Source organism: Phycisphaerae bacterium (genome assembly GCA_024102815.1).
GTDB lineage: Bacteria > Planctomycetota > Phycisphaerae > UBA1845 > UBA1845 > JAGFJJ01.
In genome coordinates, this window is the sequence record JAGFJJ010000005.1 from 173,015 (window position 1) to 230,685 (window position 57,671).

Annotated in this window: 44 protein-coding genes and 1 tRNA gene (2 of these 45 running past the window's edge); 23 read left to right on the top strand and 22 right to left on the bottom strand. The window is 62.5% G+C overall.

Annotation, left to right across the window (positions count from 1 at the left end):
* Positions 1–353, bottom strand: partial view of a M20/M25/M40 family metallo-hydrolase gene (locus tag J5J06_01075; protein MCO6435662.1) — the 5' portion only. It extends 778 nt beyond the left edge of the window; 353 of the gene's 1,131 nt are visible here — the first part of the coding sequence; its start codon is at positions 351–353; its stop codon lies beyond the left edge, outside the window.
* A 47-nt stretch (positions 354–400) separates the two neighbouring features.
* Entirely contained in the window at positions 401–763 is a 363-nt protein-coding gene (locus tag J5J06_01080; protein ID MCO6435663.1) for a hypothetical protein, read from the bottom strand.
* Between the two features lie 185 nt (positions 764–948).
* Between J5J06_01080 and J5J06_01085 the strand changes: the two genes are divergently transcribed.
* Positions 949–2,325 carry an MFS transporter gene (locus J5J06_01085; GenBank protein MCO6435664.1) on the top strand — a complete coding sequence of 459 codons (1,377 nt, stop codon included), beginning with the start codon at positions 949–951 and terminating at the stop codon, positions 2,323–2,325.
* A 152-nt stretch (positions 2,326–2,477) separates the two neighbouring features.
* On the opposite strand, the gene J5J06_01090 is transcribed toward J5J06_01085, so the two are convergent.
* From J5J06_01090 to J5J06_01100, 3 genes are all read right to left on the bottom strand, one after another.
* Entirely contained in the window at positions 2,478–3,473 is a 996-nt protein-coding gene (locus J5J06_01090) for a hypothetical protein (GenBank protein ID MCO6435665.1), read from the bottom strand.
* 638 nt (positions 3,474–4,111) lie between these two features.
* Positions 4,112–4,672, bottom strand: coding sequence for a sigma-70 family RNA polymerase sigma factor (locus J5J06_01095; GenBank protein MCO6435666.1), 561 nt, complete (start codon positions 4,670–4,672; stop codon positions 4,112–4,114).
* 136 nt (positions 4,673–4,808) lie between these two features.
* The gene (locus tag J5J06_01100) at positions 4,809–5,321 is read right to left on the bottom strand and encodes a phosphatidylglycerophosphatase A (GenBank protein MCO6435667.1); all 513 of its coding nucleotides are present in this window, start codon (positions 5,319–5,321) and stop codon (positions 4,809–4,811) included.
* 349 nt (positions 5,322–5,670) lie between these two features.
* Between J5J06_01100 and J5J06_01105 the strand changes: the two genes are divergently transcribed.
* Positions 5,671–8,865 carry a redoxin domain-containing protein gene (locus J5J06_01105; GenBank protein MCO6435668.1) on the top strand — a complete coding sequence of 1,065 codons (3,195 nt, stop codon included), beginning with the start codon at positions 5,671–5,673 and terminating at the stop codon, positions 8,863–8,865.
* A gap of 262 nt (positions 8,866–9,127) precedes the next feature.
* Positions 9,128–10,465, top strand: coding sequence for a serine--tRNA ligase (gene serS / locus J5J06_01110; GenBank protein MCO6435669.1), 1,338 nt, complete (start codon positions 9,128–9,130; stop codon positions 10,463–10,465).
* A gap of 69 nt (positions 10,466–10,534) precedes the next feature.
* Here the strand turns inward: serS and J5J06_01115 are convergent, their stop codons facing one another.
* The 4 genes from J5J06_01115 to lpxD form a co-directional block, all read right to left on the bottom strand.
* The gene (locus tag J5J06_01115) at positions 10,535–12,940 is read right to left on the bottom strand and encodes a glycosyltransferase family 1 protein (GenBank protein ID MCO6435670.1); all 2,406 of its coding nucleotides are present in this window, start codon (positions 12,938–12,940) and stop codon (positions 10,535–10,537) included.
* Positions 12,941–13,089: 149 nt separating this feature from the next.
* Positions 13,090–13,779: a chromophore lyase CpcT/CpeT gene (locus J5J06_01120; GenBank protein MCO6435671.1), complete on the bottom strand. Its 690-nt coding sequence runs from the start codon at positions 13,777–13,779 to the stop codon at positions 13,090–13,092.
* Entirely contained in the window at positions 13,776–14,675 is a 900-nt protein-coding gene (gene lpxI, locus J5J06_01125) for a UDP-2,3-diacylglucosamine diphosphatase LpxI (protein MCO6435672.1), read from the bottom strand. Before lpxI ends, J5J06_01120 begins: the two co-directional genes overlap by 4 nt.
* Positions 14,672–15,727 (bottom strand): UDP-3-O-(3-hydroxymyristoyl)glucosamine N-acyltransferase, encoded by a 1,056-nt coding sequence (gene lpxD, locus J5J06_01130; protein ID MCO6435673.1) that lies wholly within the window; start codon positions 15,725–15,727, stop codon positions 14,672–14,674. The genes lpxI and lpxD overlap by 4 nt, the downstream gene beginning before the upstream one ends.
* Before the next feature lie 174 nt (positions 15,728–15,901).
* On the opposite strand from lpxD, the gene hemL reads away from it, so the two are divergent.
* From hemL to J5J06_01150, 4 genes are all read left to right on the top strand, one after another.
* A complete protein-coding gene (gene hemL / locus J5J06_01135) occupies positions 15,902–17,209 on the top strand; it encodes a glutamate-1-semialdehyde 2,1-aminomutase (GenBank protein MCO6435674.1) in 1,308 nt (435 codons plus the stop codon).
* Positions 17,206–18,087 carry a hydroxymethylbilane synthase gene (hemC, locus tag J5J06_01140; GenBank protein MCO6435675.1) on the top strand — a complete coding sequence of 294 codons (882 nt, stop codon included), beginning with the start codon at positions 17,206–17,208 and terminating at the stop codon, positions 18,085–18,087. Before hemL ends, hemC begins: the two co-directional genes overlap by 4 nt.
* 66 nt (positions 18,088–18,153) lie before the next feature.
* Positions 18,154–18,813: a uroporphyrinogen-III synthase gene (locus J5J06_01145; GenBank protein ID MCO6435676.1), complete on the top strand. Its 660-nt coding sequence runs from the start codon at positions 18,154–18,156 to the stop codon at positions 18,811–18,813.
* 96 nt (positions 18,814–18,909) lie between these two features.
* Positions 18,910–19,866 carry a DUF4274 domain-containing protein gene (locus J5J06_01150; GenBank protein ID MCO6435677.1) on the top strand — a complete coding sequence of 319 codons (957 nt, stop codon included), beginning with the start codon at positions 18,910–18,912 and terminating at the stop codon, positions 19,864–19,866.
* 79 nt (positions 19,867–19,945) lie between these two features.
* Here the strand turns inward: J5J06_01150 and J5J06_01155 are convergent, their stop codons facing one another.
* The 4 genes from J5J06_01155 to J5J06_01170 all read right to left on the bottom strand — a co-directional run bounded on the left by J5J06_01155 (position 19,946) and on the right by J5J06_01170 (position 24,313).
* On the bottom strand, positions 19,946–20,134 hold the full coding sequence (locus J5J06_01155) for a hypothetical protein (GenBank protein ID MCO6435678.1): 189 nt from the start codon (positions 20,132–20,134) through the stop codon (positions 19,946–19,948).
* An 82-nt stretch (positions 20,135–20,216) separates the two neighbouring features.
* Entirely contained in the window at positions 20,217–21,314 is a 1,098-nt protein-coding gene (arsB, locus tag J5J06_01160) for an ACR3 family arsenite efflux transporter (protein ID MCO6435679.1), read from the bottom strand.
* Between the two features lie 211 nt (positions 21,315–21,525).
* Positions 21,526–22,689 carry an ADP-forming succinate--CoA ligase subunit beta gene (sucC, locus tag J5J06_01165; GenBank protein ID MCO6435680.1) on the bottom strand — a complete coding sequence of 388 codons (1,164 nt, stop codon included), beginning with the start codon at positions 22,687–22,689 and terminating at the stop codon, positions 21,526–21,528.
* Between the two features lie 85 nt (positions 22,690–22,774).
* Positions 22,775–24,313 (bottom strand): peptide MFS transporter, encoded by a 1,539-nt coding sequence (locus J5J06_01170; GenBank protein ID MCO6435681.1) that lies wholly within the window; start codon positions 24,311–24,313, stop codon positions 22,775–22,777.
* 286 nt (positions 24,314–24,599) lie between these two features.
* On the opposite strand from J5J06_01170, the gene mutM reads away from it, so the two are divergent.
* Complete coding sequence (gene mutM / locus J5J06_01175; protein ID MCO6435682.1) at positions 24,600–25,520, top strand: bifunctional DNA-formamidopyrimidine glycosylase/DNA-(apurinic or apyrimidinic site) lyase; 921 nt, start codon at positions 24,600–24,602, stop codon at positions 25,518–25,520.
* Here the strand turns inward: mutM and mgtE are convergent.
* The 5 genes from mgtE to rsmA form a co-directional block, all read right to left on the bottom strand.
* Positions 25,517–26,845, bottom strand: coding sequence for a magnesium transporter (gene mgtE, locus J5J06_01180; GenBank protein MCO6435683.1), 1,329 nt, complete (start codon positions 26,843–26,845; stop codon positions 25,517–25,519). The two genes, mutM and mgtE, sit on opposite strands and share 4 nt — an antisense overlap.
* A gap of 191 nt (positions 26,846–27,036) precedes the next feature.
* A complete protein-coding gene (locus J5J06_01185) occupies positions 27,037–31,332 on the bottom strand; it encodes a PQQ-binding-like beta-propeller repeat protein (protein ID MCO6435684.1) in 4,296 nt (1,431 codons plus the stop codon).
* A gap of 259 nt (positions 31,333–31,591) precedes the next feature.
* On the bottom strand, positions 31,592–32,584 hold the full coding sequence (locus tag J5J06_01190; protein MCO6435685.1) for an aldo/keto reductase: 993 nt from the start codon (positions 32,582–32,584) through the stop codon (positions 31,592–31,594).
* Positions 32,585–32,737: 153 nt separating this feature from the next.
* On the bottom strand, positions 32,738–33,877 hold the full coding sequence (locus J5J06_01195; protein MCO6435686.1) for an aminotransferase class V-fold PLP-dependent enzyme: 1,140 nt from the start codon (positions 33,875–33,877) through the stop codon (positions 32,738–32,740).
* Positions 33,878–33,931: 54 nt separating this feature from the next.
* On the bottom strand, positions 33,932–34,849 hold the full coding sequence (rsmA, locus tag J5J06_01200) for a ribosomal RNA small subunit methyltransferase A (GenBank protein ID MCO6435687.1): 918 nt from the start codon (positions 34,847–34,849) through the stop codon (positions 33,932–33,934).
* Positions 34,850–34,971: 122 nt separating this feature from the next.
* Here rsmA and J5J06_01205 point away from each other — a divergent pair, with 122 nt between their 5' ends.
* The 12 genes from J5J06_01205 (at position 34,972) to hemB (ending at position 53,938) form a co-directional block, all read left to right on the top strand.
* The gene (locus J5J06_01205; GenBank protein ID MCO6435688.1) at positions 34,972–35,451 is read left to right on the top strand and encodes a helix-turn-helix domain-containing protein; all 480 of its coding nucleotides are present in this window, start codon (positions 34,972–34,974) and stop codon (positions 35,449–35,451) included.
* A 111-nt stretch (positions 35,452–35,562) separates the two neighbouring features.
* Positions 35,563–37,608, top strand: a complete 2,046-nt coding sequence (locus tag J5J06_01210; protein ID MCO6435689.1) for a hypothetical protein — start codon at positions 35,563–35,565, stop codon at positions 37,606–37,608.
* A 282-nt stretch (positions 37,609–37,890) separates the two neighbouring features.
* Positions 37,891–39,906 (top strand): hypothetical protein, encoded by a 2,016-nt coding sequence (locus J5J06_01215; GenBank protein ID MCO6435690.1) that lies wholly within the window; start codon positions 37,891–37,893, stop codon positions 39,904–39,906.
* A gap of 140 nt (positions 39,907–40,046) precedes the next feature.
* Positions 40,047–41,450: an oligosaccharide flippase family protein gene (locus tag J5J06_01220; protein ID MCO6435691.1), complete on the top strand. Its 1,404-nt coding sequence runs from the start codon at positions 40,047–40,049 to the stop codon at positions 41,448–41,450.
* Positions 41,451–41,877: 427 nt separating this feature from the next.
* A complete protein-coding gene (locus J5J06_01225; GenBank protein ID MCO6435692.1) occupies positions 41,878–43,812 on the top strand; it encodes a cytochrome c biogenesis protein ResB in 1,935 nt (644 codons plus the stop codon).
* Between the two features lie 29 nt (positions 43,813–43,841).
* A complete protein-coding gene (gene ccsA, locus J5J06_01230) occupies positions 43,842–45,638 on the top strand; it encodes a cytochrome c biogenesis protein CcsA (GenBank protein ID MCO6435693.1) in 1,797 nt (598 codons plus the stop codon).
* A gap of 207 nt (positions 45,639–45,845) precedes the next feature.
* A complete protein-coding gene (locus J5J06_01235) occupies positions 45,846–46,397 on the top strand; it encodes a hypothetical protein (GenBank protein MCO6435694.1) in 552 nt (183 codons plus the stop codon).
* A 160-nt stretch (positions 46,398–46,557) separates the two neighbouring features.
* Positions 46,558–48,924 (top strand): ferrochelatase, encoded by a 2,367-nt coding sequence (gene hemH / locus J5J06_01240; protein MCO6435695.1) that lies wholly within the window; start codon positions 46,558–46,560, stop codon positions 48,922–48,924.
* On the top strand, positions 48,921–50,345 hold the full coding sequence (gene hemN / locus J5J06_01245; GenBank protein ID MCO6435696.1) for an oxygen-independent coproporphyrinogen III oxidase: 1,425 nt from the start codon (positions 48,921–48,923) through the stop codon (positions 50,343–50,345). Before hemH ends, hemN begins: the two co-directional genes overlap by 4 nt.
* A gap of 20 nt (positions 50,346–50,365) precedes the next feature.
* Positions 50,366–51,421, top strand: coding sequence for a uroporphyrinogen decarboxylase (hemE, locus tag J5J06_01250; protein MCO6435697.1), 1,056 nt, complete (start codon positions 50,366–50,368; stop codon positions 51,419–51,421).
* Positions 51,422–51,427: 6 nt separating this feature from the next.
* Positions 51,428–52,882, top strand: a complete 1,455-nt coding sequence (gene hemG / locus J5J06_01255) for a protoporphyrinogen oxidase (protein ID MCO6435698.1) — start codon at positions 51,428–51,430, stop codon at positions 52,880–52,882.
* Between the two features lie 30 nt (positions 52,883–52,912).
* Positions 52,913–53,938 (top strand): porphobilinogen synthase, encoded by a 1,026-nt coding sequence (hemB, locus tag J5J06_01260; protein ID MCO6435699.1) that lies wholly within the window; start codon positions 52,913–52,915, stop codon positions 53,936–53,938.
* A gap of 13 nt (positions 53,939–53,951) precedes the next feature.
* Here the strand turns inward: hemB and deoC are convergent, their stop codons facing one another.
* Genes deoC through J5J06_01275 form a run of 3 tightly spaced genes read right to left on the bottom strand, consistent with a single transcriptional unit; the run spans position 53,952 to position 56,162 of the window.
* On the bottom strand, positions 53,952–54,656 hold the full coding sequence (gene deoC, locus J5J06_01265; GenBank protein MCO6435700.1) for a deoxyribose-phosphate aldolase: 705 nt from the start codon (positions 54,654–54,656) through the stop codon (positions 53,952–53,954).
* On the bottom strand, positions 54,653–55,987 hold the full coding sequence (locus J5J06_01270) for a YkgJ family cysteine cluster protein (GenBank protein MCO6435701.1): 1,335 nt from the start codon (positions 55,985–55,987) through the stop codon (positions 54,653–54,655). The genes deoC and J5J06_01270 overlap by 4 nt, the downstream gene beginning before the upstream one ends.
* Entirely contained in the window at positions 55,950–56,162 is a 213-nt protein-coding gene (locus tag J5J06_01275) for a hypothetical protein (protein MCO6435702.1), read from the bottom strand. The genes J5J06_01270 and J5J06_01275 overlap by 38 nt, the downstream gene beginning before the upstream one ends.
* Between J5J06_01275 and J5J06_01280 the strand changes: the two genes are divergently transcribed.
* The 3 genes from J5J06_01280 to J5J06_01290 all read left to right on the top strand — a co-directional run bounded on the left by J5J06_01280 (position 56,159) and on the right by J5J06_01290 (position 57,487).
* Positions 56,159–56,231: transfer RNA gene (locus tag J5J06_01280), tRNA-Lys, on the top strand. The two genes, J5J06_01275 and J5J06_01280, sit on opposite strands and share 4 nt — an antisense overlap.
* 244 nt (positions 56,232–56,475) lie before the next feature.
* Complete coding sequence (locus tag J5J06_01285; GenBank protein MCO6435703.1) at positions 56,476–56,820, top strand: cupin domain-containing protein; 345 nt, start codon at positions 56,476–56,478, stop codon at positions 56,818–56,820.
* An 88-nt stretch (positions 56,821–56,908) separates the two neighbouring features.
* Entirely contained in the window at positions 56,909–57,487 is a 579-nt protein-coding gene (locus J5J06_01290) for a DUF1801 domain-containing protein (protein MCO6435704.1), read from the top strand.
* Between the two features lie 4 nt (positions 57,488–57,491).
* Here the strand turns inward: J5J06_01290 and J5J06_01295 are convergent, their stop codons facing one another.
* A protein-coding gene (locus J5J06_01295; protein MCO6435705.1) for a hypothetical protein crosses the window boundary here: on the bottom strand, positions 57,492–57,671 show its 3' portion. Its footprint extends 261 nt past the window's final position; the window shows 180 of its 441 coding nt (coding positions 262–441); its start codon lies off the right edge, out of view; the stop codon is at positions 57,492–57,494.

Here is a 57,671-nt window from a genome sequence, read left to right on the forward strand (position 1 = left end):
CTGATCCTACCTTTCACGGCACCGCCGTCGGTGTAAAAGCGTACGCCCGTGCCGACGAAATACTCTTTCGGGACGCCGCCGCGCCAAAAGGCCCGCAGGCGCTTGCCGCCGAGCATCCTGTCCGCGATGAAGCCGGGGTGGTCGAGGTGGGCGGTGATGCACACGGGGCGGGTGACCTTGCGATTGCCCTGGCGAATGTGCACGAGCAGATTGCCGACCTTGTCCTCAGCAACCCGCGGCGTGCCCAGCTTCTGGCAGAATTTTCTCACGTAATCGATGACGGCGTGTTCGGCGAAGGGTGCCGTGGGAATGGAAAGCATATCCTGGAGAATCTTCTGGTGGAGGGCAAGCATGGGAATCCTCACGAGGTCGCCGCGTGAATGACGCGGCGAGGACCGATTCAGGCGGCGACGAGCTTGTGCCGCAGCATCATGAACGCCAGCAGCAGGATCAGGCTGAGCGTGCAGATCGTGCCGCCGAGAAAAAATCCAATCCAGGAAAACACGGGGCGCTCGTTCCGTCGCTGCCCGGCGCTGTTGAAACCCAACACGAACGCTACTCCGCCCAGCAAGATTGATACCGCCAGACACCCGAGCAGGGCGGGTACGAACAGACGCTTCTCGCCGTACACGATGCGGCCGACGTCGGGATTGTAGTTTCTCGCTACCAGCGCCGCACCCGCGACAAACGGTGGCACGGCGAGAATGCCGAGCAGGAGAGCGTACCGGGCCTGCACCTCGAAGCGTCGAAGAGTCGTCACCAAGGCCAATTCTCCGGCGAAAGATCGCGACGATTCCGCGCGAATCGCCCGCATGATGCGTGGACGGATGACAGTCTAGTCGGCCCGCAACGTCCGTCCAGTCGGAGGTATCGGGTTCCGAACGGGCACATCTGCGTGTAAGATCCGCCACGACCGGAGCCTCCCTGTCGTTCAAAGGAGCGCACTCAATGACGAAAGAATTCGTCGCGGCCGAGCCCAGGCTCACGTGGCGCTACCCCGCACGATTCTGGATCGCTAACGTCGGCGAGCTTTTCGAGCGTGCGGCGTACTATGGCATGTTCATTTCGCTGACGCTGTACCTCAGTCGGGTCGTCGAGTTCAGCGATCGGGAGGCGGGCGTGGTTTCCGGGACCTTTGCCGCCGTGCTTTATCTCATGCCGCTATTCATGGGAGCGCTGGCCGACAAGATCGGGTTTCGGCGGGCCTTGATGGCGGCGTTTGCCCTGCTGGCCATCGGGTACTTGCTAATGGGCGCCGTTCCCGGCAAGGTCTCAACGCTTGCGGCGCTGGGGTTCGTCGCGATAGGCGGGGCGATCGTCAAGCCGGTGATCAGCGGGACGGTATCGCTGAGTTCCGACGATACCAACCGCGCCCGGGCCTTTTCGATATTCTACTTCATGGTCAACGTCGGAAGCTTCACGGGCAAGACCGTGGCCGCTCCGCTCCGCGAATATTGGAGCCTCGAGCACATCATGTACTATGCCTCGGCGATGGCCGTCTGCGGGTTCATTGTCACGGCGCTGTTCTATCGCCACGAGGATACTCCCGGCACGGCCAAGCGGCCGAGTGAAGTGCTGACCGGGCTGTTCAAGGTCGTGCTCAACTTCCGGTTTATGGCCCTGATCGTCATCATCGCTGGTTTTTGGTTGATTCAGGGACAGCTGTATGCGAGCATTCCCAAGTACGTCCTGCGCCTGCAGGGCGAAGCGGCCAAGCCCGAATGGCTGGCGAACATCAATCCGCTCATTGTCGTATTGCTGGTCGTGCCCATCACGCATATGGTGCGAAATCTCAAGCCGGTTATCTCGATTGGCATTGGGCTTTTCATCATACCGCTCGCGGCATTGAGCATTGCTCTGACTCCTATGTTGGAAGGAATCGCGGGGTCTTTGATCGATTTCGGTGCCTTCACCCTGCATCCTCTCACGGTGATGGCCATCGTGGGCATTGCCATGATCGGCCTGGCCGAGTGCTTCCTCTCCCCGAAATTCCTGGAGTTCGCGTCGAAACAGGCCCCACCGGGAGAGGAGGGGCTGTACATGGGCTATCAGAATCTGACCGTTTTTATCGCATGGTTCGTAGGATTCATCCTGGCGGGTGACCTGCTAGTTCGCTACTGCCCCGATCCGGCGACGCTGCCGGAAGCCGTGCAACGGCAGTGGGAAACGGCGATCGCGACGGGGAGTGCGTTGCCCGAAGCCTACGCCCATGCCCACTACATCTGGTTCGTGTTCGCGGCGATCGGCGGGGCGGCGTTCGTGGCGTTGTGGATCTTCTGGCTGGTGACCAGTTGGCTGGACAAGAAGGGTGAATCTGCGGGGTAGGAGCCGGCGCGCTAAGCCGGGCGTCAAGCGCTCGGCAGGTGAAGCCGGGCCGAGTGGAAAGACGGAAGCAGCCCACGGCTCCGACGCGAGAGGCGACACATGATTCGCTTTCGCGAGGTCGGTTCCGCGGGCCGCTCCAATCGAATGATCGGTCATTTCGTGGTGACACGCACTGCAAGGGCGATGGCGTCGCCCGCCGAAGTCGTGCTGGGCGCGGCCGCGAGGACCACGTACTCGCCGAGCTTCAGCGTCAACGTCGTGTTGACATCAAACTGCGTGCGACCTTCGGGCTTTTCCTCGTCCGGGCCGAATTCCCCGAAGACCTGTCCGCGAATTTCCATCTGTGCGAATTCCGTTTCCGGCAAGGGCCGGGCGGTTCCTTTCACCGCGAATTCGAGCACTTCGCCGGTGCCGTCGGTCGTTTTACGGTTGATCGCGCTGGAGGACGAGAAGCCTCCCTCGCCGCCCGACGTGATGATAATCGGGGCGAGGTCTTCGATGGCGTTCCATCCTCCCTCGCGCAGAGCCGAGGCGACGGATTGGAGGCTCTTGGGCAGATTCGGGGCATCGCCTCTCGCGTTTCCACTGAGTGATCCGCGGAGAAAGTGGAATTCGAGTTGTAGAGGCGAGGGCGAAGCATCGGCCTCCTTCAGGAATGCTGCGACCCGGGCGACGGACGCCGGTGACGCACGAACCACGAGGCGGTGGTTGAGAGGATCCAATGCGAATTGCTCCCGGGGCTTGCTGAGGATCGTGTCGATAACCGGCCCGAGGGTGGCGGTCGAGACATTGCCGAGCGGCAGAAACGCCGTTGTTGAATCGGAAGACAGGGACGTTGCAGGTTTGTCGAGTTCTTCGACAACGCTGCGCACGGCCCCCATCATTTCCTCGCGGGCTCGGACAATCAGGGTGGTATCGTTCACGGCGGACGCGTGGAAGCCGGCGAGAATCCCGCCTTCGGCGCTGAGTTCCTTCAGCGCGTGGGCGACCGCCGGAGCGTGTGCGTGCTCGAGCCGGAGCACCTGGAGGTTCTTTCCGAGCGTGAGGTCGAATGAACCCGCTTCGGGGGCGGGTGGCTCGGCCAGCGCCGCGGCAGCGATTACACCTGTTACCATCGTCGAGAGCATGAAAAAGCGAGACTGCGTCATGACTATCACTCCTTCGGATCTACTTGTTCAACGTGCCGCGGCGTCCAATGCGCTGAGGCCTCGCAATCGCATCGAACGCGCCGCAGAAAACTCCGTATTCAGCGCTTTGCCCCTGACCCTTCATCCAGGGTTGGAAACAGCCAATACACCTGCACTCCGCCACGCGGATGCGCATCCGCGACGGCGAGAAACCGGCCTTCGCTTGTGCCACGCAGCGTCATACCGGCGATCGGGCCATGTCGCCCGGATGCGAGCGAGGCATCTGGTGGTGCAGCATCGGGCGAATCCGGAACGACCGAGACGTTTGATACTCTTGCGGTCTCACCAGACCGGTTTACAAAGATGAACCCGGCTGTCGCGACGATCGCCACCGCTGCGGCGATTCGCAACATGCGATACGCGCGCGGGAGGCGGGTCCTGGGTGAGCGAATATCCCTTGACGACAGGCCGACGTGTTCCGTAGCGTTTCGCAGTTCGCGGAGGCCGTCGACAACAGCCGTTATCTGTTCGACGTATGCGCGGCACGCGGGGCAGGAGTACAAGTGAGCCTCGTACTCCGGAACCTCGCTGCCGCCGTCGAGTCGATTTTGCCAATAATCTCGCGCTTCTTCGCAACGCATGGGGAAACTCTCCGAGATTCAGAGGTCGTTACGCCCGCTGCCGGGCGCGCCCTCCGCGCAGGTCAGCCGCTTGCGCAAGGCTTCCCTCCCTGCATGGGCATGAACTCGCGCTGTCACGGGCGAGATGCCCAGCACTTCGCCGATCTGCTCGAAGGGCATGTCCTCCAGATGGCGAAGTACAAGCACATCGCGCTGTCGGTCGGGCAATTCGAGCAACGCCGTTCTCAGTCGTGTTGCTTGAGGAGAAAGCTGATCGGTCGTGGACTCTACATGCTTCTCGGCACGAGACGGGAGTAATGATTCCGCTCGTCGGCGCATCCGTTGCCGACGCTTCTGCAGATGGCAGCGTTGCACCACGATTCGCATCAGCCAGTTCCACCATCGATTCGGCTCCTTGACGTCGTTCGCCTTCTGGCGCGCCGTAACCAGCGCGTCCTGCACCACGTCTTCCGCGTCGTGCAGATTCCAAACGAAGCGGTAGGCCAGGCGGACGAGCCGTTGACGTTCCAGCGGATCGAATTCGCCCAACCGGTGGATCGAGGGCGTGGGCGAAGTTTTGTCCGATTGGCCGGACGGCATCTGAATCTCGTCGCGTGCGTTAACCCCGGCGGCCGTGCCGCTCGATCCGTCGAATAGATGGATGCGCGAGCGGCTGCCGGCGTTTAGGCCACACCTTGTTTTTTATTCGCGCAGGTCTTTTCCGGACGCAGTTGGGCTATCCTGGCAAGCCTTGCAGACCGGGGAAGCACCAAGTGAGCAAATGGAGCAGGAGACAGGTGTAGATTCCGGCCACGACGTCATCGCCGACGACGCCCCAGCCTCCGGGCCAGCGGTCTTCGATCCAGCGGGCGGGAGGCACTTTCGCAATGTCGATGGCGCGTTCGAGGAAAAAGGCGATGATCACGATCGGCCAGGAGAAGGGCACAAAGGCGACGCCGATAAGAAACCCGACGATCTCATCCCAGACCAGGGTCGAGCTGTCCTTCTTGCGGAGGATCCGGTCGCCGACATCGTGGAGCCAGACCGCGAACAGCGTCAGTGCGGTAACGAGCGCGAGGTACGCGGCCGGCGGCAGGCCGAGGTAGGTGCTGAGCAACCAGTACAGAGGAACGCCGATCAAGGCGACCGTGACCGTGCCGGATGCCGGCGCATGCCCCAGCGGCCCGAAGGAGCCGATGAGCAGCAGCAGGCGACGAAATGGTGTCCGTTCCTCGGTCAGCACGGACACAAGATGTAACCGGAGTCCGCGCGGGCGGCAATTCAGAGTGGTCAGGGACGACGGCAGAGAAACCGCCGTCTCGACGCCCGAAAAGGGCGAATCTGAACATAACGAGGCGGTAACGCTGCCGTAACATAGCTTCCGTCGCGTTGATCGTTCAACGTCCCGAGGGTTATATAGACCGATCTCGATGATAGAGGGGGTGTGGGACTCTCTGAATCACTTTGCTGATTCAAGACTGCTCCCGGTTGAAGAGCTTGCGAGGCAGGATCGACGGCCTTCGGCAGCAACCATCAGTTCCAGAAAGTTCCGGATTCGTCAGGATCAAAAGCGAGGGCGAGTAATGAGGATGACCATCATGGATCGGAAACAGCATTGGAAGCAGGCGCAGGCAATCTTGGTAACGGCGTTTGCGATTTCGTTCGTGCTTGCGGGGTGGGTGGAAGCGAAGCCGCCGCCGATGAAGGTTGCACCAAAGTCTGCCACCGGGGAATCCCGAACGAACGTTCCCACGATGGCAGTCATGCCTCAGCAGGACGGTCCGGCGCCCAGCGTCGAGATCGTCGGCAGCGAGGACTTTGACTTCGGAGAAATCTGGGCCGGGCCCAAGCTGGACGCCACGTTCAAGCTCAAGAACACCGGCGACGCCCCGCTCGAGATCCTGCGCGTGAAGCCGGGGTGCGGTTGCACCATTGCCGGTCCGTATCCGCAGCGGATCGAAGCGGGCGAGTCGGGCGAATTCCCGTTCTCGCTGAACAGCATTCGGCTCAACGGCCGATTCCGCAAGTCCATCACCATCAGCACAAACGATCCCAAGAAGCGGGAGCTGCGGCTCGGCCTGACCGGCGTCGCCAAGCAGCACGTGGACGTGCTTCCGGGAAACGCGATCTTCGGCAAGGTAACGGCCGACGAGCCCCATGAGCGCGTGATCAAGATCGTCAGCAACGTGGAACAGCCGTTGAAGATCTCTCTGGATGAGACGAGCAAGCCGCCGTTCACGTTCGATTTGAGCGAGGTCGAGCCGGGCAAGGAATACGAGCTGCGGATCAAGATGACGCCGCCGTATACCACCGGACCGCAGTATGCGAAGGTGAACCTCCTCACCAACATCGAGGAGCGAAGCAGCATTCCGGTTGTGGCCAATGCCACGGTGCCGGAGCGCCTGGATGTCAGTCCGTCGCAGATCATCATTTCGCCGATTGACGGAATGCAGGCCGGCGGGAATATCCGCCTTCGACCGGTACGCGTCACGAACTACGGGAAGAGCCCGGTGCACATTCTGGAAGGGATGAGCGACGATCCGGAGATCAAGGTCACGGTGAATGAGCAGACTCCCGGCAAGGCCTACATCGTCAATGTCGAGACGCCGCCGAACTACATGCCGCCGGACGGCGGACGGATGGTCACGCTCAAGACCGACGACAGTGCCATGCCCGTCATTCAGATTCCCGTGTCGGGACGGGTCGTTCGTACGCCGATCAAGACGGCTGATCTGGAAGAGAAACGGGCGGCGCAACGACGTCCCCCCACGCGACAGACTCCGCAGGATTTGGTCGGCAAGCCCGCGCCCGGTTTCAACCTCAAGACGATGAGCGGCAAGGAGATCGGCAGCGAGAACTTCGACAAGCATCCCGCGACCATCCTGAACTTCGTGGCGGCCAATTGCGGCTTCTGCAAGAAGCAGGTTCCACGTTTGGAGGAGATTCGCAAGGAGTACGAGCCGAAGGGGATCCGCTTCGTCAACGTCGTGGAGACCATGGGCAAGGAATTCGGCGAGGACGTGATTGCCGCGGTGTTCAAGGACATTGGCTCGAATATTGACCTTGCCAAAGATGCCAGCAACAAGGTTGGCCAGGAGTATTATGCGACCGGCTATCCAACCATGGTCGTGGTCGGAAAGAGCGGCAAGGTCGAGGCTGTAAATATCGGGAACATGGCCGATTTCGAGAGCCAGGTGAAATCGCAACTGGATACGTTGCTGTCGGGCAAGTCTGTGTCCAAGGACTCGCCGGTCAAGGCGGAGCTCGCAGCCAAGCCGGCGGATAACAAGCCCGCTCAGCCCACGCAGCGACGCCGTCGCCCCGCCGAGGAAATGGTCGGCCAACCGGCACCGTCTTTCAGCCTGAAGACCGTCGACGGACAGACCGTTTCGAGCGCGGACTTTGGGAAGCACCCCGCCACGGTTCTGAACTTCGTTGCGGCCAACTGCGGATTCTGCAAGAAGCAGACGCCGCGGCTGGAGGAAATCCGCAAAGTGTACGAGCCGAAAGGCGTTCGATTTGTCAATGTCGTCGAGACGATGCGGCAGAAGTTCGAGCCCGACCAGATCGTGGACATCTTCCACAAGGCCGGTTCAAACCTGACGCTCGCCCCTGACCCGGACAACAAGGTCGGCCCGCAGTTCAAGGCGACCGGTTTCCCGACGATGGTGATCGTCGGCAAGGACGGCAAGATCCAGGCCGTGAACGTCGGCAATATTGGCGATCTCGAGACGCGCGTGAAAGGCCAGCTCGACTCCCTGATCGCCGGCAAGCCGGTCAAGGGAGCGGACGCCGATCCGCCCGCACCGACGCCGCGTCCGAGCCCGGCCGGTGGCTTTGGCATCGGCAAGCCCGCCCCGGCGTTTGCCATCAATACCGTGGAAGGGAAGTCCGTTGGAAATACGACGTTCGGCAGCAACAAGGCCACGGTGCTCAATTTCGTTGCGGCCAATTGCGGGTTCTGCAAGAAGCAGGTTCCGCGCGTCGACGAGATCCGCAAGGAGTACGAGCCGAAGGGCGTCCGCTTCGTGAATGTCGTTCAGACCATGCGGCAGAAGTACGAGACGGACCAGGTCATCGACATCTTCAAGAACGCCGGTTCGCATCTTGAGCTGGCCCATGACGCCGACAACAAGGTCGGCCCGCTCTATCAGGCGAATGGATTCCCCACGATGGTGATCGTCGGCCAGAGCGGCAATGTCGAGGCGATCAACGTGGGCAACATCGCCGATCTCGAGTCGAAGATGAAGGGGCAGTTGGATGCCCTCGTGGCCGGAAAGTCCGTTCCTTCGAGTTTGGCAGGCTCCGCGCCGGCTGAGCGCCGGGCGCGTCGCCGACCGGCGGAGGACCTCGTGGGCAAACCCGCTCCCCAATTCAGCATCGAGACGATCGAGGGCAAGAAGCTGAGTAATGCGACCTTGGCCCAGCATCCGGCCACGGTCCTGAACTTCGTCGCCCCGAACTGCGGCTTCTGTAAGCGGCAGGTTCCGAACGTCGAGAAGGTTCGCGAGGAATACGAATCCAAGGGCGTTCGCTTCGTCAACGTCGTGCAGACGATGCGCCAGGCTTACGAGACGGACGAGGCCAAGAAGATCTTTGATGCCACGGGCTCGAAGCTGGAATTCGCGCACGACAAGCCCAACGCCGTCGGCGGGGCGTTCAAGGCTACGAGCTTCCCCACGATGGTCGTTGTGGATCGCAACGGCATGGTCAAGCATGTGAACATCGGCGCCAAGCCGGACATCGAGCAGGTTCTCAAGACCCAGCTTGATGCTCTGATCGCCGGTTCGTAGTTGCTGTCGAGTCGCCGCCGGTCGAATCTCGGGAGTTCCGGCGGCCTGGTGAACATGGCTTCGAACCCTGCAGCGCCTCGTCGTCTTCGTGATGGCGGGGCGCTGCTTTTTTCCGTAATGGGCGATCGGGCGGGCCCGGGCCCAATCCATTCGGTGCGGATCGTACCCGCTTGACACCGGAACTTGCCTGACCGAAATACTCCACTGCCGCACGGGGCGACGCACGTGGTTTCGCCGGGCGGATTACCCAACGGGGCAATTCATGCTCGACATCAAATATATCCGCGAGAACGTGGATCGCGTTCGACAGGGTGCGATCGACAAGCGCATTACCTGCGAACTGGATCGGCTCATCCAGGTGGACCAGCGCCGCCGGGAGATTCAGCAGGAACTCGATACGCTTCGCACGAGGGTCAAAGAAGACGGCTCCCGCGTGGGCCTGCTGCGCAATCCAAAGTCGGATTGGTATCGCCGGGCGGTAGCCGAGGGCAAAACGCACGAGGACATTCAAGCCGAGGCAGAGCGGGTTCAGGCCGAGCTTGCAGACATCAAGCCGCGCGTCAAAGCGCTGGAGGACGAGCAGGGTTCCGTCGTCGAGGAGTTCGATCGCCTGATGCTGACGATTCCCCAGCCGGCCGATCCGGATGCGCCGCTCGGAAAGGACGAATCTGAGAACGCCGAAATCCGCCGCGTGGGCGAGATCCCCGCGTTCGACTTTGAACCCAAGGATCATATTCAGCTCGGCGCCGCCCTGGGCATCATCGACGTGGAACGCGGCGTGAAGCTGGCCGGCTCACGCAACTATGTCCTTCGCGGTGACGGCGCCTTGCTCCACCAGGCTGTACTGCGTCTCGCCCAGGACACCGTCGTCGCCCGCGGCTATCAGCCCATGGTCGTACCCGTCCTCGTGAAGGAAGAGGTCATGTATGGCACGGGCTACTTTCCCACCGGTCGCGATCAGGCGTACCTTTGCGAACGCGATACGCTCTCTCTCGTGGGCACGGCCGAGGTGCCGCTCACCGCGTTTCACACCGACGAGATTCTGGCCGAGCAGGACCTGCCGGTCCGCCTGTGCGCTCTGAGCACGTGCTTCCGCCGCGAGGCCGGTGCGGCCGGCAAGGATACGTACGGGCTGTATCGCATACATCTTTTTGACAAGGTCGAGCAGGTCGTGCTCTGTCGAAATGACGTGGAAGAGAGCAAGCGATTCCACGCGGAGATCATGGCCAACGCGGAGGCGGTACTTCAGGCCTTGGAGCTGCCGTACCGCGTGGTCAACGTTTGCACCGGCGACCTGGGCATGGGGCAAGTGCAAAAGTACGACATCGAGACGTGGATGCCCTCGCGAAATTCCTACGGCGAGACGCACTCCGCGTCACGCTTTTACGAGTTCCAGGCTCGCCGCCTCATGCTCCGCTATCGTGACGGAGCCAAGAAGATCCATTATTGCCACACGCTCAACAACACCGTCATCGCCTCTCCGCGTATTCTCATCCCGCTGCTGGAGCTGAACCAGAACGCCGATGGATCGATCACGATTCCGAAAGCGCTGCGGGGATACATGGGCGGGAGAGAGCGAATTGCGACCGCGGGAAAGTAGGTTCCGCCCTGCGGAGCATCTTGTGGGGCATGCGGTTCGCGTGTCGCTTGGCACGCGGTTCGCATCCCGTTACGACTGCTCCACGACTTGCCTCAGGTACTTCCCCATCTCCTCAAGAAACTTCCCCATCTGCGCCTTGTAGCTGAACCGCTCGATTACCACCTCGCGCATTCGGTGTACGATTTCCTGCCGCAGCGCCTCCCCCTCCAGGAACCGCTCCGCCACGCGTTCGAATTCCTCGGCCGAGTCAAACACGAGGTCCGCGAACCCGGGGAATGCTTCGTCCGGGTAGGGCAGCTCGGCTGCCATGCGCAGATTGGCCACGATGTAATCATCGCCCGGATCGACGTCATCGAGTCCCCGTCCGCAAAACGTCCGCAGGTTTTCCCATAATTCGCCGTCCTCGCAGGCAAGCACATCTCGCATCGTGTGCAGATTCAGCGCATCCAGCCGCGCCGCGAGCTGCCGCAGTGTCCCGCTCATTAGATCATGCGGCACACGCCGCGAGAGGAAGAATCCCCCGGCTGCCAGCCCGTCCAAGGCCCGCTGATGGATGAACCCGGCGGGCATCAGTTGCAGGTTGATCCGCGACGCCCGGTATACGCCAATGAGCTCCCGCCCGTTTTCTGCCGGACCGGCCGCGAACTCCGCCAGGGTCGGATGCCGATCCCAGCCATTGCCGTAGATGCGAAAGCGACGCCGCGCGCGCCGCGCCCATGCCGCCACCCATTCCAACGCTTCGTGGCGAAAAATGCGATCACCCAGGCGCCACAGATACCAGCCGCACAGTTGCCGGGCGCCCGCTTCGTCCACGCTGATTCCGGTTCGGCGCGTGGCCTCGCGCAGGATCAACCGGGGCAGTCCGCTGTGCATGGTTCTCGCCTGCGCAAGTTCCACGAGCGCGAGCTCGTACAACTCATCCAGCAAATGAGCGAGTCGAGGATCGCCCGCCTTTTTCCGCTCTTCTTCATGAAACGCTCGCGGCGTCTGCGATGCGTGGCTGACGTATGACACGTCGCATGCGTAACGCGTTCGTTCTTCCTCAGTGAGCGGCTCACCGCCGAACTGCTCCGGACATGTAGGCACGATCGCTGAAAGAAACTGCCTCGGATCGCAGCCCGCCATGAGCCACCGCGTCTTGGAGCATCCAGTCAGAAAGTCGTGCCGCGCGACCTGGCGAAGATTCTCGTCCGTGAACACGTGCGGAAGCTGGTCCTGGTCCCATGTCAGTATGGGCAGGTTCTCGGGAACGATCTGCCCGAACTCGGGGCGGAGGTGATCGAGATTGAAGAACACGTCGGGGTCGAGCCGGCGAATGGTATCGTGATAGGTTGCCAGCCCCACGACCTCATGCGGCCGGCGCTCCTTGAGCACCTCGCAGGTGTGCCCCAGCGACTCGAACGCTCGCTGGGCATCACGCACGGAATGCTGGAGAAACGTCGTATGGACGCTGACCGCGGACAGGATTCTCAGCGGTGCGCCCTTCCCCGAAAGCGCCTCGTCAAAACGCCGCGCCCAATAAGAGACATCGCGTCCGGCGTACTGCCGCTGCAATGCTTCCCATGATTGCAGCGCAGCCTGCTCACGCTCTGCCAAAACGGTCTGCGCAGCAGCCACGGCACCCGGCGACGGCCCCAATCGGAAACGACCGAGCGTGAACGCGTGGGCGGGAACGGGAAGGTCGACGTTCGCCCGGAGCAAGTCGACAAACCGCTGCGCGGCGCCTTCGCCGGTGAACAGGAAAAGCCGCTCGTCGGCGAGCCGATCGGACCAGTCCCGCAGGTGGAGCGCGATCGAAAGCAGCGCTGCGTCGGGTTCCACGACATACAGCGCACTGGAATGTCGAAGAAAGCTGTTGAGCGTGCGGTCGTAGATGCGCTCGAAAAGGTGGCCGAGGTCGAGGCCCTCGAAAAGATAGGGCCCCGGGAAGGCGTTGCCGATGTCGGGCGGGAGCGGATGTCGATCCGCCTCGGCGCGATGGTCGGCGAGGTCCGGTATCCACCGCCACCCCGACGGTTCGATCCATCGCACCTGTTCGTTTCCGCAGGCATCTTCGTAGAGCTCGAATTGCCGGTGCGATGCGCGCCATGCCCGGCGGATGCCCGTCACATCGACGTTGCGCGATTCGAGTGCCTGAAGGTTCCGCTCAAACCGGGTGGCGTATCGAGACCAGGGCACCCGGCCATCGGGACGTCCCGCAAGCGCCCGGGACATTCTCCCAGCTTCACTCGCAGCGTCGCTTCCTTCCTCGTCGGGGTTGAATCGCTGCGCGGATGCGTGATTTTCCGGGATCGACGAAAGCAAGTCTCGCGCCGGACGGACGAGCCCCAGGCGAGCATATTCTCGCGCGATTCTCAGCCGCAGTGTCGGCGCGTGCGGCGAAACCGAAAGCTGCCGGTGCACTCCGGCGATGATCGCGTAGGCCTCGCTCGCCGGTCCGGCGCTGGGGAGCACATTCCCTTGGATTTGTGTCATGCCGTCCATGATCAACGCGGAGTCGTCCCTCCGGCCTCTGTCCATCGGTTGTGGGGGCGCTGAACAAACGCCCACTGGCCGCATACAGAGATTCATCGGTGTGCGGCGCGGCGCGCCTTGCGGAGAACTGGGGGCAATCGGAAGCGGGGCTATTCAACACCGGCCTTCTCGACGCTGCGGCGAAATTCGTAGGGACCTGCGGTCGATCCCCAGACCTGCTTGCCGGCGGCGTCAAAGCCGCGATCCCAGGTGCGCAGACCCCACGAGGCGACGGTGACTTCGGATGTAGCGTACGATGCACCTCGCAACGTACTTGTGCACTCCCGGCCGGGGGTTGATCCCTCAAACCAGCCGTTCGGCGAGCGTCGCAGCAATATGGCGCAGCCCTTGCGGGGCGTGAGCTGCTCCGGCGAAACGAGGGCCAGCGGATGTCTTTCCCGCCAGGCGCCGACAAAACGAAGCGGGTCGCCCGGCAGTTCGAACACGCGACTCTCAAGCACGCGATCGGCTTCGCGTGAGATTCGGTACACGCGCTGGCGATACGGCTTATCCGGCGTGGCCGCGGCGGACTGCTCGACGTACATCCATGTTGCATCGCGGCGCGCCGGCCAGATCGGCACCATGTGCAGGCGGATATCGTAGAAGTTGTCCGGATCGGACTCGTGTTGCGCCGTACTGGAGAATGAACCGGTCATCCATTCCACCAGTTGGGCGAGGTCGCGATCTTTCTTGGCGCCGGCACCGCGCCCCGTGGTAGCGCAACCAGCGACGAGAATCGACGCGACCAGCAAGAACGTTGCAACGTGCGTTCTCAAATCAAGCGAAAGGGCCCGTCTCATGATCCCCATCCCACGAGCGTGACTGTTCCAAAGTCTGCTAAGTACGGCTCACGGAGTCCCATGATCACGACGCCCGCCGCTTCAGCATCGGCGATCATTCGTTCACGCTCGACAATGACGGTTCGTCCTGCCTCGATGACGAGCAGCTTGCCCCCGTGCTGCTTGAGGCGGGCAATGGTGTCGGGCCCGACCGTGGGCACGTCAAAACGCATGTCCTGGTTCGGCTTGGCGACCTTGACCAGGGTCCACCCGCCCGCGCGACAGAGGGCTCCGGCGCGTTCGATCATGCGGTCGGTGCCTTCGATCGCTTCGACCGCGATAACTTCCTTCTCCTTCACGGCGACGGATTGCCCGATGTCGAGGCGTCCCATCTCTCGGGCGATCGTCCAGCCGAACGTGGCGTCCGCCCGCTGTGCATCGTTCGGCGCTCGGCGCGTGAGCACGCCTTCCGGTGCCATGTCTTCTGCGCTGTATTTCATGCATGGCTGCATGATGATGCCCTGTCTCGCGAGCTTTTCAGCGACGGCTGACAATACGGTGTCGTTACGCTTGTCCGCGATCTCAAAAAACCAGAGCCGGATGGCGGTCCAGTCGGGCAGATACTTGATCAACCGGAACCGGCCGTACATCTCCGTCTTGCGCACCGACCCGGCAAGGATGACCTCACGGGCGCCGAACCTTCGGAGAAGTCTGATCCAGCTACCCGGCCGGGCCAGCCCCGACCAGCAGAAGGCATCGGCCAGCCGTGACAGTGCGGGATCGGCGAAGCCTCGTAAGCCGATGACCATGCACTCACAGCCGGCGCGCCGGGCGCCCTCGACAACCATGAAGGGGAATCGACCGGCTCCGGCGATAATGCCCAGCCGCGAGGATTCCGGTTGTCCGGCTCGACTCATGATGTCCGGCCGCCGCCTCGCAGTTTTTCCACTTCCCGCTCGAGCTCGCGCACGCGCTTGACCAGTTCCGGCAATTTCTGAACCGCGATCATGGCCCGTTTGGCTTCGTTCAGCTCTATCGCCGGGCTTCCCAGCAGCTTCATGCCGGCAGGTACATCTCCGGAGATTCCCGCCTGCGCGCCCACTTGAACGTCATCGCCGATGGAGCAATGTCCGGCCACCCCGACTTGTCCCGCAAGTGTGACGTGTCGTCCAATGTTGACCGACCCGGCGATGCCCACGAGCCCGACGAAAAGGCAGTCCGGTCCGATCTTCGTACCGTGTCCGACGACGATCACGTTCCCGAATTTCGTTCCTGTCCCGATCTCGGTGCGCCCCAGCGTGGCCCGATCCACGGCGCAGTTGGCACCGATCTCCACGTCGTCGCCGATGACGGTCCGTCCGACCTGAGGGATTTTCACCCATTTCCCCTCGTACGGCGCGTAACCCAGCCCATCTTCGCCGACCACGGAACCGGCATGTATGGTCACGCGATTGCCGAGGACGCAGCGATCGTACACCACGACGTTGGGAAAGAGCACGCAGTCATCACCGATCGTAACATGCTCGGCGACGTAACATCCGGGATACACGGTGCAGTTCTCGCCAATGATGACATGAGCAGCGATTGTCGCACCGGGGGCGATGTTCGCACCGTTGCCCAGCTTGGCAGTCGGGTCAATATGGGCCTTCTCGCTGATGCCCCATTGGGGATGCTTGCGGTAGCCGTGCAGAGCGATGATCGCCGCTGTGACCGCCGCATAGGGGTCGCCGCAGCGGATCGCGGCGAGTCCGTCAGGAACCGGCACATCATCGCGCAGAATCACGGCCGACGCCCGGGTTCTGGTCACCTGGGACGTGTATTTGGGGTTGGACAGGAAGGTCAGGTCCCCTTCTGCGGCATCCTCGAGCGTGTTGACGGCGCGGACTTTGCGGTCCGAACCGTCCAGCCGGACGGAGAGTCCGTGTCCGGACATGAATTGACACAACTCGCTGAGTAGTCGCTCGGCCAAGGCGCGTCTTTCCCTATTGCAGGCGTTCGGGTGTAAAACTCCCAACCAGACCGGCGTGGATTGTCCAAGTGGGTGCGAAGACTGTCAACGCGACGCACCGCATCGCGGAATCGGCGGCTCTTCCGTGACAACCCTCGCCTCGTGCGTTCTAATGCCTCGCGGGAGGACTTTTCGATGACCAAGTTGACGGAGGTCAGGCGGACACGCTCGGCCGAGCTCTTCAAGAAAGCGTGCAATCTGCTCGTCGGAGGCGTGAACAGCCCCGTGCGGGCCTTCCGCGCCGTCGGTGGCGAGCCCGTGTTTCTCGAGCGCGCCGAAGGTGCTTACGTTTTTGACGTTGACGGGAACCGCTACGTCGACCTCGTGGGGACCTGGGGGCCGGCGATCGTGGGCCACGCCCATCCGGCCGTCGTCGAGGCGGTTCAGCAAGCGGCGACGCGTGGGCTGAGTTTTGGGGCATGCTGTGCCGCCGAAGCGGAGCTCGCGGAGATCGTCGTTTCGGCATTGCCTTCAGTCGAGATGATCCGGTTTGTCAACAGCGGGACAGAAGCGGCCATGAGCGCCATTCGGTTGGCGCGGGCCGCGACGAAGCGATCGTGCGTGGTGAAGTTCACGGGTTGCTACCACGGTCATACCGATGGCTTGCTCGTCGCGGCCGGATCGGGCGCGGCGACCTTTGGCGAGCCGGACTCCGCCGGCGTGCCACCGGAATACGCCCGGCTGACATTGCTGGCCGAATACAACGACCTTCCCAGTGTTGAAAAACTGCTTGCTGAACACGGGTCGAAAGTCGCCGCGATACTTGTCGAGCCGGTCGCGGGGAACATGGGCTTTGTTTTGCCGGAGCCGGGCTTCCTCGAAGGCTTGCGGAGCCTGTGCGATCGACACGGCTGCCTGCTGGTTTTCGATGAAGTGATGACCGGCTTTCGTGTCGCGTGGGGCGGATACCAGAATCACTGCGGCGTCCGACCCGACCTGACCGTGCTCGGCAAGGTCATCGGCGGCGGCATGCCCGTTGCCGCGTACGGCGGTCCGCGAAAGATCATGGAGTTTCTCAGCCCACTGGGCCCGACGTACCAGGCCGGGACGCTCAGCGGGAACCCGATCGGTATGGCTGCCGGAATTGCCACCTTGCAGATTTGCCAGTCGCCGGGATTCTACGAGGACCTTGAGTCGACGGCGGAGAGAGTCACTCGGGTGCTTGCATCCGCCGCTGAACATGCGGGACTGCCCCTTCAAACCGGTTTTCACGGCGGGATGCTGGGAATGTACCTCTCGGACCATCCCGTACGCAACTTTGCCGATGCCAAACGTGCCGATCACGCGCGCTTCGCCAGGTTCTTCAGGGCGATGCTCGATCGCGGCGTGTGGCTCCCGCCATCCGGATACGAGGCCATGTTCGTTTCCGCGGCGCATGACGAAGCGGCCATCAGCTACATCGGCGATGCGGCAAGGGAGGCGTTCCAGGAGGCGGCAAGATGAGCAAACTGCGCGTCGGAACCCGCGGCAGCGACCTTGCCCTCTGGCAGACCGGATGGGTCTGCGATCGGCTTCGAGAAGCTCATCCGGGGCTCGAGATCGAGCGCATTATCATCAAGACGCACGGGGACGTCCGGCCTGACGAGCCGTTCGGGGGCGACCTTCCGGTCGGGGCGTTTGTCACCGCTATTGAGCGCGCCCTGCAATCGAGCGAGGTGGATTTCGCCGTCCATAGTTACAAAGACCTCCAGACGGCCGAGACCGCCGGGCTGACCATCGCGGCCGTGCCGGTGCGTGAGGTTGTCCACGACGTGCTTCTCAGCCGGGCGCCGGTCGACCTGGCGCGTGTTCCAAACGGCTTCCGCTTGGGGACCAGCAGTCCGCGGCGGGCCGCGCAGTTCCGGCGGCTGGCAGAAATTGAGGTTGTAGCGATACGCGGCAACGTCCCCACGCGCGTCGCCAAGCTTGAGTCGGACAAACTCGATGGGGTGGTTCTGGCCGGAGCAGGGCTCAAGCGCCTGGGAATTACCCACCCGCACATGACAGCATTGCCGACGGATCGGTTTCCCCCAGCCCCGGCACAAGGGGCACTGGCTGTCCAGACTCGGTCGGACGATCCGGCCCAAGCGGTCATCGCGGCGATTGACCACCGGAAAACGCGCCGGGCGGTGGATGCCGAGCGGTCGTTCCTTCGGACGATCGCGGCCGGTTGTCATACGCCCGTCGCAGCACTGGGAAGCGTCAATGGAGATTCCATTCGGCTTCATGCGCAGCTTTTCAGCGACGACTACACGCGTGTGGCCGAGGGGGTCGAGGAGGGGGGCGATCCTGTTGAGGTCGGGGCGGCGCTTGCCCGCAGGCTGCTCCACGAGCTGGGTTAAGCGAGCGGTGGCCGTCAGACTGCACGGGCACACCATAGTCGGACAGTCAATGGGGTTCTTTTCAGCATGATCCGCGTCTGGGTAACCCGAGAAGAAGACGATGACGGCCCGCTTTGCCATGCGCTGCGGGCCGCGGCGCTGGAGCCTGTCCTGGAACCGGTCATCGAGCGCCGCATTCTGGGGGATGCCCATCTGGTCATCGGCTCGCTTGCGGCCGAGGACTGGCTCGTGCTCACCAGTCCCTTCGCGGTGAATGCCGTCGAGCCCGGATCGGCCCGGGTGCCCAAGGTCGCCGTCGTGGGGGAGCCGTCCCGACAGGTGGCGCTGGCCCGGGGATTCCGCGTGGAGTTGGTGGGCAAGGGGGACGGCGAGAGCCTGTTCGAGATGCTCCGCCACCACGTGCATCACGGACGAGTCTGCTACCCGCGATCGTCGCTGGTGACGCCGCCGCACCCGTGGAGCGACGTGGAGATCCTCAGCCCCATTCTTTACGAGACCACCCGGCGGGACTTCGACCGCGATGTCGTTCATCGCGTGGACGTGATTTCCGTGGCCAGCGCGTCGGCCGTGCGCGCCGTCGGGAAGTACGACAAACGCTACGCGTCGATCGGATCAACGACGACGAAGGCGCTGCGGGAGTTGGGCGTTGATCCCTGGGTGCAGGCCGAGACGCCGAGCTTCGAGGCATTGGCGCAGGTGATAGCGAAAGCTGCGAAGGTCCCCTGAGGTGCGCCGGACGGGCGACGATCTTCCTGGAGGGAGCAGGGATGCCCACATGGCAAGTCGGTTGCAAGAGGCCGTCTAAACCGAGGGCAATCCGCGATGAGCAAGAAAGAGAAAACAAGCGGAACCAAGGTCAAAACGAACAGCAGAGCTTCGAACGGAAAGTCAAGGGTCTCTAACGCCAAGAATAAGACAAAGACTACCGGCAAAGGGAAGAAGAAGGCCGCGACCAAGACCTCAAAGACGACCGCTAAGAAGCGTCGCGCCAGCGTCGTTGCCGACATGACGACCAAGCAGTTGCACGAATTCGTCAGCAATCACAACTGGGATTTCGGAAACGCGCCCATGCGTAAGGCCTCTCAGAGCCCAAAGTGCGACCTGGGAACGGCGCTGCTCATCTACTGGCTCATTGACCCCACGTACTATTTTGCCGAATACTCCGAACGTTCTGAGGTACCACGAGATCTTCAAGGTTGGTGGGATTTCCTCGTTGATATTGAGCAACGTGTCGCGGAAGGCTTCTACAAGACAAAGAAGTATCTCTTTGATCCCGCCGATTATGAGGGCGATGACATTACTTATGTGGAGGGGAAACTCAAACGCCCCATCCCCAAAGAAATGTACGGCCCGCTCTACTCGGGACCACGGCCGCGCCCGCCCAAGGTCACGCGTACCCAGATAAAAGGCATGACATCGGGCGAACTCCACGAATTCGTGTCACGCCATGTTCGGGATGATGGAATCCACTTATTCTATGCGGTTCTCGGGCATCCGGAACTTGACGCTGGCACTGCACTCGCAATCTATTGGCAGTCCGATCCACATTACTTTGATGCGTACAGATCGCTGAGCGATGTCCCCGCGGAGGATCGTCCATCATATAGCCTAATGATGAAGGCTGAGAAGCTCCTGGTTAGAGACGCATTCAAGAGTCGCAATATGGCATACGACCCGGCTAACGACAATGGAATCGATTGGACGCGTGACGAGTACCACGATCCCAAGAGGCGAACAATTCCACAGCAGCTATTCAAAAGATTGCTCCCTGCGGAATGACTGCCGGGACGCAACGCGATTGCAGACGTAATCAATCGGATACGAAGGCGTTTGGGAAGGCGCGCTGGAACGATCGCCCTCACGCCACCGGCTTGCAGACCTTGTTGGCCGGGTCGGTCGGGTCGTCGGCCGGGATCAACTGCGGGATCTTCGCCTCTGCGAGTAGCTTGCGGGCATGCTCGACTTCCTTGCCTTCCAGGCGCACCGCCGCCGGAATCTTGAGGTGGGGCAGAGTGCATCTTGATGCATCGATTGGGATGGTTGGCATGTTCGGCCATGCCCGCGTGCCGTGGGTGGGGCGCTCGTTGAAGAGGCGCGTCAGGGGACGCACCCTGCGAAGCTGGTGCACTTCAACCGGCCACAGCCCCCGTGGCGTGAGTTTCCGTCATGAAGTGCTTTCGCCTGAGCCAGAATGCCACGTTGACCAGGCCGATCAGTACGGGCACCTCGACCAGCGGGCCAATCACGGCCGCAAAGGCCACACCGGAGCCGATACCGAAGACCGCCACGGCCACCGCGATGGCTAACTCGAAGTTATTGCTGGCCGCCGTGAAGGCGATAGTCGTTGTCTTCCCGTAGTCGGCGCCGAGCTTCTTGCCCATCCAGAAAGATACCAGGAACATCACCACGAAATAAACACAAAGCGGAGTCGCGACGCGGAGCACGTCAAGCGGCAGCTGAACGATATACTCGCCTTTCAGGGAGAACATGACCAGGATCGTGAAGAGCAGGGCGATCAGTGTGATGGGCGAGATCTTCGGAATGAATTTCGCCTCGTACCATTCACGGCCCTTGGCCTTGAGCATCACGAAGCGCGTGATCATGCCGGCAAGGAACGGGACGCCGAGATAAATGAACACGCTCTCGGCAATCTGGCCGATTGTCACCTCGACGGCCGCACCTTGCAGACCGAAGAGCGGCGGTAGAACCGTAATGAAGAACCACGCGTACACCGAGAAGAACAGCACCTGGAAGATCGAGTTGAACGCGACCAGGCCGGCCGCGTATTCGGTATCTCCCTCGGCCAGATCGTTCCACACGATCACCATCGCGATGCAGCGCGCCAAGCCGATCATGATGAGCCCGACCATGTACTCGGGGTATCCGCGCAGGAACAGGATGGCCAAAACGAACATCAGAATCGGCCCGATGATCCAGTTCTGAACGAGTGATAGGGCGAGAATCTTGAAATTGCGGAAGACGTCACCGAGCTCCTCGTATTTCACCTTCGCCAGTGGCGGGTACATCATCAGGATCAAGCCTATAGCGATCGGAATGTTGGTGGTTCCGACCTGGAACCGGTTGAAGAAGCTGTCGACACCGGGGATGAAATAGCCACCGAAGACGCCAATGGCCATCGCGAGAAATATCCACAGCGTAAGGAAACGGTCGAGAAACGATAGCCGTTTTCGCACCGGTGTGCCTTCACCTGGGCAGGCACGCTCCATCTTGATTGCTCCGCACTCCTAGTCGTCTGTTCGATCGGGTCACCAACGGCACGCGCTTCATCCACTACGCTGACGCTCCAGATCTTCACGCGATACGCCAATCTCCTGAGGGCACAACTTCACGCGGTCGATCAACGTACGCACCAGCCTCCGCGCGCCGCGTTTGATGTGGTAGTCGGGTGCAGCTCGAAGCACCTCTTGCCTCGTGCCGTCACGCCACCTGCTTGCAGACCTTGTTGGCCGCGTCGGTGAGGTCGTCGGCCGGGATCAACTGCGGGATCTTCGCCTCCGCCAGCAGTTTGCGGGCCCGCTCGACGTTGGTTCCTTCCAGACGCACCACTACCGGAATCTTGAAGCCGATTTCCTTGGCCGCGGCGATCAGCGCCTCGGCGATCGTGTCGCATTTGGCGATGCCGCCGAAGATGTTGACCAGCACGCCCTTGACCTTGTCGTCGGAGAGGATGATGCGGAAGGCCTCGACGGCGCCCTCGGCCGTGACCGATCCGCCCACGTCGAGGAAGTTGGCGGGCATGCCCCCGTGGTACTTGATGAGGTCCATCGTGGCCATGGCCAGGCCGGCACCGTTCACCAGGCAGCCGATGTTGCCGTCGAGGGCGATGTAGGAGAGGTCGTGTTTCTTGGCGCGGAGTTCCAGGGGATTCTCCTCGCTGGGGTCGAACATCTCCTGCAAGCGCTTGTGGCGGAAGGTGGCGTTGTCGTCGAAGTTCATCTTGGCGTCGATGGCCATGACCCGGCCGTCCTTGGTGCGGACCAGCGGGTTGATCTCCGCCAGCGAGCAGTCGTACTGGTAGGCCACCTTGACCAGCCCGCGGATGATCTTGCCCGCGGCTTTGGCCTGCTCCTTGTCGGTGAATCCGAGCGCGGTAACGAGTTGGCCGACCTGGAAGTCCATCAAGCCCAGGTGCGGGTGGAGCCAGCGTTTCTCGATCGCGCCCGGTTTCTCCCTGGCGACGACTTCGATCTCCACGCCGCCCTCTCGCGAGACCATCACCACCGGGCAGCGCTTGGCGCGGTCCACGACCACGGCCGCGTAATATTCGCTCTCGATGTCCACCGCTTCGGCGATAAGCAGCTTCTTGACTTCGATGCCCTCGGCCCCGGTCTGCGGTGAGACCATGCGATGGGTGAGCATGAAGGTCGCCGCATCGCGGACTTCGTCGGCGTTGCCGCAGAGTTTGACGAACCCGGCCTTGCCGCGTCCGCCGGCGAAGACCTGGGCCTTGACCACAACGCGCCCGCCGATCTCGTTGTACGCCGCCACCGCCGCCTCGGGCGACTCGACGACCTTGGACGGAGGAACCGGAACGCCCGCCTCAGCGAGCAACGCACGGGCTTGGTATTCATGAACTTTCATGGTTGTCTCTCGGACAAGGTCCGCACTGCGGACCGATACTTTGCATTCGAAGATGGTCCGCCGGGCGGACCCTATGCGCTGACACTCATTTCACGCCGAACATCATCTTCTTAAGAGGCGGCGTCAACAGGAAGAGCAATACGCCGGCGCCGACGGCCACGATGCCGATGAATCTGAATACATAGGCGAAGCCCTCCGCCTCGGTCCAGCCGCCGATAATGCCGGCAAACACGTTGCCCAAGGCCGAGGCGAGGAACCACACCCCCATGAACATGCCGACGAATTTCGGGGGCGAGAGCTTGGTCACCGTGGACAGCCCTACGGGCGACAGGCAGAGCTCGCCCGTGGTGTGGAGCAGGAAGCCCAGGGCCAGGAATATGATGCTGCATTTCCCGCCTGATCCTGCCTGCAAGGCCCCAAGATACATGACCCAAAAACCGGCACCAAGCTGAGCTAGGCCGAGTGCGAACTTAAAGGGGCTGGACGGCTCCATGCTGCGCTTGTTCAACCAGACCCAGAGCTTCGCAAAAGGCATACCCAAAATGATGATAAAGGCCGCGTTGGTGAACGCGGTGATGAAGGAAGCAGTGATTTCGCCGAAGATCGGGAGTGTGCGGTCGACTTTCTCGTCGGCGAAGAGATTGATCGTGCTGCCGGCAAGTTCGAAGAATCCCCAGAACATCATCGAGAAGCAGCAGAGAACGATGATGACGATCATGCGTCCGCAATCCTCGCGCGAGCTGCGGAACGATTCCCAAAGCAGGTAGGCAAGAACGGGGATTGCAATCCAGATGGCCAGATCCTGGACGACCCCCGGGCGGGCCATCAACAGCGCCGCCAGGGGGATGAAGACCACGACACCGATTCCCACACCGATGGTACTGATGCCGGGGCCTCCCGTCGCCCCCTCCGTGCGGTTCGACGTCGGAGGGAGTCCGTGATCACCGAGGAGGGGTTTTCCAAAGAAGAAGATGACTTGTCCCAGGACCATGCCTGATCCGGCCAGTATGAATCCCCAGTGCCAGCCGACTGTTTCCGCAATCTGGCCGGAAAACGCCGCGAGCATGGCTCCGATGTTGATACCCATATAGAAGATCGTGAAGGCCCCGTCCCGCCGCGGGTCATTTCGCTCGTAGAGCGTACCCACGATCGTAGAGATGTTGGGTTTGAAGAACCCGTTGCCCGCAGAGAGCATGCCCATGCCGAGGAAAAAAAGGATGTTGATGCCTGTGAAAAGACCCGTTTCCTGTGTGGCCTCCTCCGATAACGGAGCTCCCACCAGGAGGGCATGCGTGGCCAGTGAAAACTGCGCTGCCGCCATCAGCGTGCCGCCGATGACAATCGATCGGCGCTGCCCCAACAGTCGGTCCGCGAGCATTCCCCCGACGAAAGTCGACGCATACACGAATCCCAGGTAGGCGCCGTAGATCTCGTTGGAAATACGCTCGCTGAACAGGAGCGCTTTGGTCATATAAAGGACGAGGAACGCCCGCATGCTGTAGAAGCTGAACCGCTCCCACATCTCCGTGAAGAAGAGGACGTAGAGCCCTTTGGGGTGCCCGAAGAGTTCGCCGGCTGAAACGTCACTTGCTGGAACAGGTCGGCCTGCGGTGTTCCCTTGCATGGAGTCGTCCTAGATGCTGAGACCGTGTTTTTCCCTGCAACGCCGCCGTCGGCAGCGTGCACCCGATGCCGCCGAGGTTGTTTCACCGGCGCGACACCAAGGCGGGCAGCTTAGCCAAAACCGCCCGGGGATGCCAGCGATGGGTGCAGAGCAGCGGGCCACGGGCAAGAAGGGGAAGGAACGCAGGCCCGAGGGCAAGGGGGCACGGAGCAGAAGTTGACGGAGGCCGAATCTTCGAACCTGCGTTACAATGCCCTGCGATCACGTCATGGACCCGGAGTTGGCCATGCCCGAGCTGCCCGAAGCCGAGACCATTGCCCGCGAACTCGCCGGCGCGATCACCGGGAAGGTGGTTGGCGAGGTCATCCTCTCCCGACCGGACATCGTTCGGGGTGATCTCAAAATGGTGACGCAGGGGCTGCGCGGCCGGAGCGTCATTGGTGTCGCACGGCGCGCGAAGCGGGTCATCCTGCGATTCGACGGTGCCCAACTGATGTTCCGCCTGGGCATGACCGGCCGGCTGGATGTGTGCGAAGCGGCGGCCCCGGTCGAAAATCACACGCACCTGCGAATGGCCATCGGGGGGACGGAAAAGGAGCTTCGCTTTCGCGATCCCCGCCGGTTTGGCGGCATCTGGTGCAGCCCGATTGAGAATGGCGCGGAACAGGAGAGCGGGGGGCCTTCCAAGGTTCCGGCCGATGCTGAGGACGATCTCGGTCCGGAACCGCTCGAGCTGATCTCCGGGCAGTTCCGGCGAATTCTCCAGAGGCGGCGGCAGATCAAGGCCTTGCTCATGGATCAACGGGCCATCGCCGGGCTGGGCAACATTTACTGCGATGAATCGCTGCACGCGGCGGGGATCCACCCGCTTCGTCCCGCGAATTCACTCAACGATCAAGATGCGGATCGCTTGCTGCGAGGCATCAAGACGATCCTCCGTCGGGCGATCCGCCACAACGGCACGACATTGATGGATTATCGCCGCCCGAACGGAGCCGAGGGTTCGTTCCAGCGACATCACCGCGTGTATCATAGGGAGGGTCAGCCGTGTCGAAGCTGCGGCACGGCGATCAAACGCATCCTGGCCGCCGGACGCTCGACGTTCTTCTGTCCTCGCTGTCAGCGATTGTTGCGGCGTTCCCGGTTGATTGCATTACGCGCCAGTGGAAAACGCCGGAGAGTGGGCGAGAATTCCCAGCCGCATTAGAGCATGGTGCCGCGCAACACCACTGCGGCGATGCTGAAGTAGATTACCAGGCCGGTCACATCGACCAGCGTGGCGACAAACGGCGCCGAGCTCGTCGCGGGGTCGAGGCGGAAGGCGCGGAGGATGAACGGAAGCATACTGCCCGTCAACGTTCCGAAGCACACGACGCCGATGAGGCTCAGCCAGACGGTCAGGGCCACGAGCACGAAATGCTCGCCGTAGTCGATCAAGCCGAGTTCGTGCCAGAGGACGACCCGCAGGAAGCCGATCAAGCCCAGCCAGGCGCCGAGCGTCAGCCCCGAGGCCAATTCGCGGCGGATGACCCGCCACCAGTCGCGCAGACGCAGCTCCGCCAGAGCCATGGCGCGAATGATCAGCGTGGCTGCCTGCGATCCGGAGTTTCCGCCGCTGCTAATAATGAGCGGTACGAACATCGCCAGCACCACGGCTCTGGCGATTTCCTGCTCGAAATAGGCCATCGCGGAGGCCGTCAGCATTTCGCCCAAGAAGAGCACGGATAACCAGACGCCGCGCTTCCTGATCATCGTGAGCGCAGTCGTTTGCAGGTAGGGAGCGCCGAGACTCTCGAGACCGCCGATCTTATGGAAGTCCTCGGTCGCTTCTTCTCGGATAACGTCGACAATGTCATCGACGGTGACGATTCCTTTCATTCGGCCGGTGTCGTCGACAACGGGAACGGCAAGGAGATCGCTGGTATCAATGACTCTTGCGACCTCCTCCTGATCGGTGTGCTCCCGGACGACGATGGGGTCGCGTCGCATGACGTCACTGACCAGCGCGTCCGCATCGGCGGAGAAAAGTTCGCGGAATGAGATGACGCCCCGCAGGCGCTGCTCAGCGTCGAGGACATATACGTAATAAAGTGTCTCAGGATTGCTGCGAATCTGCTGGCGAAGATAGCGGATGGCCACGTCGACCGTTACGTTCGGGCGCAGACGCACATATCGCGGACTCATCAGCCCGCCCGCGATGTCCTCGGCATACGCCATCAGGGCCTGTACCTCGCGCAGCGTCGGTCCGTCGAGCATGGCCTCGAGTCGCTGCTGCTGGTCAGGCGGCGCCTCCTGCAGCACGTCTGCCGCATCATCCGGTGCCAGGAACCGCATCCAGACGGCGGCCTTGGCGTTGGGGAGAAATTGGAGGATGCCCGCCTGATCGTCGGCCTTCAGCGAAGCGAAGAGTTCCTGCGCGTTGTCCTCCGCAAGCAGGGCGAAGGCCTCCGCACGCTCCTCGTTGGAAAGGGCAGGCCATGCCGCGCGGACGGATTCGGCATCGAAATCGTTGGTAGTGGTGAGAGTCTGCATGACCGACGGCCTCCCGCCCGACGGCGGGGACCGGCGCGCCGGGGCGATCACGGCTGGTTTCGTGTGAACCGCTTACTCGGACCTCCCGAATCGAACTTGGTTTCCGCTGCTTCCATCAGGTTGGGACTTCTACCTCTGCCCGCTGCATGCGTCAACGGCGACACGGCGCGGATGCTTCCGGTGGACGAAAACTAGCGCGACGGTTGCGTTTCCACATGCGACCAGGCCCGAATTGTGCGCCCGACCTGGATAATCAGGCCACCGTCGACCACAAGGCAACTCGAAACGTCGTCCAGCGGTCCCAGCGGCAACATTCCCCCTGTAGTTGCCAGCACGCCGCTGTTGTTGCGAAGGTCGTAGAAGAACGCCGTCGCTTCCGGGATGATCGAGTCCTCTTCGTCCTCGGGAAAGTGGACCGCCGCGACGTAGTCCTCCGTGACCGCGCGAAGGACGAAGTGGATTCCGTCGGGCGTGGTCCCCTGCCACAGCAGCACGCCGCTCGTTTCGTCAAGAGTGAGAATCTCCTGCTCCGCTGCGGCGATGATGGCTGAATCCCGACGCTCAATCTGAACCTCCGAGCGCGTCCGGCGAGACAGCGGCTCGGATTCCCACAACACCACGCCATCCGACAGTCGCAGCTTTCGAATCGCTCGACCGTCGTCGCAGAAATAGAGTGTGTCGACATCCAGCAGGAGCGAGGATTGTCGAACATGTCCACGAACCGGAACTTCCCACTGCTTCGTGCCCAGCGTGCCGTCGAAAGCGGCAATGCTCTGCGAGGTCACCACGACCACGTCGCCGTCCAGAGTGGCAAGAAGCTCTTCGACCGGTCGTGCATCTAGGGTGGAAAAGGAGCCAAGCCACTCACCTGTGTTGGCGTCCAAACGACCGACCAAGACCCGTTCGTCCTGGGCAATCGTATAGAGCACCCACGCATCGCCCAGAACCAGTGTGCGTTCCGGCGTCGGACGGTGTGACGCCGACCACACCAGACGGCCGTCGCGAATGTCCACGCAACGCACCAACCCGCGGTCGTCTGCGAAGACCAGACGATCACCGTGCAGCGCGTGCAGCCGAATGGTGGCGAAGTTCTCCCAGTCGGCGTCGGGGTCCTCCGCGCCGAGTTGCTCGGGACCGTGGGACCAAAGCTTCTTCCCCGTAACCGGATCGAGTCCCAATACCTGAAACCGGGTTGACAGCACAATGGCTTCCGGCCGAGCGACAAGCAACTCCACGTCCGGGCGAACCGATTGCGGCTCGGGCCAGACCTCGCGATGGGTCCTCGAATCGAAAGCCGAAAGCGCGCCATCCGAATACACGAAGTAGCGCGACCAATCGCCCCGCGGTGCATCGCTAAAGCGCGGCGTCAGCAGACGAATGTCATCCGGAAACGCGTGCGTGAACTTCTCGTCCAGCGGCAGATCCAGTTGGGGACGGGCGGGCAGGATATCCATGCGGACGTCGGCAAGACGCTCACGATATTCCCGGAAAGATGTGGGCCGACCGTCTACCGGGAACCGGGTGTCCATATGTTGCCGCATCGCCATGGTGAGCCATCGGAAAGCCCGGCTCGGCTCCCCCGCCTGCTCGTAGGCATCGGCGATGGCGCGAAGAAGTACGACCGCGTTGGATTCGCCGTTGTCCTGACGCCATGCCGTTTCCAGCACGGCCGCGGCTTCCCTGAACTGACCACGCGCGCGAAGTCGCTCCGCCTGCGCGAGTCGAGCGTCGAACGCCGCTTCCGCATTGGGAAAGATGGCGGCCACGTCGGCAAGCATCTCCACGTCGCCGCTGGATTTTCCCGCCTCCAGTTTCCGGCGGGCCTCCGCCTCGTGGTCAGCATAGATCGCTCGGCCATGCTCGCGCAGCAGCGCGGCGATCCGATTTTCAGCCACCACGGCGGCTCGCACCTCGCCGGCGGCCGGGGCGACAACGCCCGCTTCTTCGTGAAGCGCCACCGGACCAGAGTTGTCCGGCGCCTTGACCCCATCGGGGAGACCTTGTGTGTCGAATGAGACCGCAAGTCCGCGCAGCGAGCGATCCCGAAGGATCTGCTGGTACAGATCAATCGCTTTTTCCGCACGGCCCGTCGATTCAAACAACATTGCGAACAAGAGGCGATAACGCAGGTGACCGGCAATGTCCGGTGCGAACGTCGGGGCGATCCCAAAGAGCCTGTCGAGCGTTTCCGCGGACAGCGCTCCGCGCCGTTTGAGCGTCTCCGAGAATGAGAGGATATCGTTGAACAACCGCTCCTGGAGGTCCTTGTCGAGTTCCGCGTCCGCACTGTCGGCACGGCGAACGGAGTCCAGCAGGTACGCGACGGCCTCGTCAAAATCGCCGCTTCGCAGGGCGACTTCTGCCGCATCGAGAGCGGGTTGGGGGTCATCCGGGCGCGCAGCCATTGCCGCGCGAAGCGAGCGCCAAAGCTCCTCTTTCCGTACGTAGCTCGTCAGCCCGGAGACGCCCGAGACCAGCAACTGATCCGGCAGGGAGACAAGATTTCCGCCGAGTTCGCCGCCCGTCCATGCCACATCGAGGCGCGATCCTGTGCTTACATCGAATCGACTCAACCCGGATTGCGCCGGCACGAGCAGTTCCTCGCCGCACCACTGTCCCCGACCGAAGACCTCCGCGTTCTTGGGCAATGACGCCTGCCAGAGCGGACGATCGCCGGACAAGTCAAAACAGCCTACCTGCTCGCCGGCCGTGCAGACGACGCCGGCCCGCACACCGAGCAAGGTCTGTGGCGATCCCAGCGCCGCAGTCGGTACCGATCGCAAGAGCGAGCCGTCCTCGGCCGAGATCCAGAGCAACGCCGGGCTATCCAGTGGCAATACGACGAGTCGACCATTCTCCACGATGACCGGGTTCAGGGCCCAGGGTTCCACCTCCGGCGCACCCCATGAAGCCTCGCGATTGGCAAAGGCCCCGGACCGTTCGTAGACCCGCAGCCACCGGATCCGCCCCGAGTGAGCATCGACCGCCGCAATCGTTCCAAGGTTGGATTGGGCGAAGATCGTATCTCCTTCCGCTGCCAACATGGAAAGAGTCGCCTGCCGCGTGCCGAACGAACCTGTCGAGGCGCTGCCCAGATGCGTCCGCGAAAGCAGACGTCCGCTGTTGGCGTCGAATCGAAAGAGGTAGCAGTCTTCGAAGCCGAACGAGCGCCGGCGCCGGCCGATGACGCTTACGGAACCCTGGTGAACCAGCGGCGTGCCGTCCATCTCAATGTCGGCCAACTCTGTCACCGCCGGACTGCGCTCGACGATCCAGTTGACCCTTCCATCCCGCGCATTCAGGCAGACCAGCGCCGGAGCGGTACGGCGTGCACCGGCACCGTAGATGGCCGACGTCGATCCGGGGAGCACGGCGAAGATCCGCTCCCCATCGAAGGCCGGCGCATCCACGCCGGCGGCAAGGTCGTCGTATTCCGACGCCAACCAGCGGTTCTCTCCGAAGCCGTATCGCCATAGCACCATGCCCGAGGTGCGATGTAGAGCGTAGATTTCCCGATGAAACTGCACGAAGAGCCGGTCGGCCGCGACGATCGGTTGGGCGCCGAGCCGTCTTCCCAACCGGCGTGCACCACGCGTTTCCGCGAACTCCGCAAGCCCGTGCGGGTCGCCTTCTTCCCCGGCGAGCTCGAATCGCCAGAGGAGGCCCAGTTCGTCAAGGGCGATGGAGTCGATTCGATTGCGGTGGATGTTCCCGCCCAGCATGGGCCAGGCGTCTTCATCCGGCACAGACGTGACCTGAAACGTGCCTCGAATATCCTCCAACGCCGAGGCCAGATCACGGTCGGTTCCCTTCCATCGCACCGAGCCCTTCACTTCGACTCCGTTTGCCTCCTGCCCGAGCATTGCCCGCAGCAGGACCAACCGCTGCTCGTATCTGGTTCGAACACTGTCACCGCTGGGATGGTCATCCAACACGCGGAGATACACGCGCTCCGCCATAGCAAAGTAGCCGGCTTCCAGTGCGAGCTGCCCCAATACGTCCGCAGCTTCAGCCGCTTCGGGGAGGCAGAAGTAGCGATCAAGCGTTTCGTACAATGCCGCAACATCGCGGCGGTCGGATGCCGAGGCGAGAGCCGCCTTCGCTTCCGAATCGAAGATCGTCCGATAGGCCTTTCGCCCTTCCGGAGGCCAGGAACAGAGCATCCCGTTAATGTGATTGCGGACACTCGTGAAGCGTCCGTCGCCAACTTGAACGAGCTTATCGCCGGACTCGATCGACGTTCGCTGAAGAAGCTCCGCCGCTTCAGCCCATCGTGCTCGATCGACCAGTCCCTGGGCTTTCGCAATGGTCTCGGCAACGGCGAAACTGTCGTCGAGGTAGACCTGCGGGCCGTCCGGTGCGCCTTGCGGAATCTGTGCAAAGGCGACACCTCCCGCCATGACCATGACCGACCCAACGAGGATTGCTTGCCAGACTCGGGGGCGGGAAAGCCACATGGGACGGATCATCGCGTTTGGTAGGCTCATGGCTGGTCAGGGTTTATCCTGCCGAGCAGGGCTCAGCTTGAGTCGATAGCCCATTGTTAAGCATCGGCCGGTCGATCACCGCACGATGCCGCAACCATTGTAGGAGCACGATTCCCGGCGAAGGAACCAAGATCCTTCTGTTTTTATCGGCCACAAGGGAGCACGCCGTTCTCTTCGCTCGAGGGAAGACCTGACATGACCCAGCCTGCTGTTGGTGCGTTGGGCCGGGCATGGCAACCCTGCATGACGTTCGGCTTTGCTAGCGGTTGACGGCCTGCATGGCACGTTCCGGATAGCGTGCGCCAGCCGTTATGCCCCTGGGCAGGGCGGCATCAATCCGGGCCAAGTCGTCCCTCGTGAGGCGAATGCCAGCCGCCCCCATGTTCTCCTCCAGGTATTTCAGGTGCTTTGTGCCCGGTATCGGGACAATGTCGTTGCCCTGTGCCAGCACCCACGCCAAGGCGAGTTGTCCCGGCGTGCACTTCTTTTCGGATGCCATCGCCTCGATCTTCTTCACGAGATCGAGGTTCTTCTGGAAATTGTCTCCTTGAAACCGAGGCGAATTCCGCCGCCAGTCGTGTGCCGCAAGATCTTCGAAGTGCCTAATCTGCCCTGTGAGGAAGCCGCGTCCCAGAGGGCTGTACGCCACGAATCCGATCCCCAGTTCGCGCACCGTCGAGAGAATCCCGTCTTCGACGTCGCGGCTCCACAGAGAGTACTCCGTTTGCAGCGCCGCGATCGGATGCACCTTGGCCGCACGACGTAGCGTTTCCGGCGCGGCTTCGGACAGGCCGAGATAGCGGACCTTGCCCGCCTTGACCAATTCCGCCATGGCGCCCACGGTCTCCTCGATCGGCGTTTCGGGATCGACCCGGTGCTGGTAGTAGAGGTCAATGACATCTGCGCCGAGCCGCTTCAGGCTCGCATCGCAGCATTCCCGGACATAATCCGGATCGCCGCGAACACCGAGGAATTCGCCGCTGGGGGCGCGAACGTTGCCGAACTTCGTTGCGAGGACAACGTTGCTTCGTCTATCGGCGATGGCCTTGCCGACAAGCTCTTCGTTTCGGCCGACGCCGTACATGTCGGCCGTGTCCAGGAAGTTGCCGCCGGCGTCAAGGTAACGGTGAATCACGCGAATCGAATCTTCGTCGTTCTGCTTCTCGGGTTCGTAGAAGTCGCTCATACCCATGCATCCGAGCCCGACGGCGGACACTTCCAGACCGCTCTTCCCCAGCTTGCGCATGTCCATCATGATCTCCCTGTTCTTCTGGATTGTGTACCGGTTTCAGTCGCTGACCTGTCCCCCTCCGAAGGCGGTTAAGGTGGGAGAGGCGCAAAAGGGACTCTATGCGAGCGAAGCTTCGAGGTGCAATCGATTATTTGGGCGGGCCACGAGCCCGATCTAATGGGTCAGCGCCGTCAAACGAGACACCAATCCCGGCAGCAGCGCCAGAATCCGGTCAATTTCGTCAGGCGTGTTAAACCGCGAAAGACTGAATCGCAGCGCCCCGTGCGTGCGCGATTGCGGCAGTCCCATCGCGTTGAGCACGTGCGACGGCTCCAGCGACCCGCTGCTGCACGCCGAGCCTGCCGAAGCGCAAACGCCTTGCTCGCTCAACAGGATCAGCAACGCCTCGGCTTCCAGTCCCTCGAAGCTGATATTCGCCGTGTTGCCGATTCGTTCCGCACCCGCGCCGTTCACTGCCGTTCCAGGAATGCGCTCCAAAATGCCGCGCTCCAGCGCGTCTCGAAGTGAGGTCACCTGCGAGACCGAATCATTCGTTCGTCGATTGGCCGCGTCCGCTGCCACACCCATGCCCACGATCCCCGCAACATTTTCGGTTCCGCCGCGAAGCTCCCGCTCCTGCGAGCCGCCGAGGATCATCCCCGCGATTCTCGTCCGCCGCCGGACGTACAAGGCCCCGGCTCCCTTGGATCCGTGAAACTTATGCGCCGCGATGCTCACCAGATGTGCGGGCCATTCGCCAACGGGGATCGGTAGCTTTCCGGCCGACTGCACCGCGTCGATGTGGACAATTGCCCCCTGACTCGCCGCGACGGCGGCCAATGCCTGCACGTCCTGAACAACGCCCGTCTCGTTGTTGGCGTGCAGCAACGAGACCAGCGCCGTCTCGCTCGTGACCTTCTCCGCCCACTCCGCCATTTCGACGCGACCTTCGCCGTCTACGCCGACGTAATCGACCCGGTATCCCTCCTCTGTCAGCCGCTCCATCACGCGGAGCACGGCCGAGTGCTCGACGGCCGTCGTCACCACCTGCCGCTTCTTCGGCTCAAGTGCCAGCGTTCCCCGGATTGCCAGGTTGATCGACTCCGTCCCGCCGCTCGTGAACACGACCTCGCGCGGCGCCGCATGAAGCAGCGCGGCCACCTTCTCCCGCGCCTGCTCCACCGCGAATCGCACCGCCTGCCCGAACTGGTGCACGCTGGAGGGATTGGCGTACTGCTCCCGCAGGAAGGGGAGCATCGCTTCGACCACCTCAGGAAGGGGCTGCGTCGTCGCGTTGTTATCCAGGTAGATCATGGCAAAAGACAACAGGCAACAGGGAACAGGCAACGGGAGGATTGTAGAACAGCTTCAGTCGGCAGGCGACGGTGCGGTTTCCCGCCATCGCCGAAAAACCTCCAGCCACTCCGCAACACCCAGCGCCTCCGGGCGCAGGTTCTCGTCCACATGTTCGCGAACGCGCGCGAATCCCTCATCTCCCAAGGCCAGCGCCAGCGCCGAACGCAGCTTCTTCCGCCGGTGGTCGAACACGCCCCGCACCATGCGCGCAAACGCCGCGACCTCGCCGCGATGCGCAAACGGCGGATCGAGCACGTCGATTTGCAGCATCACCGAGTGCACCGCCGGCGCCGGCCAGAATGCCTGCGGACCGATCCGCGTGATCGTTCGCACGCGCGTCAGCGCCTGCGTGACGATACTGAGCGGTCCGTAATCTCTGCAACCCGGCCCCGCCGTGATCCGATCGCCGACTTCCGCCTGCACCGTAAAGCAAAACCGCCGAACCCGAGGGAAATCGATCAGCAGATTCATCACCAGCGGCGTGGCGATCTGGTAGGGCAGGTTCGCCACCAATTTGACGGGCGATTCCGACATCGCCTTCCCGTCCGCGGTTGAATCACCTTTTCCGCTCCCCAGAAGTGCCGCTACCTCCGGCATGATCTTGTGCTTGCCGGCCAGTACGTCGCCGCAGATCAGCGTCACGTTCTCCACATCGCGAAATCGATCCTGCAACAGCGTGAACAGGTCCCGATCGATCTCCACCGCCACGATCCGACCCGCATGCCGCGCCAGCAGATCGGTCAGTCCGCCGGTGCCCGGGCCGACCTCCAGCACCGTGTCCTGCGACGTGATCTCCGCGCACTCCACCAGCCGCCGCATGAGATTGCCGTCGATCAGAAAACGCTGCCCGAACCGCTTCCGCGGACGTACGCCCAGCCCCGAAAGCGCCGTCTGGATCTCCCGCTTGGTCTGCACGTGTTCAACGGACATGAGCAATCGGCCGGTCCTTCTTTCGCGGCGAACTTCCCCGCTCGTCCGCGACGGCCTAGTATAGACCCGATCGGCGATCGCCTGAAATCGCCGCCCATGCACCCGTTGCAACGGAGCCATCCATGCGGTCCCACGAAATCCTCAAGCGCGCGGCCGACCGCGTGGGCGTCAAGGCCCTCGCCGCGGAGCTCCGCCTCTCGCCCGCCCTCATCTACAAATGGTGCCAGGAGTTCGACGCCACCGATCCCGATGCCAGCGGCGCCCGCAACCCGCTCGACCGCCTCTCCGATCTCGTCCGCCTCACCGGCGACCACGCCGTGGTCAACTGGCTCTGCCACGAGGCCAACGGCTTTTTCGTCCGCAACCCCGCGCCGCCCACGCCGGACATCAGCACCGAGCTGCTCATCAACACGCAACGCCTCGTCAAGGAGTTCAGCGATCTGCTGCTAACCGTCACCCGCTCCATTGAGGACGACGGCCAGATCGAGCCCCACGAGGCCGACCGCATCCGCCAGGAGTGGGAGGTCTTCAAATCCTACGTCGAATCCTTTGTCGTCGCCTGCGAGCAGGGGGCGTACCGCAGCAAACGAAGCGGCCAATAGGTGCTTCATTTCCTTCGCTTTTCCTGCGATTGCGACGCCCCATCCTCGAATTTCGTTGTTTCGCCGCACATACGGGGATAAGATGGAGCCACCAATTCCCGGAGGCCCACCATGTCCATCGTCAGGGCTTTGCTCCATTCATCATTGGTGTCCGTCGTTCTTGGCGCGGGATTCTGCTTGCCATCCGCGCGTGCGGAATCAGATCCAATTGTCGAAACCCCGGCCGGTCAGGGTGCTTTTACTTCGGCACCGATTACCGATCCGGCATGGACCTGCTGTCTGCCGAGCGGAACCTGCGTGGCCGATCCCGCCGAGTGCGGCGCCGAAAACCCCGTCCCCGTTTCGGATTGCCTGCATTGCATCCCGCCGGGCGATGACTGCTGGGAGATGGCGTGTGGAAGGACATCTTACGATTTCGACTTCATTCCCGAGGACTTTTTTGATCCCGGTTCGAACTGGTTTGCAGGTCGTGCCGAATTTCGAAGCGATCCCCAGTCGGGACCCGGCGTGCGAATTCGAAGGGTGGAAGGCATGGCGCTCGAATTGCCTGGGGAATCCGCCCAGATTCCGATCGAAGTCGTTTCAATTGACCTGATCAGTTGTCAACCGATCGAGATCATGACCAACGGCCAGCCGCAGCTTTGGGATGTGCGACTTACGCTTTCACCGTCCACCGAATGGCCCGGGAATGAAGGCATGATGACCGTGCGCAAGCTCGGCCCAAGCGGTGGAGATTTCAGTCTGGAATTGACTTTTTGGCCGGTCTTCACGTTCACACGGGTGGCCGAGCCTCATGACCAGAGGATTCTGGATGCCGACACGTATGGGTTTGACACACTGGAATGGCTGAGTCTGCAATCGCCTCCGAATACCGCGCCGTGGGTGCACGAGGCGGTCGTTCCCATATCCACGCCCTGTCCGGCCACGAACTTCGTGCCCGGTGTGAATGGTGATCCGCAGGTGGGGTGCACAGCGGCGGCGCAATGCTGCGAGGAGACGGCTTATATCGCATTGGGTCTATTCAGTATCGGGGGAATTCTGTTTGTTCCCCAACCGGTGTGCGCGCCGTGTGAATGTGGCGCATGTTGTCAAGGGGCGGTCGGGAGTTGCAGCGAAGTGCTCGGGACGCCACAGGAGAGTGCAGTAGCCGTCTGTGCGAATTCCGGCGGGCATTACATGGGGGCAGGCTCAAATTGCTTTGACACGGATGGGGACGGCATTCCAGACGTCCAGGAAACCAAAGCCCTTTGCACCTGGGAATGGGCGGTGCCTGGCGAGGACGATTTCTGCGATGTCCCGACAGATCCGTGGGAGCCGGATTCCGACGGCGACGGCCGAACCGACGGTGAGGAGCTCATGAGCAGCATCGTCAGTCCTTGCATCGCCGAGGAGGGATTCGCGCCGCCGCTGGCGGTGACAACCTATCCCCACGGCGCGCTCAAACAGCGGTACATCAGCTTTGCTCCGGACGAGCTTCACACTAACTTTGCCTACCGGGTCAAAGACGTCGGCTCTGGGACAGCCTACTTCATCAGCACGCCGCGCACGACTCCCGCGGCCATCGCGGGACAGGGGCTGACGTTCCTCGTCTCGGACGCCGCGCCCCCGCTCAACGATTGGACCTCGCTGGAAGTCATTCACGTCGGCGGCTGCATGATCGCGCCGGGCGACGATACGGGTTCCGGAGCGGGGCGAGCTTACGAGGTAACTGTGACGGCAGATGGCGCGACTTTCACCGCAGCGCTGACAGTCTACACCGCCGCCCGGCCCACCTCGGCCAACGGCCGCTTCTGGGGCGATGTTGTGGGAGCGTTCTCCGCGGGCGGTGACGGTGGCACGACCCCGCCCACGCCGGCGAACTCGTGGGCGCCGCCGAATCGGAGTGTGAACGGGTTCGACATTTCGGCGACCTTGCAGGCCGCGTCGTCGGCATCGACCGCGCCGCACTTCACCTGGACCGACGTGAATCCCCAACCGCCGGATCGCGTGACGATCGGCTCGGACGTGCTGCGCGTCGTGAACGCCTTCAGCGTGGGATCGGGCAAGGAGTTCTATCCGTACGCCTATCCGCAAGCGCCAACGCCGATCCACGGCCCGACGCCACCGAATCCGGCGCTGTGTCCGCCACCGCCGCTCATGAGCCAGCTCAACCCGTGATCTGTAGGGTGCGTCCCCTGACGCAATTCTTCTGAATCCCATCTATGCAGGGCGTGCGAGTCACTTGTCGGAGACACGCGGATCGAGCATGGGGTTTTCAAGTCCTACGTCGAATCCTTTGTCGTCGCCTGCGAGCAGGGGGCGTACCGCAGCAAACGAAGCGGCCAATAGGTGCTTCATTTCCTTCGCTTTTCCTGCGATTGCGACGTTCCAATCCTAAAATCTGTTGTTTCCCTGGAGGCACGGGCGTATCATGGAGTCCCCAGCTTCCGGAGACCCGCCATGTCCATCGCCAGGGCTTTGCTCCATTCATCACTGGTATCCGCCGTTCTTGGCTTGGGATTCCGCTTGCCGATCGCGCGTGCGGGATCAGATCCAATTGTCCAGACCCCGGCCGGTCAGGGTCCTTTTTCTTCGACACCGATTACCGACCCGGCATGGACCTGCTGTCTGCCGAGCGGAACCTGCGTGGCCGATCCCGCCGAGTGCGGCGCCGAAAACCCCGTGCCCGTTTCGGACTGCCTGCACTGCGTCCCGCCGGGAGACGATTGCTGGGAGATGGCGTGCGGAAGAACGTCCTACGATTTCGACTTTATTAACTCGGATTTCTTTGAACCCGGCTCGAACTTTTTCCACGGCCGTGTCGAGTTTCGAAGCGACTCCCAGTCGGGACCCGGCGTGCGAATTCGGCGGGTAGAGGGCATGGCTCTCGATCAACCCGGGGATTCAGCCGAGATTCCGATTGAAGCCGTATCGCTTGACCTGGTCAGTTGTCAGCCGATCGAAGTCATGACCAACGGCCAGCCGCAGCTTTGGGACGTTCGTCTGACACTTGCGCTGTGCAGCGAATGGCCTGGAAATCTAGGGACGATGGTCGTGCGAAAGTCCGATCCGGGCGGCGGCCGTTTTGACCTCGAAATCTGGTTCTGTCCGACGTTTACGTTTACGCGCGTAGCCGAGCCTCACGACCAAAGGATTCTAGATGACTTGGATTGGCTGAATCTGGGTACACCGCCAAGTGGGGCGCCGTGGGTGCACGAGGCTCTGGTACCCACGTCCACCCCTTGCCCATCTGCGAATTTCGTGCCCGGAGTCAATGGCGACCCGCCGCCAGTTTGCACGGCAGCGGCGCAGTGCTGCGAGGAGACGGCCTATATTCCGTGGTTCTATTTCAGTAGGGGCATTCTGTTCGTTCCCCAGCCGGTCTGTGCGCCGTGTGAGTGTGGTGCTTGCTGTGACGGCTCCGTGGGATCCTGCACCGAGGTGGTTGGGACAACGCAGGACAGTGCCGAAACGGTCTGCCTGAGTCTCGGTGGGCTGTACAAAGGAGCAGGCTCAAGTTGTGTTGACACGGACTTGGACGGCATCCCAGATGTCCAGGAGACCAAGGCAAGTTGCACTTGGGTGCAGCCGGGAGATTACGACCTCTGCGACGCGCCGACTGATCCGAGGAATCCCGATACCGACGGCGACGGTCGGAATGACTTCGAGGAACTGATAAGCGGCTTGGTCAGCCCTTGCATATCCGAGGACCAATTCTCAACCCCGCGGGCTGTGACTACCTACCCGCATGGCACACCCAAGCAGCGTTACATCAGCTTCAAGCCGGATTTGGCGAGCGTGGCCTTGGGGTTTCGCGTGAAGGACTTGGCCACGGGTTCGCAGTACTACATCAGTACTCCGCGTACCACCCCGGTCGCCGTCGTCGGGCAAGGGCTGACGTTCCTCGTCTCGGACGCAGCACCTCCCATCAGCAACTGGACGTCTCTCGCGGTCATTCATGTTGGCGGGTGCATGATCGCACCGGGCGACAACGCCGATTTCATTGCGGGCCGTTCTTATGAAATCCGCGCGACGGCCGAAGGCGTGGTCTTCTCCGCGCCGCTTACGGTACTCACCGCCGCGCGACCGACGACGGCCAACGCCCGCTTCTGGGGCGATGTGGTGGGCGTGTTCTCCGCAGGCGGTGACGGGGGCACGACCCCGCCCACACCGGCGAATTCGTGGACGCCGCCCAATCGCGCGGTGAGCGGGTTCGACATTTCGGCGACCTTGCAGGCGGCCTCGTCGGCCTCGACCGCGCCGCACTTCACCTGGACGGACATCAACCCCGAACTGACCGACCGGGTAACCATCGGCCCGGACGTGCTTCGCGTCGTGAACGCCTTCAGCGTGGGTACGGGCAAAGAATTCTATCCGTTCGCCTTTCCGCAGACGCCGACGCCGATCCACGGCCCGACCCCGCCGAATCCGGCGCTGTGTCCGCCACCGCCGCTCATGAGCCAGCTCAACCCGTAAGGCGTAGGGCGCGTCCCCTGACGCACCTCTTCTGAATCCCATCTATGCAGGGCGTGCGATTCGCGCGCAACAGCCGCCGCCCTGTACAACGCCTCTCGATTCCGTCACGATCACGTTTATCAAATAGACGGACCTGCTTTATGGACCCCGACGCCAATGCAGCTCGCTCCTCCACCGCCTCGCCCGAAGTGGCCGGCCGCGACATGTTTTCGCGTGGGGGCGGTATGCAACTGGGCGGGACCGGTCTCTCGTTGGCCGCCAACTTCCGTTGGATGTTCGCCGGGAACATCGTCAACGCTCTCTGCCAGTGGGGCATGCTCGCCGCCCTCGCCCGACTGGCCGACAAAGCCTCCGTCGGCCACTTCGTTCTGGGCATGTCCATCGCCGCGCCGATCCTGGCCTTGACCATGCTCCAGCTCCGCAGCGTGCTCGTGACCGACGCTCGGGACGAGTACGCCTTCGCCGACTACTTCGGCAACCGCATCCTCTGGACCGCCGCCGCCCTGGTCGCCATTGTCGCGATCGCCGTTCCCGCCTCGCCGGATGCATCCGCACTGTGGATCGTCATCTTCGTCGGTGTCGCGCGATGCTCTGAGAGTCTCTCCGACATCGTTCGCGGTTTGTTTCAGCGCCGCGAGCGGATGGACCTCAGCGGCATCAGCCTGATGCTCAAGGGCCTGGTCGGGCTGGCGGTGTTGATTCTTGCCGTCCGGCTGACGGGGAACGTGCCGATCGGCGTCGCCACGATGGCACTGTCCGGGTATGCGATCTACCAGCTCTACGACATGCGGCGTGCACATGGACTGGTGCGCCGCGACCCGGACGGCGAATCCACACGCCTGTCGCCGCGCTTCCACTGGCCGGTCGTTCAAAGGCTGACTGTCGTGGCGTTTCCGTTGGGGATCGTCATGGCGTTGATCACGCTCCAGGCCAACATCCCCCGATATTTCCTTCAACTCTTCGCCGGCAGCGCGGCCTTGGGTTACTTCGGCGCCATCGTTTATCCCATGATGGCCGGGATCATGGTCACGACAGCGCTGGGGCAGGCGGCCTCGCCCCGGCTCGCGGTACATTACTTGAGCGACCGCACCGCGTTCTTGCGATTGCTTGTCCGCATGTGCGCCTTGTCTGCGGCACTCGGCGTTTTGCTGATTCTCGGCGTGCTGGTGGCGGGCGACTGGGTACTCTGGCTCATCTACGGCCCAGACTACACGGCCTACCACGCCGAATTTCTCGTGGTTTCCATCGCCATGGCCGTGCAGCTTGTGGGCAGCTGCTTGGGATTTGGGCTGACTGCCGCGCGTCATTTCCGGTCACAAGCCGTGCTGAGCGCCTTGGCGTGCCTGGTAACGACGATTGCCTCGCTCGCGCTCATTCCCGATCGCGGCGTGATGGGCGCCGCCTGGGCCGTCGTGGCCACCTCCCTGTCCATGACCGTGGGATTCGCCTTTGTGATTGTCTTCGCCCTCCGCCGCCCAGCATTGCCGTTGGCTCCCGGTCCCGGTTCAGCCTCCAACGCTGAGCCCCATGACCTGTTTCAGTAATTTGCCCGCCGCAATCAGAGCGTTCGCCAAGGAGTTCCGTCATTGCGAATTCTCGAATGCCGTTTGCGACTCCTCAGTGCGTCAAATGGCGCAAATACAGCGCGGGTGGACGCATGCCGTTTCTTCGCGTCGAGTGACCGCGGCCGGCTTGTTAGCGTCCGCCATCACCCCGTTACCGCCTTATGCGCAATCGATGTTGTTGTAACTCGCTTGCTCTAAGACTGTTATGTGCGACGGGTCACTGGCCAAACAGATCGAACGCGGGAAACTCGCGTTTCCAGGTCCGTAAGGCACGCCGCGTGCTCTGTCTTCCTGAGGCTCTTGTTCGGGCCAAACGGGAGGAGAAGCGTGAGGCGTAGTTCGTCCTCACGACCGGGCTATTCTTCCCATTTTAACAATCAACCCTCTTTCTCAGGGACATCGGGCTATGTCCATCCATTACGAAGGTGTTTTCCGGCGAGGGCTGAAGGTCGTTGGCTCCTTGTGGTTCGCGGCCGTGCTGCTTGTCATGCTCATGCTGGCGATGGCCTGTGCCACGATTTTTGAGTCGGCCAACGGCACTCCGCAGGCTAAGTTCGCGTTCTACCAGGCGCCGTGGTTTCAGGCGCTACTGCTGCTGTTTGCGGTCAACGTGACCGCGGCCGCGTTGGTGCGCTTCCCATATTCTCGAAAGCACGTGGGTTTCTTGCTGACGCACGCAGGACTGGTCATCACCGTTCTGGGTGCCTGGATCACGTATCAATTCGCTGTTGATGCCAACCTGGGACTGGTTGAGGGAGAAGCTTCGCGCAAAGTCATGCTGCGCGACGTTGATACATTGACCCTGACCAATCGCGAGACGGGCGCCTCGCAATCCGTCGACTTGGTAAGCCGGGATTTTCACGCGTTTGACAAAGTCCAGAACCCCAGCATGCCAGCACTGGCATTGGGCGATGTGACCGTCGGCGTCGATACGTACCTTCCCAACAGCACCAAAACGGAGACATTGAAAAACGACAACCCGCGCTTTAATCCGGCGGTCCTTGTTGAGCTCGACGGAGGCGATCAGGCAGGGCATTCGCACGGCGAACAGCAGACCTGGCTGCTGGCAAACCAGGCGAAAATGCTGGGGATGCGCCCGGCGGCGTTTCGAGTGATGAGCAGCCGTGCGGAATGGGATCGCGTTCGCCAACCTGCCGCCTCGTCCGGCGAAGGGGCTGATGGCGTTGTGCATGTTGCGCTCGGCGATGTTTCTTACGACATTGCCCTGGCTGAAGCACTGACGGGCAAGGTGTCCGTCGGCGAGACCCCGTATAGCGTTCAAGTGCTGCGGTACCTGCCGCACGCCAACGTTGGGCCGAACAACACGCTCATCAACGTCTCGGATCGACCGGAAAATCCCGCCATCATACTTGAGCTTACCGGTCCGAAGGGGACTGAAGAGCGCAAGGCGTTCGCCAATTTCCCCGATTTCGCCTCGATGCACGGGGACAGCGCCGCGCCGGAGGTCAAAATCACGTTCTCTGCCCCATCGGGGGCAAGTGACGCCGGAACGACACCGATCGAGATCATTGCCGGACCGGATGGTGAAATGGTCGCGCGGTTCACGCCGGAGAGCGGACCGGCCACCGTGCGCGATATTGCGCTCAACGAACCGATCGTAACTCCCTGGCCGGGAACGCGGATAGTCGTTCGGGAGTACTATCCGAACGCGCGCCGGGATACGGAAGTGACCCAACTCGACGCTTCCCCCAACAGCGGTGTGGTCCGACCGGCTCTGGAACTGGCCATTTCGCGGGGGTCGGATCGCTCTACGATGTGGATCCAGAAGTACGACAATCCCAAGCCGTTCACCGTGGACGGCGTCACGTACGACGTGACATACACAAACAAGGAAATCGATCTCGGATTCACGGTCCGTCTGGACAAGTTCACCATCGGCTTCTATCCGGGCGGCCGTCGTCCGCGCTCCTTTGAGAGTCGAATTACGATTCTCGACCCTGCTGCCGGCGGCGAGCAGGCCCGCGTGGTGAGCATGAATCATCCGACGACGTATGGCGGCTATTCGTTTTTCCAGTCGAGCTACCGGATGGACCGTGGCCGTACGGCCAGCTTTCTCAGCGTGTCCCGCGATCCGGGACAGTTGGTCGTGTACCTCGGCTATCTCAGCACGTTCGTGGGCATGATCGTGGTTCTCGTGCAGCGCATGTCGGTCCGAAAGCAGCAAGGGCGTTCGCTGCCGATTGGGATTGGCGTCTGCGAGAGCGGAGAGGCGGTGGGAGAATCCGGTGGACGACGTCTGATGTCCGCGCCGGTTCCCCAAGGTAACGGAAAGGCTGCGGGCACGCGCCGCGGACCGGTAACGTCGGATCGGGGCATTTGAGACGGCATTGCCGCAAGAGAGAACTTCTCATGATTCGGTTGTTTGCGATTCTGATGGCTGCCACCGTTGTGGCACTGCCCGCGCGGGGGACGGAGCTCCCCCAGTCGATCGATCCGGCGCCGCTAAAGAAGATGGTGGTGCAGTTCGACGGCCGCTGGCCTCCTCTGGACACGCTGGCCCGCGACGTGGTGGAGGACGTCACCGGCGAGACATACTTCCGGGGGAGGGCTCCCGTGGTCGTTCTTCTTGCGTGGACGTTTGATCCGCGAGGCTGGATGACCGAGCCGCTCATTCCCATTCACAACGCCGAGCTCCGCGCGGCACTCAAGCTGCCCGCGGATAAAGAGGTTTTTTCGTTTGCCGAGCTTGCCGGTCATGACCCCTTGATGCAGGTGATCCGCGAGGCCGCGGCACTTCCGGAAGGGCAGAAACTTGATCCGCTGCAATCCAAGGGTGTAGACATCAATGGCAAGCTGATGACGCTCCAGAGCGTATTCCAAGGTGGGCTTATCCGTCCCATTCCCAATCCGGAGGATGCGGGAGGAGTATGGTCACCGATCGGCGCGGGAGACGGTCCGTTGGCAGCGGAGTGGGGTGCGGTGCGCTCCGCGTTTCTTGCCGACGATGCTTCGGCATTCGCCAACGCGGCCCAGGCGCTGACCAGCAAGATCGCGGCGATGCCTGCTGCGTATCGTCCCCCGCCGTCCAAAATCAGCACCGAGCTTCATTACAACGAGTTGCGACCGTTCCGGACGGCATGGATCGTGATGGTGGCCGGCGCGGTGCTGTCTGCCATAGCGATGTTCGTGCGGAGGCGGTGGTTCGATGTGATTGCGGTCGTCGGGATGCTTGCGGGTTTCGGGCTACTGACTTACGGACTATCCCTTCGGTGGACGATTGCGGGGCGCATCCCTGCGGCAAACATGTTTGAATCCCTGCTCTTTCTGAGCTGGGGCATGGGTGCGTTCGCCATCGTTGCGATGATCGTGCAACGGCAGCGGATCGTGCCGCTCACGGCCTCGGCGATGGGGGCGCTGGCCTTGGCCCTGGCAGATGTGCTTCCCCTGGATCATTTTGTGCGACCGGTGCCGCCGGTGCTGATGGACACGATGTGGATGTCGATTCACGTGCCCACCATCATGGTCTCGTACTCGGTGTTGGCGCTCGGCGTGCTGTTCGCGCATCTGCTCGTCGTGGCAAAGGCCGTGGCCCCGAACCGGTCGCGGCTCATCGGCCGGATCGACGCGATGCACTACTGGTACATTCACGTCGGGGCGATCCTGCTATTTGTCGGCATTGTTACGGGCAGCATGTGGGCCGCCTCGTCCTGGGGGCGGTATTGGGGCTGGGATCCCAAAGAGGTCTGGTCGCTGGTGGCGCTGCTTGGCTACCTGGCGATCATGCACGTGCGCATCGACAAGGAACAGATTCCTGCCTGGGCATACGTGGTCGGCGTTCTGCTGATGGCCGCATTGTTTACAATCGTGGTATTCAAGCTGGGGCCCGCGAGTCCGATGGCGGTGCTGGGCCTGGCCGGCGCGGCTGGAGCGATGATGCTGTTCGTTTTCGCACAGGGAATCTTTGCAACGGCGGTGAAGAGCATCGTCTGCTTCTGGCTGATCGTGATGACCTATGTCGGCGTCAACTACGTGCTGGGCATTGGTCTGCATAGTTACGGTTTCGGGACGGGAGCGATGGGGCGCTGGATGATGCTGATCGGCGGCGTCGATCTGGCGTTTGTCGCATTGTTTTCGGGAGTGTATCTGATCCGCCGCGCTGGGACGGCCACCGGTGAAGGCCACGTCGCGAGGCTTGCACCGGCATGACCGCAGAGGGTCGCTTCCCGATGTGTTTCCGCTGGAACACGGTTTGCAGTGGGTTCCGGTGGGCCAGAAGGCCGGAACGCGGCGCTTTGCCGCACCGTGCGTAATATCCAGCAGTCAGGCTCGTTTTCGGACGCCCGGCCAGTTCGGGGAAGGAATTGCGGTAGCAGGCATTGCCACCAGCGTTTGATCGACGAAAATGGAGAAAGGGTGCCGCTGGAAGCGATGAGCGTGATCTCGACAGTTTCCCGTCTGTTCTCCAGATCGTTGACCTGGCGCGTCTTCTGGGGGGCGATGATCCTCGCGCACGCCGAAGCGCTGGTCAGCGTTTGGCGCGGGCTGATTGAGTCGGGGCCCACAACGTCGACGATCGGCGGGTGCGTGGCGGTTTCGCTTTCGGTTCTGTTCTTTGCGATCAAGCTGAGTCATCCCGATTGGCTTCACATCCGCGGAGATCGCCGCGGATGGGTGGCGGTGTTCCTGGTGCTCTCGCTGATCCACGCGCATTGCCTGCCCACCTCGGCCGACGCACCCCCGGAAATGACCGCGTTCGCAGTGCTGACGGCGTCGGCCGTTGGCGGAACGCTATTGGTTCTCGAACTCGCCAAGCGCTCATCCAAGGGGCGGCGCGGTCTGGACGTACCGTCTTCTCTGCTTGCGCCCTGTGTTGACTGGGTCCGCAATCGACTCCTTGATGATCGTCCGACCTGCCGCGTTCTCGCTCTCCACGCTTTTTCCCTGCGCGCGCCCCCCTCTTGTTGACGGGAATTCCGTCGGGCTCTGCCGGATGGGGTTGTTCCATTTTCCGTCCGGGTATCCGGAGCAATCTCAAGCCCTTTCAACGTGATGGTTCGTGCCGGCCGTGCGGGTCTTCGACCCGGCGGGATCGGGGCACGTCGCAGGACAAGAAAGAGACATGAACATGTCACTGAATTTCACGGGAGAGAGTCATCCCGGTGCGGGGCGGAGTGAGCCAAGCCGCCGGACCGGGGTTCTGCTGGTCAACCTGGGGACGCCGGATGGTCCGGACGTTCCGTCGGTTCGCCGGTACCTGGCCGAGTTCCTGAGCGATCCGGACGTCATCAGCCTGCCGCGCTACCTTCGGTGGATGAACAAGCCGCTGGGCCACATGATCGCGCGCTTTCGCGCGCCGCAATCGGCGGAGATGTACCACAAGGTCTGGAGCGAGGCTGGCTCGCCGCTTTCCTCGATCACGAATGAGCAAGTACTGCGCCTGGCGGAGAAGCTGCCGTCCGGCTGGCGGGTCTACGCGGGGATGCGTTACGGTAACCCGAGCATCGCCGCGACGCTGCGGCGGATTGCGGAGGACGGCGTGGATGATCTGATCGTCATGCCGATGTATCCTCAATACAGCGAGACGACCACCGGCACGGCGCTTCGCGAGATGTACCGCGCCCTGGAACGCGGGCGATACGGCATCAACGTCAGCACACGCAATACGTGGTACGACGACGGCGGCTACATCCACGCCCAAGCCGGGTTGATCGCCGATTATGCCCAGGCCCACGCGCTGGTGCCCGAGGACACCGTGCTGCTGTTTTCGGCGCACGGGCTGCCGGTTGCCTACGTCAACCGCGGCGATCCCTACCCGCGGCACATTCAGCGAAGCATCGACCTGATCCGGGAACATCTCGGATGGCCTGAGGACCGCGTGCGGCTGGGGTATCAAAGCCGCCTCGGTCCGGTGGAATGGCTCCGTCCCGCAACGGACGATCTGCTCAAGGAATTGATCGGTGAGGGGAATCAGCGCATCCTGGTGTGTCCGATCAGTTTTACGACGGACTGCCTGGAGACGCTGGAGGAGATTGACGTCCGCTACCGCGAGATCGTGGAGGCGGAAGGCGGAGATCTTTATCTTTGTCCGGCGTTGAACGCTTACGGCCCCTTCATCGATGCGCTCAAGAATCTCGTTACGCGCGGGCCAAGACCCGTTTCCTCCTGGGGCGCGCGGAACGTCCCGCTGCTGGCCAAGCACGCGTCGCACGTCGCTGAGAGAGTCGAGAACTGGATTGATACGCTGGTCGTGGTCGGCGTGTCATTGGACAACCCGATGGGGTCAGGCTGCGGGCCGGATGTCGGTCATGCCGATCCTCTGCAGTTACACTGTGTGAAGAAATCGCAAGCCGAGATGCCGGATCTGCTGCGGCAGATCTGTGCCAACGGCGTGGTTCGCGAGGGCTTCGTCTGGAACACGTGCCACCGGTTCGAGTTCTACGGCTGGGTCGACGAATCCAGGGACATGCCCGAGGGCGACTGCCTCGTGGCGCGGGTGCGACGGGCGCTGTTCAACGGGGGGGAACACGAGTCCCTGGCCGTCAACGTGCTTGTGGGGGCCGAGGCGTGGCATCACCTGGTGCGAACCGTGGTCGGCCTGAACAGTGGCCTCCCGGGCGACGCCGACATCATCGAGCAGCTCGAAACGGCCCAACGTCTGGCTGAGAGGACGGGAACCGCCGGTCCGCTTGTGCGCCGACTGGTGAGCGAAGCCGTGCGCGTCGAGCGGCTCCTGCGCCGCGAGACGGTCTGGGGACGCTTCAATCCGGGCTACTGTTACGCGGCGCTGTCCAAGGTCGCAGAGCGGAAGAATCTCGACTTCGCGTCCATCCGTACGGTTGTCGTCGGCGGGTCCTCGACGTCGCGATCGGTCCTGAGCACGCTGATCCAGCGTTTCGATGTTCCCAGCAGGCATCTCACTCTCGTGTATCGCGGGCATTCCGGCGGGCAGATCAAGGCGTTGCGCAAAGCCATCCAGAACGGCAAGCGGGTCCGCGTTCACAACTATGACGAGCGCGTGGTCTACGATGCCATCCGCGCGGCCGACATGCTCGTACTCGGCGTCGACCGTGACGAGCCCATCCTGCACGCGCGCGATCTTCGAGGTCTGCGTGATTACGCCGAGCGTCCCCTGACGGTGCTGGATTTTAACACCTTCGGATCTACGGAAGGAATCGAGGCTATTCCCGGGGTGCGCGTCATTCACGCCGGTGAGCTGGAGGAACTCGTTGGCGCATTCGCTTCAGACATGTGCGCCAGTGAGTCCTTCCGCCAAGCCGTGGACGAAGCCGAGCACTGGATCGTTGATCGCATTCCCGAGGTGGATTCCCCGCGTATTCGCCCGCACGCCTGCCACGAGCCGCTCCCGCGCGTCCGTGACGAGCAACAGGGGAGCGAATGGAGCGCGGCGTCGCAGCGCTGGCGCAAGTGCGTACGGTGCACGAAACTGCGCATCGGCCAGGAGGTCGATCAACTGGAAAGGAGCATTTCATGATCGTCGCCGCCAGCGCCGTTGATTTGCAGGTATTTCGTCGCTACGCGGGACTCTCGCTGCCACGGCATGTCTCGTACCCGATGCCGACCTGGTGGCAGCCGCTTGACCAGGAATCGATCGGTGCGTTGCACGAGCGAGCCCGCGATCCCCACCGTGGGCACGGTGTTTCGCTCTATGTGCACATTCCGTTCTGCGAGCAATTGTGCAAGTTCTGTGCATGCACACGCATCATCCAGCGCAAGACGGCTCCCGGTGCGGAAGAACGCACGGAGCGTTACCTCGCCGCGCTGGAGACGGAGCTGGCCCGAATGGTGGACGCCATCGGCCGGGACCGCGTCGTTCGCCAGGTTCACTGGGGCGGAGGCAGTCCGACGTACCTTTCGGCCGAGCAGATCGGTCGCATTCAGCGACGTATCGGCGAGCTTTACAATATTGCCGACGATGCCGAGATTGCAATGGAGATTGATCCGCGATCGTGCCCGCCGGAAAAGCTGGTGTCGATCCGCTCTTTCGGGTTCAACCGCGTCTCGCTGGGCGTGCAGGACTTCGACGAGCGAGTGCAGGAGCATGTGCGGCGGATTCAGCCGTTGGAGCTCGTGCAGTCCACGGTGGCGAAGGCTCGCGAACTCGGTTTCGATTCGGTCAACTTCGATCTGATCTACGGGCTGCCCTATCAGACGACGGACTCGGTACGGGAACTGGTCGATCGGACGATCGAGCTCTCTCCGGATCGGATCGCGTTTTACCACTATGCGCAAATCCCGGACAAGATCGCCACGCAGCGCGGCATGGATTACACCAAACTGCCCGACAGCGAGGCCAAGCTGGCGATGTTTCTCGTCGGGCTGTACCGGTTCCAGGAGGCGGGCTACGAGTTCGTGGGGCTGGACCACTTCGCCCGTCCGACGGAGGCCCTGTCTCGCGCGGCCGATGACGGCACGCTCCAACGCAATTTCCAGGGCATGACCACCGGCGGCGGGCTTGATTTGTACGGCGCCGGGGCTTCGTCGATCAGCCACCTGATGGGGATCGGCTTCCTCCAGAACGTACGCGAGGTGGATGATTACGTGGAGCGTATCGAAGGTGGCACGTTACCCATTCATCGTGGCAAGCCGTTCACGGACGATGACCTGATCCGCCAGGGCGTGCTCAACCAGCTCTACTGTGCCGGCGAGATCCGTCCGGCGGTGATCGAGCGTGTTTATGGGATCACCTTCGCGGACTACTTCGCCCGGGAACTGGGCATCATGGCCGAACTGGAGCGCGACGGACTGGTGAGCATGGAGGACAGCGGCGTGATCAGGGCGACGGTGCCCCTGGGGCGGGTGCTCATGCGAACCATCGCGGCCGTGTTCGACGCGTACCTGGAAGCCGACGCCTACCGCGTGGGCGATCGGAATTGTTTCTCGGCCAACGCTTAGTGTCAGATTGGCGGCACTCGATGTTGCGAAATGATCTGGTATTGCGGGCGGCCCGGGGCGAGCGGACGCCGCGCACCCCGGTCTGGCTGATGCGCCAGGCGGGGCGGTTCGATCCGCAGTACCGCGACCTCCGCCAGCGGGCGGACCTTCCGCTGGAATTGCTTTTCCGCCACGTCGATCTGAGTGTGGAGATCTCCCTGCTGCCCAGGCGATTCGGCGTTGACGCAATCATCTTCTTTCAGGACATCCTCACGCCACTGGCGCCGATGGGCGCGGACTTCGTATTCCGACCCGGTCCCGTGCTGGAGTCGCCCATCCGCGACGAATCCGGTCTCGCCCGGCTTCGACCGTACGATCCGCAGCAGGAGCTGCCCTTCATTCCCGCGACACTGCAGGCGCTGAAGCGCGAACTCGACGGCGAATTGCCATTGCTGGGCTTTGGAGGTGCGCCGCTGACGCTGGCGTTCTTTTTGTTGGAGGGCGGCAGCCCGCATCCCGATCCGCAGCGGACAAGATCCCTGATGGAGCAGTCGCCGCGGGTTATGCACGATCTGCTCGATAAATTGACCGCGATGACCGCATCCTACCTGGCATCGCAGATTGAATCGGGCGTGGATGCGGTGCAGCTTTTCGAATCTGCTGCAGACCTGGTTTCTCTGGAGGCGTACGAGGAATTCGCCCTGCCGTACCAGCAGCGCGTGTTCGAGGCGATTGGAAAGCGCGTGCCGAAGATCCTGTTTGCCAAGGACTTCGCGGATGTGGAACTGCTTACCCGCGCCGGCGCGGATGTCATCAGCCTGTCATCGGCTGTCGATCTCGCCGAAGCGCGCGCAAGGATAGGGCCGGGCGTCGCTGTTCAGGGGAACGTGAACAATCGGCTGATGGTGGAAGGATCGCCCGAAGCAGTCGAGGCGGCAGCGCGGCGCTGCATCGAAGCGGGAAATCACAGTGGCCACATCCTCAATCTTGGCCACGGCCTCCTTCAGGACACGCCGGTCGAAAACGTGCAGCGGCTTGTGAATACCGCCCGTGAAATGCGCCTGAATGATGTCGCAGGCGCGACGAAACCGGGATAGACGATCATGAGTGGGACGACCCGGGAGGTCATCGTAGTCGGAGGCGGCGTCAGCGGACTGACGACCGCGTGGCACCTCCACCGACTCGGCGTTGACGTCGCCTTGCTCGAAGCGGAGGCAAGAGTCGGTGGCTGCACGAAGACCGAGCAGCGGGGCGGGTTCCTGCTGGAGAAGGGGCCATTCAATGTCATTGTTCGCGATCCGTCCTTTCAGGCACTGTTGGAGGCGATGGCTGACCGTGTCAATGTAGTCACCGCCTCTAAAGCCGCCCGAGCCCGCTTCCTTTACCGCCGCGGCGGGCTCGTCAAGGTACCTTCGGATCCCTTCTCATTGCTGTTTACGCCGCTTCTCAGTCCGCGTGCGCGACTTCGGCTCGTGCGCGGGCTGTTCTACAGCGGGAAGGGGAGTGATGAAGAGGAGACCATCGAACAGGTGGCATCGCGTCGCGTTGGCGTGGAGGCAACAGATACGCTGATCAGCGCCGTCGTCTCGGGAATTTTCGGCGGAGACATTCACAAGCTCAGCCTGCCGGCCTGTTTCCCTTCGGTGGCCCGCGTCGATCGCCAGGCGCGAAGTCTCGTCGGGTATGGGATTGCGCAGGCCTTTCGCGGTGGCAGGACAAAAGGCGGCAAGCCACGGCGGCGATGGCGGGGTCTGGTCAGCATTGATGCGGGCTTGGGCGGATTGATGGAAGCCTTGGGGGCGACGTTGGGGGACGATTTGCGAACGGGAATCGCCGTGCGCGAAATTCGTGCTTTGGAACGGGGGGAGTCTGACGGGGCGCGGTATGAGCTCCTGTGCCGGACCAATGCTGGAAACGACGAGACGTGGCGTTGTCGGCGACTCGTGCTGGCGACGCTGGCGCCCGCCTCGGCCGAATTATTGGAAGGGCTCGTGCCCGATGCTGCGGCTGACCTGCGTGGTATCGAAAGCGTTTCGCTATGCGTATTGAACCTCGGATTTAGTGCATCGGATATCTCGCATGATCTGCGCGGATTCGGTTTTCTCGTTCCGCGGAATGAACCGGATCTGCCGGTGATGGGAATTCTCTGGGCGGACAGCATCTTCCCGCATCACGTACCCGAAGGGAAACGCCTCATCCGCGTGTTCGTGGGCGGTGCGCGTGATCCCGGCGCCGTGGATCGCAACGATGCTCAGCTCTTGGACGCGGGCATGAACACCGCGCGCAAGTTGCTCGGCATTCGCGGCGACCCGATGCTGGTTGATGTTTCCCGATGGCGGGAGGCGATCCCACAGTATTATCCGGGCCACGTGGAGCGCATCCGCCGTGTGCGGACGGCCGTCGCCGCAAGACAGGGCCTGTTTCTGGTCGGCAACTACCTTGACGGGGTCTCATTGAACGATTGCATTCGCCTGGGCACGGTTACCGGGGAACGCATCGCAGAGGATATTGCGGGAACGCTGAGCGGCGTTACCCATCAACAACTGCAACCGTCGTGACAAAGACACAGCTTGGATGGAGGGTTCGCGATGGCAAATTCCAGTGATCTACCTCGGCCTCATCGTCGTCCGCGGCGTATGCGGCGCAGCGAGACCATCAGGCGGCTGGTCCGTGAGACGCGGCTCACGCCCGATCGATTGATCCTGCCGCAGTTCATCATCGAGGGGCAGGGCAAGAACGAGTCGATCGACGCCATGCCCGGACGGTCGAGGTTGTCGATTGACCTGACCATCGAGGAATGCCACAAGGCGATGGAGCTCGGCGTCCGCTCCTTTGCCCTGTTCCCGGCCGTGGACCCCAAGCTCAAGACCAATGACGGACGCGAAGCCCTCAACAGCGAAAACCTTCTTTGCCGTGCCGTGCGGGCCATCAAGAAGGAGTGCCCCGAGGCCTGTGTGATCACCGACATCGCCCTCGATCCGTACTCCAGCGCCGGGCACGACGGCATCGTCAGCCCCAAAGGTGTGATCCTCAACGATGAATCCGTGGATGTTCTGGCGAAGATGGCCGTGGTTCACGCGAGGTGCGGGGCCGACATTGTGGCACCGTCGGACATGATGGACGGCCGGGTGGAAGCCATGCGCGAGGCGCTGGATGGCGCCGGCTTCGCGGACGTGGCGATCCTCGCCTATACGGCGAAATACGCGTCCGCCTTCTACGGGCCTTTCCGCGAGGCGCTGGACAGCGCTCCGGTCGACGCTCCAAACGTGCCCAAGGATAAGAAGACCTACCAGATGGATCCGGCCAACGCCCGTGAGGCGGTGATCGAGGCAATGCTCGACGAGGCCGAGGGCGCCGACATGATCATGGTCAAGCCCGCGCTGCCCTATCTCGACGTGATCCACCGCCTGCGGCAGGAGACGGCATTGCCCATCGCGGCGTACAACGTGAGCGGCGAGTTCGCCATGATCAAGGCGGCCGCGCGCCTGGGCTGGCTCAACGAAAAAGCGTGCATGATGGAGGCCGTGCAGGCCATCGCCCGCGCCGGCGCAGACATCATCCTTTCCTACGCCGCCCTGGATTACGCGAAGTGGTGGCGCGAAGATCTCGGATAGCAGCGCAAACTTCCTATGAGTTTGCGCTCATTCGTGCGAATTCGTCCAGAATCGCCACGCTGGAGGATGTGCCCAGCCGGGAGGCGCCGGCCTCGATCATGGCCAGAGCGTCTGCGGCGGTGCGAATGCCGCCGGCCGCTTTGACCCGGATCGGCGCGGCATGCTTGTGCAGAAGTCGAACGGCGTCGATCTTGGCCCCGCCGGCCGCGTGCATGCCTGTGGAGGTCTTGACGAAGTCGGCTTCGCCCTCCGCGCAACAACGGCAACCGGCGATGATCTCATCCTGCACAAGCGCCGCCGTTTCCAGGATGACTTTCAGAACGCCGTCGGGACGATGGGTGTGGACGACGTGGGCGACGGCGCTGATGTCCGTCCGTACGTTGCGGACGTCCCCGCTCTTGAGCGATCCCAGCGCGACGACCATGTCGATTTCGATGGCCCCGTCGTCCATCGCCCGCTTCGCCTCGTCGGCCTTGATGTCCGATCGGCTCGCTCCCAGCGGGAATCCTGCAACCGTGACCACAACAGGTCTTCTGGCGGAACGACCGGCGCCGGATTCAATTCGTTTAACGGCGCGGGTTACGTACACGGGATTGACGCACACGCCGTGAAAACCGCGCTCCACGGCTTCATCGCACAAGACATCGATCTGAGCCGGCACTGCCTCCGGTTTGAGCAGCGTATGTTCGATATGTGCCGCGAGTTGTGCGGGGCTCATGCCATTGTCTCCGAGGGTGCCGAGTGTTCTCGACCAACGAGCGCGTTTTCGTCGACCAGTCGCGCGATTCCGTCATCGCCCAGTAGATACGCCAATCGGGTTCGTTCCGCCAGCGTGCCGAGGGCGGGCAGCCGCGTGGCTCCGCGATCGACGATTCCAATGCCGAACGAAGCATCGTCAAAGATGAGTGTGTTGCGGGCTTCCTGCACCGCCCGGTATCGCGCCAGCCAGCCCGCCACTGCAGCCGAAAGCCACAATGCGCCGAGCCCGTTGAACATTGACCAGCCGTAGTAGCCTCCGCCGAAAACGGCATTCCCTTGGAGTCGTCCGACCAGGTACCGCAATAGCAAGTCGTCCACGGCGTCGGCGTCATCCTTCGCCGGCTCGACCTCCTCAATGGCGTGAAACTGCGGGATGTCCTTGTCACGTGCTGGCAAGATATCGACGTTCACCCCGGCCAGCGGGGGCAATGCACCGCGACCGAGACGAAACCGCCTCGCCATCCGCATTTGCTGCCAGCGCTTGGCGATGTTTGCGAACCAGCCCGCGCGAAGCTCGGCCAGCGATACATGCTCCGCATGTGCAAAGGCCAACTGCCGGAGCATGCCACGTTGTCGTGGAGTAGGCGGCTCCGGGGTCTGGCCTGATTCCCCCGGCAGGGCCGCGAACACCAGATCAAGCAATTCCGAGAACCGCGCCCCGCGAACCTTGTCGAAGCTCGCGGCCGCCAGAAGGCCCGTGATCCGCGCCGCCCCGATGAGTCGCCGCCGCAGAGGTAATTCACTGAACCGCAACCACACAACGAATCGCTCGACAATTTCGGAGATCTCATGCCGCGTCGCCTGCAGGCCGCGACGCAGATCGGGCAGGTCGTTGTCGCCGGGGTCGGCATGGTCCAGCTCGCGCACGAGGGCTTCCAGCCATGGGCGATGTGATTCCAGCGATGCCCCCTGCGAGCGGGCCGCGCTGGGGCAGTCGAATCGAAATGACGCCTGCCAGCCTTTGCCTACCGCCCGGACGGAAAACGGGAAAATGCGGCACGCCAGCGGCTTGGACGATTCTCCCTGCTCCGCGTGGATGCGGCAGCGGTTTTCCTCATCGAGAAACACGCACGCGCCGTCAGAATGCTTGTTCAGGGACCAGCTTCCACCGGCGTGGATATACGGCGCGGTGCCCAGGCGCTCCCGCCAGCCGTACGCATCGATGCGCGCCCGCTCCTCGGACGTCAGGTGGCCCACCAGCTCCCGGCAGCATCGCCCGCACGAATGGCACGACCAGCGCTGACCGGGGATTTCAGGCATCAGAACCGTGAGCGATCGCGATTTCGCCATGGTTGAATTCTTGCGCCGCAAAGTGGCTGTGGCAAACGGTGCCCGTCAATATTGCGGGTTTCGGGCGCTCCCTCGCATTTTTCACGGTCGGGCTGCGGGGGATCGCGTTTTGTTCGCCGTCGTTTGTGTCCTTGACGATCCGCAGCCGCTGTGTTTGAATCGCCCGTTCGAGCACCGCTAGCTCAGTTGGTAGAGCAGCTGACTCTTAATCAGCGGGTCCCAGGTTCGAGTCCTGGGCGGTGCAATCCTCAATAGAGCAAGCACTTACGAACGTAAATCGATTTGATTCCTGGGCGTGACTTGCGGCCCCGGGCGATGGGCGTGCTCCCGGCCGCAGGGATCGTCTGGAACGTCGGCGATGGTACCGCCGTCCCAGCGTCCCTGTGCCCCCGTCGTGGTTCGGTGAGAAACCGCTGCGGCTTTGCCTCGGCCGGCAGATAGAATCTCTCCATTTGATGCTCGGCCGTGATGTACAGTGAGGAAACAAGGTGAGCAGCAAAAAGATGGTACCGGAGACGAGGGGCGTTACGGTGAAGTTGCTTTCAACGGTCGACCTTGGCCCCGAGATCGAGGGCATGGCGGGCCGTCAGCTTCGAATGCGCATGGTCACCATCGAGCCTGGAGGCGTCTTTGGCCCTGTTCACGACCATAGGGACAGACCGGGCGTCGTATACGTTCTGCAGGGAACGATCACGGACCATCGCGACGGAGTCGCAACGGACTACGGCCCGGGAGTGGGCTGGCCCGAGGACAGAAATACCACGCACTGGCTTGAGAACAGGGGAACGATCCCAGCGGTGGAGATCTCCGTTGATATCGTCAGGCAAGCGTGAGCCAGGGCTCTACATGACTTTGCTTGGTCAGCATACGTAGGATGAGGGCAATTCGGGCGAACTGCGTGCTCGTCCAAGGAGACCGTCCATGCCAGCCAAACCGGCTACTGTCACGGAGTATCTGGGGACCCTTCCCGAGGACCGTCGCGAGGATCTGGAGAAGATCCGGGCGGTGATTCTGAAGAACCTCCCCAGGGGCTACGAGGAGGGTTTTCAGTACGGGATGATCGGCTATTACGTGCCGCATAGCGTCTATCCGCCCGGTTACCACTGCGATCCCCGCCAGCCGCTCCCGTTTGCCAGCCTGAGCGCCCGCAAAGGCTACATCTCCCTGGGGCTCATGAGCACCTATATGGACCCCAAGCTCGACGCGTGGTTCCGCCAGGCGTGGGCGAAATCGGGCAAGAAGCTGGATATGGGCAAGGCCTGCGTTCGCATCAAGAAGGTGGACGACGCCCCCTTGGACGTCATTGGCGAGGCCGTCCGACGCGTCCCGGCCGAGGCGTACATCGAGAAGTACGAGGCCAATCTCGGCGGAAGCCGCAAGTCGTCGGCCAAGGAACCTGGCGCCAAGAAGATCACCGCCAAGTCGGCCGTGAAGAAGCGTGCCGCGACCAAGGCGGCCAAGAAGAATTCTGCTAAGTTGGCGAAGAAGCGCGGAGCGTAAGCATCTAAGCTGGCCCGGGTGGTTGTTTGGGAATGTCCTTGTAGTCGACCTCCCGCCCGCATTCGGGGCAGCGGCCGCTGACGTTGCCGGTGAGGTTGTAGCCGCAGGGGCAGTGGCCGGGTAGTGGGCGGCGGCCGGCGCGCCAGAGGATGAACGACAGGACCGTGAAGACAAAAAGGGGGAT

What these genes read in the sequence shown, in the direction of transcription:
- J5J06_01085 (MCO6435664.1), top strand. Translation starts at nt 949, where the DNA reads ATGACGAAAGAATTCGTCGCGGCCGAGCCCAGGCTCACGTGGCGCTAC.
- J5J06_01090 (MCO6435665.1), bottom strand. Translation starts at nt 3,473, where the DNA reads ATGACGCAGTCTCGCTTTTTCATGCTCTCGACGATGGTAACAGGTGTA.
- J5J06_01095 (MCO6435666.1), bottom strand. Translation starts at nt 4,672, where the DNA reads ATGCCGTCCGGCCAATCGGACAAAACTTCGCCCACGCCCTCGATCCAC.
- J5J06_01105 (MCO6435668.1), top strand. Translation starts at nt 5,671, where the DNA reads ATGGATCGGAAACAGCATTGGAAGCAGGCGCAGGCAATCTTGGTAACG.
- serS (MCO6435669.1), top strand. Translation starts at nt 9,128, where the DNA reads ATGCTCGACATCAAATATATCCGCGAGAACGTGGATCGCGTTCGACAG.
- J5J06_01115 (MCO6435670.1), bottom strand. Translation starts at nt 12,940, where the DNA reads ATGACACAAATCCAAGGGAATGTGCTCCCCAGCGCCGGACCGGCGAGC.
- J5J06_01120 (MCO6435671.1), bottom strand. Translation starts at nt 13,779, where the DNA reads ATGAGACGGGCCCTTTCGCTTGATTTGAGAACGCACGTTGCAACGTTC.
- lpxI (MCO6435672.1), bottom strand. Translation starts at nt 14,675, where the DNA reads ATGAGTCGAGCCGGACAACCGGAATCCTCGCGGCTGGGCATTATCGCC.
- hemL (MCO6435674.1), top strand. Translation starts at nt 15,902, where the DNA reads ATGACCAAGTTGACGGAGGTCAGGCGGACACGCTCGGCCGAGCTCTTC.
- hemC (MCO6435675.1), top strand. Translation starts at nt 17,206, where the DNA reads ATGAGCAAACTGCGCGTCGGAACCCGCGGCAGCGACCTTGCCCTCTGG.
- J5J06_01145 (MCO6435676.1), top strand. Translation starts at nt 18,154, where the DNA reads ATGATCCGCGTCTGGGTAACCCGAGAAGAAGACGATGACGGCCCGCTT.
- J5J06_01150 (MCO6435677.1), top strand. Translation starts at nt 18,910, where the DNA reads ATGAGCAAGAAAGAGAAAACAAGCGGAACCAAGGTCAAAACGAACAGC.
- J5J06_01155 (MCO6435678.1), bottom strand. Translation starts at nt 20,134, where the DNA reads ATGCCAACCATCCCAATCGATGCATCAAGATGCACTCTGCCCCACCTC.
- arsB (MCO6435679.1), bottom strand. Translation starts at nt 21,314, where the DNA reads ATGGAGCGTGCCTGCCCAGGTGAAGGCACACCGGTGCGAAAACGGCTA.
- sucC (MCO6435680.1), bottom strand. Translation starts at nt 22,689, where the DNA reads ATGAAAGTTCATGAATACCAAGCCCGTGCGTTGCTCGCTGAGGCGGGC.
- J5J06_01170 (MCO6435681.1), bottom strand. Translation starts at nt 24,313, where the DNA reads ATGCAAGGGAACACCGCAGGCCGACCTGTTCCAGCAAGTGACGTTTCA.
- mutM (MCO6435682.1), top strand. Translation starts at nt 24,600, where the DNA reads ATGCCCGAGCTGCCCGAAGCCGAGACCATTGCCCGCGAACTCGCCGGC.
- mgtE (MCO6435683.1), bottom strand. Translation starts at nt 26,845, where the DNA reads ATGCAGACTCTCACCACTACCAACGATTTCGATGCCGAATCCGTCCGC.
- J5J06_01185 (MCO6435684.1), bottom strand. Translation starts at nt 31,332, where the DNA reads ATGAGCCTACCAAACGCGATGATCCGTCCCATGTGGCTTTCCCGCCCC.
- J5J06_01190 (MCO6435685.1), bottom strand. Translation starts at nt 32,584, where the DNA reads ATGGACATGCGCAAGCTGGGGAAGAGCGGTCTGGAAGTGTCCGCCGTC.
- J5J06_01195 (MCO6435686.1), bottom strand. Translation starts at nt 33,877, where the DNA reads ATGATCTACCTGGATAACAACGCGACGACGCAGCCCCTTCCTGAGGTG.
- rsmA (MCO6435687.1), bottom strand. Translation starts at nt 34,849, where the DNA reads ATGTCCGTTGAACACGTGCAGACCAAGCGGGAGATCCAGACGGCGCTT.
- J5J06_01205 (MCO6435688.1), top strand. Translation starts at nt 34,972, where the DNA reads ATGCGGTCCCACGAAATCCTCAAGCGCGCGGCCGACCGCGTGGGCGTC.
- J5J06_01210 (MCO6435689.1), top strand. Translation starts at nt 35,563, where the DNA reads ATGTCCATCGTCAGGGCTTTGCTCCATTCATCATTGGTGTCCGTCGTT.
- J5J06_01215 (MCO6435690.1), top strand. Translation starts at nt 37,891, where the DNA reads ATGTCCATCGCCAGGGCTTTGCTCCATTCATCACTGGTATCCGCCGTT.
- J5J06_01220 (MCO6435691.1), top strand. Translation starts at nt 40,047, where the DNA reads ATGGACCCCGACGCCAATGCAGCTCGCTCCTCCACCGCCTCGCCCGAA.
- J5J06_01225 (MCO6435692.1), top strand. Translation starts at nt 41,878, where the DNA reads ATGTCCATCCATTACGAAGGTGTTTTCCGGCGAGGGCTGAAGGTCGTT.
- ccsA (MCO6435693.1), top strand. Translation starts at nt 43,842, where the DNA reads ATGATTCGGTTGTTTGCGATTCTGATGGCTGCCACCGTTGTGGCACTG.
- hemH (MCO6435695.1), top strand. Translation starts at nt 46,558, where the DNA reads ATGTCACTGAATTTCACGGGAGAGAGTCATCCCGGTGCGGGGCGGAGT.
- hemN (MCO6435696.1), top strand. Translation starts at nt 48,921, where the DNA reads ATGATCGTCGCCGCCAGCGCCGTTGATTTGCAGGTATTTCGTCGCTAC.
- hemE (MCO6435697.1), top strand. Translation starts at nt 50,366, where the DNA reads ATGTTGCGAAATGATCTGGTATTGCGGGCGGCCCGGGGCGAGCGGACG.
- hemG (MCO6435698.1), top strand. Translation starts at nt 51,428, where the DNA reads ATGAGTGGGACGACCCGGGAGGTCATCGTAGTCGGAGGCGGCGTCAGC.
- hemB (MCO6435699.1), top strand. Translation starts at nt 52,913, where the DNA reads ATGGCAAATTCCAGTGATCTACCTCGGCCTCATCGTCGTCCGCGGCGT.
- deoC (MCO6435700.1), bottom strand. Translation starts at nt 54,656, where the DNA reads ATGAGCCCCGCACAACTCGCGGCACATATCGAACATACGCTGCTCAAA.
- J5J06_01270 (MCO6435701.1), bottom strand. Translation starts at nt 55,987, where the DNA reads ATGGCGAAATCGCGATCGCTCACGGTTCTGATGCCTGAAATCCCCGGT.
- J5J06_01290 (MCO6435704.1), top strand. Translation starts at nt 56,909, where the DNA reads ATGCCAGCCAAACCGGCTACTGTCACGGAGTATCTGGGGACCCTTCCC.